Annotated in this window: 54 protein-coding genes (1 of these 54 cut by a window edge); 37 read left to right on the top strand and 17 right to left on the bottom strand. The window is 67.1% G+C overall.

Annotated elements, in window-relative coordinates:
• Together accD and ACEU5R_RS10670 are read left to right on the top strand one after the other, a co-directional pair.
• On the top strand, positions 1-789 hold the 3' portion of the coding sequence (gene accD, locus ACEU5R_RS10675) for an acetyl-CoA carboxylase, carboxyltransferase subunit beta (RefSeq protein WP_392410112.1). It extends 90 nt beyond the left edge of the window; 789 of the gene's 879 nt are visible here — the last part of the coding sequence; the start codon falls outside the window, past its left edge; it ends in the stop codon at positions 787-789.
• Positions 790-1,019: 230 nt separating this feature from the next.
• Positions 1,020-1,565: an acyloxyacyl hydrolase gene (locus tag ACEU5R_RS10670; RefSeq protein WP_392410111.1), complete on the top strand. Its 546-nt coding sequence runs from the start codon at positions 1,020-1,022 to the stop codon at positions 1,563-1,565.
• 228 nt (positions 1,566-1,793) lie between these two features.
• Here the strand turns inward: ACEU5R_RS10670 and ACEU5R_RS10665 are convergent, their stop codons facing one another.
• Positions 1,794-4,865, bottom strand: a complete 3,072-nt coding sequence (locus ACEU5R_RS10665; RefSeq protein WP_392410110.1) for an Rne/Rng family ribonuclease — start codon at positions 4,863-4,865, stop codon at positions 1,794-1,796.
• A 516-nt stretch (positions 4,866-5,381) separates the two neighbouring features.
• Here ACEU5R_RS10665 and ACEU5R_RS10660 point away from each other — a divergent pair.
• From ACEU5R_RS10660 to msrQ, 4 genes are all read left to right on the top strand, one after another.
• Entirely contained in the window at positions 5,382-6,347 is a 966-nt protein-coding gene (locus tag ACEU5R_RS10660; RefSeq protein ID WP_392410109.1) for an RluA family pseudouridine synthase, read from the top strand.
• Positions 6,347-7,012 carry an HAD family hydrolase gene (locus ACEU5R_RS10655; protein WP_392410108.1) on the top strand — a complete coding sequence of 222 codons (666 nt, stop codon included), beginning with the start codon at positions 6,347-6,349 and terminating at the stop codon, positions 7,010-7,012. The genes ACEU5R_RS10660 and ACEU5R_RS10655 overlap by 1 nt, the downstream gene beginning before the upstream one ends.
• Positions 7,013-7,253: 241 nt before the next feature.
• Positions 7,254-8,225 carry a protein-methionine-sulfoxide reductase catalytic subunit MsrP gene (msrP, locus tag ACEU5R_RS10650; RefSeq protein WP_392410130.1) on the top strand — a complete coding sequence of 324 codons (972 nt, stop codon included), beginning with the start codon at positions 7,254-7,256 and terminating at the stop codon, positions 8,223-8,225.
• Positions 8,226-8,232: 7 nt separating this feature from the next.
• Positions 8,233-8,910, top strand: coding sequence for a protein-methionine-sulfoxide reductase heme-binding subunit MsrQ (msrQ, locus tag ACEU5R_RS10645; protein WP_392410107.1), 678 nt, complete (start codon positions 8,233-8,235; stop codon positions 8,908-8,910).
• A gap of 55 nt (positions 8,911-8,965) precedes the next feature.
• Here msrQ and ACEU5R_RS10640 read toward each other — a convergent pair whose 3' ends face one another.
• The 3 genes from ACEU5R_RS10640 to ACEU5R_RS10630 are packed head-to-tail and all read right to left on the bottom strand — an operon-like array spanning position 8,966 to position 11,063.
• Positions 8,966-9,751 (bottom strand): N-acetylmuramoyl-L-alanine amidase, encoded by a 786-nt coding sequence (locus tag ACEU5R_RS10640; protein WP_103273132.1) that lies wholly within the window; start codon positions 9,749-9,751, stop codon positions 8,966-8,968.
• A gap of 2 nt (positions 9,752-9,753) precedes the next feature.
• Positions 9,754-10,464: an SAM-dependent methyltransferase gene (locus ACEU5R_RS10635; RefSeq protein WP_103273133.1), complete on the bottom strand. Its 711-nt coding sequence runs from the start codon at positions 10,462-10,464 to the stop codon at positions 9,754-9,756.
• Positions 10,461-11,063: a Maf-like protein gene (locus tag ACEU5R_RS10630; protein ID WP_103273134.1), complete on the bottom strand. Its 603-nt coding sequence runs from the start codon at positions 11,061-11,063 to the stop codon at positions 10,461-10,463. Before ACEU5R_RS10630 ends, ACEU5R_RS10635 begins: the two co-directional genes overlap by 4 nt.
• A gap of 104 nt (positions 11,064-11,167) precedes the next feature.
• Here ACEU5R_RS10630 and ACEU5R_RS10625 point away from each other — a divergent pair, with 104 nt between their 5' ends.
• The 19 genes from ACEU5R_RS10625 to ACEU5R_RS10535 all read left to right on the top strand — a co-directional run bounded on the left by ACEU5R_RS10625 (position 11,168) and on the right by ACEU5R_RS10535 (position 28,042).
• Entirely contained in the window at positions 11,168-11,851 is a 684-nt protein-coding gene (locus ACEU5R_RS10625) for a YceD family protein (RefSeq protein ID WP_392410129.1), read from the top strand.
• Positions 11,852-11,903: 52 nt separating this feature from the next.
• Positions 11,904-12,086, top strand: a complete 183-nt coding sequence (gene rpmF / locus ACEU5R_RS10620) for a 50S ribosomal protein L32 (protein ID WP_006389284.1) — start codon at positions 11,904-11,906, stop codon at positions 12,084-12,086.
• Between the two features lie 59 nt (positions 12,087-12,145).
• Positions 12,146-13,213 carry a phosphate acyltransferase PlsX gene (gene plsX, locus ACEU5R_RS10615; protein ID WP_392410106.1) on the top strand — a complete coding sequence of 356 codons (1,068 nt, stop codon included), beginning with the start codon at positions 12,146-12,148 and terminating at the stop codon, positions 13,211-13,213.
• Positions 13,213-14,199, top strand: a complete 987-nt coding sequence (locus ACEU5R_RS10610) for a beta-ketoacyl-ACP synthase III (RefSeq protein WP_392410104.1) — start codon at positions 13,213-13,215, stop codon at positions 14,197-14,199. Before plsX ends, ACEU5R_RS10610 begins: the two co-directional genes overlap by 1 nt.
• Before the next feature lie 91 nt (positions 14,200-14,290).
• On the top strand, positions 14,291-15,226 hold the full coding sequence (gene fabD / locus ACEU5R_RS10605) for an ACP S-malonyltransferase (protein WP_392410128.1): 936 nt from the start codon (positions 14,291-14,293) through the stop codon (positions 15,224-15,226).
• Between the two features lie 5 nt (positions 15,227-15,231).
• Positions 15,232-15,981, top strand: coding sequence for a 3-oxoacyl-ACP reductase FabG (gene fabG, locus ACEU5R_RS10600; protein WP_103273137.1), 750 nt, complete (start codon positions 15,232-15,234; stop codon positions 15,979-15,981).
• Between the two features lie 194 nt (positions 15,982-16,175).
• The gene (acpP, locus tag ACEU5R_RS10595) at positions 16,176-16,415 is read left to right on the top strand and encodes an acyl carrier protein (RefSeq protein WP_003813816.1); all 240 of its coding nucleotides are present in this window, start codon (positions 16,176-16,178) and stop codon (positions 16,413-16,415) included.
• Positions 16,416-16,604: 189 nt separating this feature from the next.
• A complete protein-coding gene (gene fabF / locus ACEU5R_RS10590) occupies positions 16,605-17,834 on the top strand; it encodes a beta-ketoacyl-ACP synthase II (protein ID WP_103273138.1) in 1,230 nt (409 codons plus the stop codon).
• A 31-nt stretch (positions 17,835-17,865) separates the two neighbouring features.
• A complete protein-coding gene (locus tag ACEU5R_RS10585) occupies positions 17,866-18,327 on the top strand; it encodes a hypothetical protein (RefSeq protein ID WP_392410100.1) in 462 nt (153 codons plus the stop codon).
• A complete protein-coding gene (gene rpoE, locus ACEU5R_RS10580; protein WP_103273139.1) occupies positions 18,324-18,923 on the top strand; it encodes an RNA polymerase sigma factor RpoE in 600 nt (199 codons plus the stop codon). Before ACEU5R_RS10585 ends, rpoE begins: the two co-directional genes overlap by 4 nt.
• A 12-nt stretch (positions 18,924-18,935) precedes the next feature.
• The gene (locus tag ACEU5R_RS10575; protein WP_103273140.1) at positions 18,936-19,442 is read left to right on the top strand and encodes a sigma-E factor negative regulatory protein; all 507 of its coding nucleotides are present in this window, start codon (positions 18,936-18,938) and stop codon (positions 19,440-19,442) included.
• Complete coding sequence (locus ACEU5R_RS10570; RefSeq protein WP_392410099.1) at positions 19,442-20,515, top strand: MucB/RseB C-terminal domain-containing protein; 1,074 nt, start codon at positions 19,442-19,444, stop codon at positions 20,513-20,515. Before ACEU5R_RS10575 ends, ACEU5R_RS10570 begins: the two co-directional genes overlap by 1 nt.
• Positions 20,516-20,580: 65 nt before the next feature.
• On the top strand, positions 20,581-22,005 hold the full coding sequence (locus tag ACEU5R_RS10565) for a DegQ family serine endoprotease (protein ID WP_392410127.1): 1,425 nt from the start codon (positions 20,581-20,583) through the stop codon (positions 22,003-22,005).
• A gap of 182 nt (positions 22,006-22,187) precedes the next feature.
• On the top strand, positions 22,188-23,981 hold the full coding sequence (gene lepA, locus ACEU5R_RS10560; protein WP_103273143.1) for a translation elongation factor 4: 1,794 nt from the start codon (positions 22,188-22,190) through the stop codon (positions 23,979-23,981).
• 23 nt (positions 23,982-24,004) lie between these two features.
• Positions 24,005-24,889: a signal peptidase I gene (lepB, locus tag ACEU5R_RS10555; RefSeq protein ID WP_103273144.1), complete on the top strand. Its 885-nt coding sequence runs from the start codon at positions 24,005-24,007 to the stop codon at positions 24,887-24,889.
• A 2-nt stretch (positions 24,890-24,891) separates the two neighbouring features.
• Entirely contained in the window at positions 24,892-25,653 is a 762-nt protein-coding gene (gene rnc, locus ACEU5R_RS10550; RefSeq protein ID WP_212315281.1) for a ribonuclease III, read from the top strand.
• Positions 25,650-26,540 (top strand): GTPase Era, encoded by an 891-nt coding sequence (gene era / locus ACEU5R_RS10545; RefSeq protein ID WP_103273146.1) that lies wholly within the window; start codon positions 25,650-25,652, stop codon positions 26,538-26,540. The genes rnc and era overlap by 4 nt, the downstream gene beginning before the upstream one ends.
• Positions 26,533-27,120, top strand: coding sequence for a DNA repair protein RecO (gene recO, locus ACEU5R_RS10540; protein WP_392410098.1), 588 nt, complete (start codon positions 26,533-26,535; stop codon positions 27,118-27,120). Before era ends, recO begins: the two co-directional genes overlap by 8 nt.
• A gap of 13 nt (positions 27,121-27,133) precedes the next feature.
• A complete protein-coding gene (locus ACEU5R_RS10535; RefSeq protein WP_392410097.1) occupies positions 27,134-28,042 on the top strand; it encodes a LysR family transcriptional regulator in 909 nt (302 codons plus the stop codon).
• Positions 28,043-28,124: 82 nt separating this feature from the next.
• On the opposite strand, the gene ACEU5R_RS10530 is transcribed toward ACEU5R_RS10535, so the two are convergent.
• The 7 genes from ACEU5R_RS10530 to ACEU5R_RS10500 all read right to left on the bottom strand — a co-directional run bounded on the left by ACEU5R_RS10530 (position 28,125) and on the right by ACEU5R_RS10500 (position 34,761).
• Positions 28,125-29,222 carry a pyridoxal-phosphate dependent enzyme gene (locus tag ACEU5R_RS10530; RefSeq protein WP_392410096.1) on the bottom strand — a complete coding sequence of 366 codons (1,098 nt, stop codon included), beginning with the start codon at positions 29,220-29,222 and terminating at the stop codon, positions 28,125-28,127.
• Between the two features lie 3 nt (positions 29,223-29,225).
• The gene (locus ACEU5R_RS10525) at positions 29,226-30,203 is read right to left on the bottom strand and encodes a succinylglutamate desuccinylase/aspartoacylase family protein (protein WP_392410095.1); all 978 of its coding nucleotides are present in this window, start codon (positions 30,201-30,203) and stop codon (positions 29,226-29,228) included.
• A gap of 34 nt (positions 30,204-30,237) precedes the next feature.
• Positions 30,238-31,200 (bottom strand): Bug family tripartite tricarboxylate transporter substrate binding protein, encoded by a 963-nt coding sequence (locus tag ACEU5R_RS10520; protein ID WP_392410094.1) that lies wholly within the window; start codon positions 31,198-31,200, stop codon positions 30,238-30,240.
• A gap of 194 nt (positions 31,201-31,394) precedes the next feature.
• Positions 31,395-32,105 (bottom strand): Bax inhibitor-1/YccA family protein, encoded by a 711-nt coding sequence (locus tag ACEU5R_RS10515; protein WP_103273152.1) that lies wholly within the window; start codon positions 32,103-32,105, stop codon positions 31,395-31,397.
• 125 nt (positions 32,106-32,230) lie between these two features.
• Positions 32,231-32,734 carry a hypothetical protein gene (locus ACEU5R_RS10510; protein WP_392410093.1) on the bottom strand — a complete coding sequence of 168 codons (504 nt, stop codon included), beginning with the start codon at positions 32,732-32,734 and terminating at the stop codon, positions 32,231-32,233.
• Positions 32,735-32,780: 46 nt separating this feature from the next.
• A complete protein-coding gene (locus ACEU5R_RS10505) occupies positions 32,781-33,239 on the bottom strand; it encodes a DNA polymerase III subunit chi (protein ID WP_103273154.1) in 459 nt (152 codons plus the stop codon).
• A gap of 16 nt (positions 33,240-33,255) precedes the next feature.
• A complete protein-coding gene (locus tag ACEU5R_RS10500) occupies positions 33,256-34,761 on the bottom strand; it encodes a leucyl aminopeptidase (RefSeq protein ID WP_103273155.1) in 1,506 nt (501 codons plus the stop codon).
• 56 nt (positions 34,762-34,817) lie between these two features.
• Between ACEU5R_RS10500 and lptF the strand changes: the two genes are divergently transcribed.
• Positions 34,818-35,930, top strand: coding sequence for an LPS export ABC transporter permease LptF (gene lptF, locus ACEU5R_RS10495; protein WP_103273156.1), 1,113 nt, complete (start codon positions 34,818-34,820; stop codon positions 35,928-35,930).
• A 23-nt stretch (positions 35,931-35,953) separates the two neighbouring features.
• On the opposite strand, the gene ACEU5R_RS10490 is transcribed toward lptF, so the two are convergent.
• A complete protein-coding gene (locus ACEU5R_RS10490; RefSeq protein ID WP_392410092.1) occupies positions 35,954-36,874 on the bottom strand; it encodes a LysR family transcriptional regulator in 921 nt (306 codons plus the stop codon).
• A gap of 205 nt (positions 36,875-37,079) precedes the next feature.
• Here ACEU5R_RS10490 and ACEU5R_RS10485 point away from each other — a divergent pair, with 205 nt between their 5' ends.
• The 4 genes from ACEU5R_RS10485 to ACEU5R_RS10470 all read left to right on the top strand — a co-directional run bounded on the left by ACEU5R_RS10485 (position 37,080) and on the right by ACEU5R_RS10470 (position 41,666).
• Positions 37,080-38,297 carry an ABC transporter substrate-binding protein gene (locus ACEU5R_RS10485; RefSeq protein WP_212315248.1) on the top strand — a complete coding sequence of 406 codons (1,218 nt, stop codon included), beginning with the start codon at positions 37,080-37,082 and terminating at the stop codon, positions 38,295-38,297.
• Positions 38,298-38,394: 97 nt separating this feature from the next.
• Positions 38,395-39,888 carry a CoA-acylating methylmalonate-semialdehyde dehydrogenase gene (locus ACEU5R_RS10480; protein ID WP_103276359.1) on the top strand — a complete coding sequence of 498 codons (1,494 nt, stop codon included), beginning with the start codon at positions 38,395-38,397 and terminating at the stop codon, positions 39,886-39,888.
• A gap of 289 nt (positions 39,889-40,177) precedes the next feature.
• Positions 40,178-41,122: a CysB family HTH-type transcriptional regulator gene (locus ACEU5R_RS10475; protein WP_103273159.1), complete on the top strand. Its 945-nt coding sequence runs from the start codon at positions 40,178-40,180 to the stop codon at positions 41,120-41,122.
• A gap of 214 nt (positions 41,123-41,336) precedes the next feature.
• Positions 41,337-41,666: a DUF2325 domain-containing protein gene (locus tag ACEU5R_RS10470; RefSeq protein WP_103273160.1), complete on the top strand. Its 330-nt coding sequence runs from the start codon at positions 41,337-41,339 to the stop codon at positions 41,664-41,666.
• Between the two features lie 182 nt (positions 41,667-41,848).
• Here ACEU5R_RS10470 and ACEU5R_RS10465 read toward each other — a convergent pair whose 3' ends face one another.
• Entirely contained in the window at positions 41,849-42,514 is a 666-nt protein-coding gene (locus tag ACEU5R_RS10465; RefSeq protein ID WP_199770993.1) for a C40 family peptidase, read from the bottom strand.
• 293 nt (positions 42,515-42,807) lie between these two features.
• Here ACEU5R_RS10465 and ACEU5R_RS10460 point away from each other — a divergent pair, with 293 nt between their 5' ends.
• The 6 genes from ACEU5R_RS10460 to ltaE all read left to right on the top strand — a co-directional run bounded on the left by ACEU5R_RS10460 (position 42,808) and on the right by ltaE (position 50,842).
• Complete coding sequence (locus ACEU5R_RS10460; RefSeq protein ID WP_392410091.1) at positions 42,808-44,697, top strand: propionate--CoA ligase; 1,890 nt, start codon at positions 42,808-42,810, stop codon at positions 44,695-44,697.
• Positions 44,694-45,101, top strand: a complete 408-nt coding sequence (locus ACEU5R_RS10455; protein WP_103273163.1) for a heme-binding protein — start codon at positions 44,694-44,696, stop codon at positions 45,099-45,101. Before ACEU5R_RS10460 ends, ACEU5R_RS10455 begins: the two co-directional genes overlap by 4 nt.
• Positions 45,098-46,444, top strand: coding sequence for an MFS transporter (locus ACEU5R_RS10450; protein WP_392410089.1), 1,347 nt, complete (start codon positions 45,098-45,100; stop codon positions 46,442-46,444). The genes ACEU5R_RS10455 and ACEU5R_RS10450 overlap by 4 nt, the downstream gene beginning before the upstream one ends.
• 277 nt (positions 46,445-46,721) lie before the next feature.
• Positions 46,722-48,701, top strand: coding sequence for an acetate--CoA ligase (gene acs, locus ACEU5R_RS10445; protein WP_103273165.1), 1,980 nt, complete (start codon positions 46,722-46,724; stop codon positions 48,699-48,701).
• A gap of 167 nt (positions 48,702-48,868) precedes the next feature.
• Positions 48,869-49,753: a DMT family transporter gene (locus ACEU5R_RS10440; protein WP_392410088.1), complete on the top strand. Its 885-nt coding sequence runs from the start codon at positions 48,869-48,871 to the stop codon at positions 49,751-49,753.
• A gap of 78 nt (positions 49,754-49,831) precedes the next feature.
• Positions 49,832-50,842, top strand: coding sequence for a low-specificity L-threonine aldolase (gene ltaE / locus ACEU5R_RS10435; protein WP_392410087.1), 1,011 nt, complete (start codon positions 49,832-49,834; stop codon positions 50,840-50,842).
• A 56-nt stretch (positions 50,843-50,898) separates the two neighbouring features.
• Here ltaE and ACEU5R_RS10430 read toward each other — a convergent pair whose 3' ends face one another.
• The 4 genes from ACEU5R_RS10430 to ACEU5R_RS10415 all read right to left on the bottom strand — a co-directional run bounded on the left by ACEU5R_RS10430 (position 50,899) and on the right by ACEU5R_RS10415 (position 54,977).
• Positions 50,899-51,243, bottom strand: coding sequence for an antibiotic biosynthesis monooxygenase (locus ACEU5R_RS10430; RefSeq protein WP_103273168.1), 345 nt, complete (start codon positions 51,241-51,243; stop codon positions 50,899-50,901).
• Positions 51,240-52,340: a cytochrome gene (locus tag ACEU5R_RS10425; RefSeq protein ID WP_392410086.1), complete on the bottom strand. Its 1,101-nt coding sequence runs from the start codon at positions 52,338-52,340 to the stop codon at positions 51,240-51,242. Before ACEU5R_RS10425 ends, ACEU5R_RS10430 begins: the two co-directional genes overlap by 4 nt.
• Positions 52,341-52,482: 142 nt before the next feature.
• Positions 52,483-53,328, bottom strand: coding sequence for an NAD-dependent epimerase/dehydratase family protein (locus ACEU5R_RS10420; RefSeq protein ID WP_103273170.1), 846 nt, complete (start codon positions 53,326-53,328; stop codon positions 52,483-52,485).
• 2 nt (positions 53,329-53,330) lie between these two features.
• The gene (locus ACEU5R_RS10415; protein WP_199770994.1) at positions 53,331-54,977 is read right to left on the bottom strand and encodes an electron transfer flavoprotein-ubiquinone oxidoreductase; all 1,647 of its coding nucleotides are present in this window, start codon (positions 54,975-54,977) and stop codon (positions 53,331-53,333) included.
• 112 nt (positions 54,978-55,089) lie between these two features.
• Between ACEU5R_RS10415 and ACEU5R_RS10410 the strand changes: the two genes are divergently transcribed.
• The gene (locus tag ACEU5R_RS10410; protein ID WP_103273172.1) at positions 55,090-55,539 is read left to right on the top strand and encodes a thioesterase family protein; all 450 of its coding nucleotides are present in this window, start codon (positions 55,090-55,092) and stop codon (positions 55,537-55,539) included.
• The last annotated feature ends 205 nt before the right edge of the window (positions 55,540-55,744 follow it).

Here is a 55,744-nt window from a genome sequence, read left to right as displayed (position 1 = left end):
TGCCCCTCATGCGAGTCGGTGCTGTATAGCGAAGACCTAGCGGCCAATCTGCACGTGTGCCCCAAGTGCGACCATCACATGCGCATCGGCTCCCGTGCCCGCATCGATTCGTTGCTGGATCTGGAAGGTCGCGTCGAGATCGGCCAGACCACGCGCTCGGTCGACACGCTGAAGTTCAAGGACACCCGCAAGTATCCCGAGCGTCTGCAGGAAGCGACCAAGCAGACCGGTGAAACCGACGCACTGGTGGTCATGGGCGGTTCGATCCGCGGCGTGCCCGCCACGGTGGCCTGCTTCGAATTCGAATTCATGGGCGGCTCGATGGGGTCGGTGGTGGGTGAGCGCTTCGTGCGCGGCGCCCAGGCCGCGCTCGACAACAAGACTGCCTTTATCTGCGTTGCCGCCTCGGGCGGCGCGCGCATGCAGGAAAGCCTGCTGTCGCTGATGCAGATGGCCAAGACCAACGCCATGCTGACGCGGCTGTCGGCCGCCGGCCTGCCGTTCATCAGCGTGCTGACCGACCCCACCATGGGCGGCGTGTCGGCCAGCTTCGCCTTCATGGGCGACGTGGTGATCGCCGAGCCCAAGGCGCTGATCGGCTTCGCCGGTCCGCGCGTGATCGAGCAGACCGTGCGGGAAAAGCTGCCGGAAGGCTTTCAGCGCGCCGAGTTCCTGCTGCAGAAGGGCGCCATCGACATGGTGGTGGATCGCCGTCAGTTGCGCGAGGAAATCGCGCGCTTGCTGGCGCTGCTGAACAACCAGCCCGCCGACGTGGTGGCGGCGGCCTGAGCGCGGATTCGTCCGCCTCTGCGTCAGCAAAAAGCCGGCGGCCTCAGGGCCGCCGGCTTTTTTATTGCTGTTTGCGTTCGGACAGGTTCCGGTCAATAGGTGGATTTTCGGAACAGAGTTTTTCACTGAAAATGTTGCAGCCGTGAGACACAAAAGCAGCCATGCGGCCCGAATTTTGATAATGTTTTGACGGTTGCTATAAGCATTTTTACAGATTACGGAGTCACCAAATGCATTTGAACAAGAAGAAAACGCTGGCGAGCCTGGTCGGATTGGTGCTGGCAGGCGCCGCGGCCATGGCGAGCGCGCAATCGGAAGGAACCCAGGGTGGCGTGACTCTGCAGTACGGCGTTGGCGACCACTACAAGCGCTACACGCTGAACTATGAAACGGCTTCGGTCTGGACGCACCAGTTTGGCGGCAACTGGGGACGCCTGGATCTGACGCCGGAATTCGGCGCGTCCTACTGGACGGCCGATGGTTCGCGCACGCCTGGCCACGCCTGGCAATTCAGCGCCATCCCCATGTTCCGCTGGTGGGCCGGCGAGCGCTTCTACCTCGAAGCGGGTATCGGCGCCACGCTGTTCTCGACCACCCGCTTCGCCAACGAGAACATCAGCACGGCCTTCCAATTCGGCGATCACGTCGGCATGGGTTTCCTGCTGACGCCGAACAACCGCATCGGTCTGCGCTATTCGCACTTCTCCAACGCCAGCATCAAGCGCCCGAATCCGGGCCTGGATGCGGTGCAGATCAGCTACACGTACCAGTTCTGATCGAAGCCGGGCGGGAACCTCCCGCCTGGGCAAGTCATCGCCAACCCCACAGGCCAAGGCCGTGGGGTTTTTTATTGCGGCCAAGACGAGGCGCTGCGCGGTCGCGGCTGGCGAGGCATGAGAGGTGCCCCAGAAAGAACAATCCCCACTCAGCGGATCGCTTCGTGGGGATCGGGATGACCATCTCATTAGCCCCCGCTTTACGGCGGGGGCTTTTCAGGGCGCGGCTTAGTGGCGCGTTTCTACCTGAACCAGCGGTTCAGTCGAAACGGACGGCACGGCCTTGCGCTCACGACCCAGGCGGGCCGGCGTGTGCGCGGCGGCGATACGCAGCTGCGTTTGCGCATGGCGGTCCGGATCGGTTTCCACCCACTGCAGGCCAGCGGCGTTGACGACGTCGTGCAGGGCCTGGGCCTTGGCGGACGGCGTTGCTGCCGGGATGACGATGGGTTGCTCGGCAACCGCCGGGGCCGGAGCGGCGGCGGGAGCCGGGGCGGCGGCCACGGGCTCGACCGGAGCGGGCGCTTGTGCTGCCGGCGCGGCAACTTGCGTCACCACGGGTTCGACGGCGGGCGCTTCGACCGGTGCGGCAACGGGTGCGGCAACAGGCGCGGGTGCGGCGGCGGGCTCCACGGCCACGGGGGCCGGGGCTTCGTCGCGCGGCTGCGCTTGCGTGACCACGGGCTCGACGGGCGTCGCCTGAACCGGCTCGGTCTTGACGGCTTGCTCGACTGCCGGAGCAGCTTCGGCCTGAGCGGCCTGAACGGTTTCTTCAGCAGGCGCGGCGGCTTGCGGCTGAGCAGGCGTTTCAGCCGATTCAGCGGGGGCCTGGGCCTGAACAGCCTCGGCGCCGTTGTCCTCGTCACCAGCGTCGTCCAGCTGTTCGTCGCTGCCGATCAGGCCGTTCTCGTCCTGGCTGCGGCGGCCGCGGCGGCTGCGGCGGCGGCGACGCTTGCGCTCGGGATCGGCCGAGCCTTCGGCGCCTTCGGCCAGCGCGATGCCGTCTTCCGTTTGCTCGATGGCATCCGTCTGTTCCTGGAGGGCGGCCACGGGAGCGGCTTCAGCGGCGGGAACGGCGGGCTTGGCGTCGGGCAGCGCGGTGGCCACGGTCTGGGCCAGCGCCGCGACCATGCTTTCCTGTTCGCTCATCGGCGCGTCGGATTGGCCTTCCTCGCGGCGGTTGCGGCCACGGCCGCGACGGCGATTGCGGCCGGCGCCGGCGTCATCGCCAGCGGCCTCGGCTGCCTGCTCGGGGCGGTTGTTGGCCAGCGCGGCCTGGTCGCGATCGGCGCGGGCTTCGTTACGGCCCTGGCGCTCGCCACGTTCCGGCCGTTCGGCGCGTTCCGGACGCTCGGCGCGCTCGCCTTCGGCACGGCGGTTGCCGCGCACGTGCTGGCGGCCGCCTTCGGCGCCTTCAGCGCTGTCGCCGCGCGCTTCATTGCGGCGGTTGCGGTTGCGGTCAGAGCCATGGCGTTCGCCGCGGCGGTCTTGGCCGTCGTGGCGGCCCTTGCCGCGGCCGGAGGCGCCGCGCTTGGCGGTGTCTTCCTGGGCAGCGGGGGCGGCGGCGGGCTTGGCGCTGTCGCCATTGCCGGTCAGCCAGCCGACCAGACGCTTGAACAGGCCGCCCAGGCCGCCGGAGGCGGCAGGAGCGGGCGCGGCGGCGGCCGGCGCCGGGGCCGGCGTGGACACGGGCGCGGGTTGCGAGGGCGTGATGCCCTTGACCAGCGCTTCCGGGCGGCTCTTGATCTCGTGCTCGCGCGGCTGCCAGGCGGCATCCGTGGACGGAGCCTCGACCAGCTCGAAGCTGGTCTTCACTTCCTCGAGGCGCGGGTCGTCATGACGCAGGCGCTCGATGTGGTGATGCGGCGTTTCCAGATGCTTGTTGGGGATCAGCAGCAGGTTGACCTTCAGGCGCGCTTCCATCTTGGTGATGTCGGAGCGCTTTTCGTTCAGCAGATAGGTGGCCACGTCCACCGGCACCTGGGCGTGCACGGCGGCGGTGTTTTCCTTCATGGCCTCTTCCTGCAGCAGGCGCAGGACGTGCAGGGCGCTGGATTCCGCGTCGCGGATCACGCCGGTGCCGTTGCAGCGCGGGCAGGTGATGTGCGAGCCTTCGTTCAGGGCCGGACGCAGGCGCTGGCGCGACAGTTCCATCAGGCCGAAACGGGAGATCTTGCCCATCTGCACGCGGGCGCGGTCGAAATGCAGGGCATCACGCAGGCGCTGTTCGACGGCGCGCTGGTTCTTGCTGTCCTCCATGTCGATGAAGTCGATGACGATCAGGCCGCCCAGGTCGCGCAGGCGCAGCTGGCGGGCCACTTCGTCGGCTGCTTCCACGTTGGTGCGCAGCGCGGTTTCCTCGATGTCGGCGCCGCGGGTGGAACGGGCCGAGTTGACGTCCACGGACACCAGCGCCTCGGTGTGGTCGATGACCACGGCGCCGCCGGACGGCAGCTGCACGGTGCGGGAGTAGGCCGTTTCGATCTGGTGTTCGATCTGGAAGCGCGAGAACAGCGGGATGTCGTCACGGTAGCGCTTGACGCGCTGGACGTTGTCCGGCATCACCACGCTCATGAACGCGGTGGCCTGGTCGGCGATCTCGTCGGTGTCGATGAGGATTTCACCGATTTCCGGGGAGAAATAGTCGCGGATGGCGCGGATGACCAGGCTGGACTCGAGATAGATCAGGATGGGCGCGGAATTGTCGCGCGCCGCGCCGTCGATCGCCGTCCAGAGCTGCAGCAGGTAGGACAGGTCCCACTGGAGCTCTTCGACGTTGCGGCCGATGCCGGCGGTGCGGGCGATGATGCTCATGCCCTGGGGCAGCTCGAGCTGCTCCATCGTGTCGCGCAGTTCCTGGCGGTCCTCGCCCTCGACGCGGCGCGAAACGCCGCCGCCACGGGGGTTGTTGGGCATCAGGACCAGATAGCGGCCGGCCAGCGAGATGAACGTGGTCAGGGCGGCGCCCTTGTTGCCGCGCTCTTCCTTTTCAACCTGGACGATCAGTTCCTGGCCTTCGCGCAGGGCGTCCTGGATGCGCGCGCTGCGCACGTCCACGCCTTCCTTGAAGTAGCTGCGGGCCACTTCCTTGAAGGGCAGGAAGCCGTGACGGTCTTCGCCGTAGTTGACGAAGCAGGCTTCGAGGCCGGGTTCGATACGGGTGATGACACCTTTGTAGATGTTGCCTTTGCGTTGTTCGCGGCCGGCAGTCTCGATGTCGAGGTCGATGAGCTTCTGCCCATCAACGATAGCGACGCGCAATTCTTCCTGGTGCGTCGCATTGAACAGCATGCGCTTCATGAGAGGGGTTCTCCGTTGTCATGACGCGCCGATATCGGCGCGTGACCTCGGGTCACTCGGGCGCAGCGGCTGAAGCGGGCAAGAAGGATGCGGACCGTACCTGGGCGGCGCCCAGGCGTATCCGCCGCGGGTCAGGCGGGCACGTCGTGCCGTACGGCACGGGGTTCTGTCAGCAGGAGGGTCAGCTTCACTGAGTGTGGTTTGACGGAATGTGCTGTGAACGTCAGTTGCGGCAGGAATGGATGCCGACGCGCAACTGGTGCTTTAAATAGTAGATGCGACGATTCTTGCGATGCTTCAGGGCGCTTGCGGCAAGCAACGGACCTGCGGCGACAGCGGGCAAAAAGTGAATGCCACACCACTGTCCGGCAGGCCGCGGTTGCGCCGGCGACCAAGAGACCCAGGGGTTGAATCAGCAGGCAGTACAATGGCGGCCCGCGCGCTCGACGGAGTTGCGTACTTGTTGCATCTCTACGCCAGGCGGCTAGTTCAGCCCCTTAAGGCTGTCCCGATTATATGTCGCTTTCCGCAATGCGCAAAGAAACTTCCTCCCCTGCAAGCCCCCCCGCCGTCCGGATGGTCGAGGTCGACGCCGAACATGCCGGCCAACGCCTGGACAATTACCTGCTGCGGCTGTGCAAAGGCGTGCCCAAGACGCATATCTATAAGGCGATCCGCGGCGGCGAGGTGCGGGTAAACAAGGGACGCAGCCAGGCCGATTACCGGGTGGCCGAGGGCGACATCGTCCGCATTCCGCCCCTGAGGCTGCCCGATCCCGGCGCGCCCAAGCCCGTGCCGGCCGCCGAGTTTCCGGTGGTCTACGAGGACGACGCCATGCTGGTGGTCGACAAGCCTGCCGGCGTGGCGGTCCACGGCGGCAGCGGCGTGTCTTTTGGCGTGATCGAGCAGTTGCGCGCCGCCCGGCCGCAGGCGAAATTCCTGGAACTGGTCCACCGGCTGGATCGGGAAACCTCGGGCCTGCTCATGGTCGCCAAGAAGCGCAACGCGCTGCTGGCCCTGCATGCCATGCTGCGCGAGGGCAAGGGCGAGAAGCACTACCTGGCGTTGGTGGAGGGCGACTGGGTCAACGACCGCCAGCACATCAAGCTGAGCCTGTCCAAATGGACTACGCAGAGCGGCGAGCGCCGGGTCAAGGTGGATCCGGACGGCCAACGTGCGCATACTATCGTCAGCCTGAAGCAGCGTTTCGGCGGTTACAGCCTGGTGGACGCGGAGTTGCGCACGGGGCGTACTCACCAGATCCGGGTCCACCTGGCTTCCAGCGGGTTTCCCATCGTGGGCGACGACAAGTATGGCAACGACGAGGTCCGGGCGCAGTTTTCGCGTCAGGGGTTCGGGCGCATGTTTCTGCATGCGCATCGCCTGACGCTGGCGCATCCGCTGACGGGCGAAACCCTGACGCTGACGGCGGAGTTGCCCCCCGCATGCCTGAAGTTGTTGAAACAGTTGGAGTCTGTCTGATGTCTATGTATACGCTGGTGGTGTTCGATTGGGACGGCACCCTGATGGATTCCACTCACAGCATCGTGGCCGCCATTCAAGGCGCCTGTCGCGACCTGGAGCTGCCTGTGCCCTCGGCGTCCGATGCCAGCTGGGTCATAGGCCTGTCCCTGGAAAGCGCGCTGCGCCGCGCGGTGCCCGAGCTGACGCAGGCCATGGTGCCGCGCTTTCTCGAGCGCTATCGCACGCATTATCTGCTGCGGGATCCCGAGCTGCGCCTGTTCGACGGCGTGCCCGAGATGTTGGATGCGCTGGCCAGGCAAGGCATCCAGCTGGCCGTGGCGACCGGCAAGAGCCGTATCGGCCTGAACCGCGCGCTGGCCGCCACCGGGCTGGGGCCCAGGTTCGCGGCTACCCGGACCGCCGACGAGACCTTCAGCAAGCCGCATCCGGCCATGCTGCATGAGCTGATGCAGGAACTGGACGTGGCGCCGGAGCAGGTCCTGATGGTGGGGGACACATCGCACGACCTGCAGATGGCCATCAATGCCGGCGTGCACGGCCTGGGCGTGACCTACGGCGCGCATACCCTGAAAGAACTTGAGGGTTGCTCGCCCCAGGCGGTGCTGGGCAGCGTGCCCCTGGTGCGCGAGTGGTTGCTTGACCGGGTGCGCGCCGCCGCCTGAGCGCGGGCCGACGCTCGCCGGCGACGTTTCCTTCAATCGGAATCCCCGTGATCCGGCCGAACCGTGTCATCGTGCTCCGGAACGTCTTGCTCCTGATCCGGTCTATCCGCCTGGTGTGACGCGCCGGGCGGGCGCAGGCTGAAGATCGGCGCATTTCGCCCGGAGCGGAATATCATGGGGCGCACAGTCGTCCATGGATTGCGCCGCGCGTTTTTCGCGGCCGCCGACTTCGGAGATCATGATGCTGATACGCAAGCCCGACGCCATCCAGTCGTCCGAGATCACGCCTGAGCGGGTCTGGCGCGCCAGGCGCGATCTGATCCTGGGGGCGGGCGTCGCCGCGGCGGGCCTGGGCCTGCCGGGGTGGGCGGGCCGCGCCTGGGCCGCGAATGCGCCCGTGGGCGAGCCGGCCGTGCTGCCCGGGCAGGCAAGTCCCCTGAGCGTCATGGACAAGCAGACGTCGCTGTCTGATATCACGTCCTACAACAACTACTATGAATTCGGCCTGGACAAGAGCGACCCGGCGGCCCATGCGGGCAAGTTGCAGACGCGCCCCTGGACGGTGAGCGTCGAAGGCGAGGTCGGCAAGCCGCGCACCTTCGATATCGAAGAACTGCTCAAGCTCGCGCCCATGGAAGAGCGGGTCTACCGGTTGCGCTGTGTCGAAGGCTGGTCCATGGTCATTCCCTGGGTGGGCTATTCGCTTTCCGCCCTGCTCAAACAGGTTGAGCCGACCGCCAATGCGAAGTACGTCGAGTTCGTGACCGTCGTGCAGCGCGACAACATGCCGGGCGTGCGTGCGGGGGTGCTGGACTGGCCATATGTGGAAGGCCTGCGCATCGACGAAGCCATGCACCCGCTGGCCATGCTGGTGTTCGGCCTGTATGGCAAGGTCCTGCCCAATCAGAACGGGGCGCCTTTGCGGCTGGCGGTGCCGTGGAAGTATGGCTTCAAATCGGCCAAATCGCTGGTCAAGATCCGGCTGGTCGAAAAGCAGCCGGTGTCTTCCTGGATCAAGGCCGCGCCGCAGGAGTATGGCTTCTACGCCAATGTGAACCCGGCCGTGCCGCATCCGCGCTGGAGTCAGGCCAGCGAGCGGCGCATCGGCGAGGACGGCCTGTTCAGTCCGAAGCGCAAGACGCTGCCGTTCAATGGCTATGCGGATCAGGTCGCGGCCCTTTATCAGGGCATGGACCTGAAGGCCAATTACTGAGGCGCGCATGGCCCGGACCGGCGCGCCCGCTCCTCACGCTTCCACGGCGGCCGAAACGCGTCGCGATGCCGCTACGCCCAAGGTCCAGTGGTCGGCGCTTGCGGTCGGGCGCGTCAAGCCCGCGCTGTTTCTGTTGGGAATGACGCCTTTCGCCCGCTGGATCTGGCTGGGGCTGAACAATGGCTTGACGGCCAATCCGGTGGAGTTCCTGACCCGTTCGTCCGGCACCTGGACGCTGGTCTGCCTGCTGGTCACGCTGGCCATCACGCCTTTGCGCCGTCTGACCTGGCAGCCGGCGCTGGTGCGGCTGCGCCGCATGTGCGGGCTGTTTGCCTTCTTCTACGGCTTCCTGCATTTCATGGCCTGGGTCTGGTGGGACCGGGGATTCGACCCTGGGCAGATGCTGGCCGATATCGGCGAGCGGCCCTTCATCACCGTGGGCTTTGTCGCCTTTGTGCTGATGGCGGCGCTGGCGGCCACGTCCACGCAGTGGGCCATGCGCAGGCTGGGCAAACGCTGGCAGCGCCTGCACCGGGCGGTGTACGCCATCGGCCTGCTGGCGGTGTTGCACTACTGGTGGCACAAGGCGGGCAAGAACGACCTGGAACAACCCATGATCTACGCCGCCGTGCTGGCGGTGCTGCTGGGCTGGCGGGTGGCCGCCTGGTGGCGGCGTCGTTCCTGAGCGCGGGCGGCTGCCGACCGCCGCTCGTGGTCTTGCGCGCCGGCGGGGCCGGGTCTCAGGGCATCGCCATCATGATTGCAGCGGTTTCAGCGTCGGGTTGGCCGTCGTAGCGCGCCGGGCGGTAATGCATCTGGAAGGCCGCCAGCACGTTGATGGTGGCGCGGTCCAGCGTGCCCGTTTGCGGGCTGGCGTAGCCCAGGCGTTGCAGCTGCTGCTGGAACCATGCGGGCGCGGGCAGCGGCTCGGCCTGCAGGCGCGCAAGCTGCGCCGCCGCGCCGGCCTCGTCGTACCAGCGGCCGATGCCGGCGGCCGCCAGCTGCTTCCACGGGAACAGCGGGCCGGGATCCACCTTGCGCTGCGGCGCGATGTCGCTGTGGCCCACCACATTCTCCGGCGCGACGCCATGGCGCTGGATCAGGTCGCGCACCAGGATGGTCAGGGCGCGGATCTGGCGGTCGTCATAGGCGTGCCAGACGCGGCCGCCGTCCGCGCCCTGGGTCCAGCCGGCGTTGACCAGTTCGATGCCGATGGACGTGCTGTTCATGGCTGTGATGCCATACCAAGAGCTGTTGCCGGCGTGCCAGGCGGCGCGCGTTTCGTCGACCAGGCGGTGGGCGCGACCCGCGGGGCTCAGCAGGTAGTGCGCGCTGACCTTGCCCTTGGATAGCAACTGCATGGAGCGCGCGTCGTCTTCGGTGGTGTAGTGGATCACGATGGCGCGCACGCGGCTGCTCTGGCTGACGGCGTTTACCGAGGTGTCCAGGTCCAGGCCGGCGGGGCCGCGCGTGGCGCAGCCCGCCAGGGCCGCCGCGGCGGCCAGGATGAGGGAAAGTCGCAGCATGGTCAGCGGGCCAGGAACAGGAACAGGGTGGGCAGCTTGTCGAGCTGAGGGGCGGGCAGTTTCTTCCACTCGGCGATGGTGTGGGTGGCCACCCATTCATCGCTGGTGGTGAGGGACCGCGCCACGCACAGCCGGGTGTCGCCCTTGAGGCTGGCCAGCAGCGTGGCGTACATGGCGGCGTTGCGGTAGGGGGTTTCGATCAGCAGCTGGGTCTGGTCGTGGCGGGCGGAATGCTGCTCCCAGGCGCGCAGCTGCTTGGCTCGCTCGCCCGCGTCCACCGGCGCATAGCCGTGGAAGGCGAAGCGCTGCCCGTCCAGGCCGCTGGCCATCAGTCCCAGCAGGATGGAGGAGGGGCCGACCCAGGGTCGCACCGCGATGCCCAGGCGGTGGGCGGCGGCCACGACCTTGGCGCCGGGGTCGGCGACGGCGGGGCAGCCGGCCTCGGAAACCAGTCCGATTTCACCGCCTTGACGGGCGCTTTGCAGCCAGGACTGGATCTGTCCGTCGTCTGCCTTGTCGCTCAGCGTATGGATCGTGATTTCCTGCAGCGGACGCTCGGTGCCGACCAGCTTCAGGAAGGCGCGGGCGGTCTTGGCGTTCTCGGCGATATAGGTATCCAGCCTGCCCGCCAGGGCGCGGACCTCGGCCGGCAGCCAGCGCTCCGGCGCCGCTTCGCCCAGGCCGACGGGAATCAGGTGCAGCGCGCCGCTCATGCCGCGGCTCCGGGTGCGGCCAGCGGATCCAGGCCGAAGCGCGCCAGCATGCTGGTCAGCGCGATCAGGGGCAGCCCGATGATGGCGGTCGGGTCGTCGCTCTGGATGCTCTCCATCAGGGCGATGCCCAGGCTTTCCGCCTTGGCGCTGCCTGCGGTATCGTAGGGTTCTTCCGCCCGCAGATAGGCGTCGATCGCCTGATCGGACAGGGGGCGGAAGCGGCAGCGGGTGACGATATCCGCCTTTTCGGTCCGCACGCCGTCGGTAACGGCCAGCGCGCTGTGGAATTCGACGGTCTGGCCGGCCAGCGCCCGCAGTTGAACCCGGGCGCGCTCGAAATCTCCTGGTTTGCCGATGGGTTGCCCGTCCACCGTGGCAACCTGGTCCGAGCCGATCACGACGCAGCCGGGGTGAGCGGATACCACCGCCTGGGCCTTGGCGACGGACAGGCGCAGCGCCAGCGCTTCCGGCGTTTCGCCGGGGTGTGGCGTTTCGTCCACATCGGGGGAAATCGCGATGAAGGGCAGGCGCAGGCGGGAAAGCAGTTCCTTGCGGTAACGGGAGCTTGAGGCAAGAATCAGGCGAGGCTGTGAGGGCATGCGGAATTTGACGCTAGTACGTAAGTCACAGTATTATCTAACGTTTTGCGGTATTTTTGCAGGAACATCACCTAATGAGCGACGAGACCAAGGACGCCAAGCGCATGCCTGGCTCGGGCGATAGCGGTGGCGCTGACGGCAAGAATGGCGGCAATGGCGGCCGCGCCAAGGGTGCGGGCGGCAAGAATAATGGCGGTGTGGATCGCATCGATGCCTTCGCGTTTGCCCGGTTGGGCAAGGAAGCGCAGGGTACGGTGCCGCTGGTGCGCCTGACGCGTTTTACCGATGGGCTGCCTGAGCAGCCCGCCGGTGCAGCGGGTCTGGTGACCTGGTCGGTGCGCGGCGAACAAGGCAAGTCCGGCTTGCTCGCCGGCGAGCCGCTGCTGCACCTGCACGTGCAGGCCAATCCGCTTGTGATTTGCCAGCGCTGCAATGCGCCGTTCGCTTATCCGGTCGATAGCCAGACGCTGCTGCATCTGGTCAAGTCCGAAGACGATCTCGACGATGGGTTTTCCGCCTCAGGGCAGGGAGACGGCGAGGACGACGAAGACGATGACGGCGAAGAAGGACAAGGTTTTGCGCCCGATCAACCCGAAAAGGTGGTGGGGTCGCATCATTTCGATCTGTTGGCCCAGATCGAGGATGAGCTCATTCTGAGCGTTCCGTATGTGCCCAAGCATGATGTATGCCCGGGCGCGCAGGCCAATGACGGCGATGCTTCCCAAGAGCCCGTTGTCAAGCGTCCGTCGCCGTTTGCGGTGCTGGAACAACTGAAGCACAAAGATTGAGATCAACATCGGGCCGCATCGCGTACAATGCGCCCCGTTTCTAGGAGTCATCATGGCTGTTCAACAAAACAAGAAGTCCCCGTCCAAGCGCGGTATGCACCGTTCGCATGATTTTCTGGTGAACCCGTCGACGGCTATCGAGCCGACCACCGGCGAAACGCACCTGCGTCACCACATCAGCCCCAACGGCTTCTATCGTGGCCGCAAGGTCCTGAAGACCAAGGCCGACGAATAAGGCCCCCGGGCCGAACTCGTACCCGGACCATTTCGGCTGAGCGCTGATACCTGGCCCCCGTGATACGCATCGCCATAGACTGCATGGGCGGAGACTTCGGTCTGCCCGTCACGATTCCGGCCGCGATCGAGTTCGCCCGGCAATTTCCGGATACCCGGCTATTGCTGGTCGGGCTTCCCGACGCCATCGAAGCGGCGCTCTCCGAGCATCGCGGCGTAGACCGTGATCGCTTTGAGATCGTCGCGGCTTCCGAAGTCGTCACGATGGACGACCCCGTCGAAGTCGCCCTGCGCCGCAAGAAAGACTCCTCCATGCGCCTGGCCGCCCAGTCCGTCAAGGACGGGCGCGCCGACGCCTGCGTTTCCGCGGGCAACACCGGCGCCTGGATGGCCATTTCCCGCTACGTGCTCAAGACGCTGGACGGCATCGACCGCCCGGCGATCGCCACGTCCATTCCGAACCAGACCGGTCGCGCCACCACGGTGCTGGATCTGGGCGCGAACGTGGACTGCACGGCCGAGCACCTGCTGCAATTCGCCATCATGGGCGCCGCGCTGACGCAGGCGGTGGACCACCGCGACAACCCCACGGTGGGGCTGCTCAACATCGGCGAGGAAGTCATCAAGGGCAACGAGGTCGTCAAGGAAGCCGCCGAACTCCTGCGCTCCAGCCCGTTGAACTTCTACGGCAACGTGGAAGGCAATGACATCTTCAAGGGCACTGTCGACGTGGTGGTCTGCGACGGCTTCGTCGGCAACGTCGTGCTCAAGTCCGTGGAAGGGCTGGCCAAGATGCTGTCCAGCGTCATCCGCGAGGAATTCAAACGCAACCTCATCACGCTCCTGGCGGGCGCGCTGGCCAAGCCGGTGCTCAACCGCCTGCGCAACCGCGTCGACAATCGCCGCTACAACGGCGCCGCCTTGCTGGGCTTGCGTGGCGTCGTGATCAAGAGCCACGGTTCGGCGGACGCCTATGCCTTCGGTTTCGCCCTGCAGCGCGCCCGCGAAGCCGTCGTGAGTAAACTGCTGGAGCGCACCGCGCAGACGGTCGCCCAGATCACCAGGCGCGTTCAGTCTGGCGACGGCGCTTCCGCGCCCGCGCCGAACGCGGCCGGGGACATCGCTTGATGGATACCGCAATGAAATATTCCGTGATCGCGGGCACCGGCAGCTTCCTGCCGGAACGCGTGGTTTCGAATGACGCGCTGGCCGCCGAGCTGGCGACGCGCGATATCGCCACTTCCGACGAGTGGATCGTCGAGCGCACCGGCATCCGCCAGCGCCATCTCGCTGAACGCGGTGTCACCACCAGCCAGCTGGCCACCGAGGCGGCGCGCCGCGCCATGGCCGACGCCGGCGTCGAGGCGTCCGAAATCGATCTCATCGTCCTGGCGACCTCCACGCCGGACTTCGTGTTTCCCAGTACCGCCTGTCTGGTCCAGGCCAACCTGGGCGCCAAGGGCTCCGCCGCCTTCGACGTGCAGGCCGTGTGCAGCGGCTTCGTCTACGCGCTGACCACCGCCGACAGCTTCATCCGCGCCGGCCGCGCGCGCTGCGCGCTGGTCATCGGCGCCGAGGTGTTCTCGCGCATCCTGGACTGGAACGACCGCAAGACCTGCGTGCTGTTCGGCGACGGCGCCGGCGCCGTGATCCTCAAGGCTTCCGACAAGCCCGGCATCCTGGCCGCCCAGCTGCATGCCGATGGCTCGCAGACCAAGATCCTCAGCGCCGAAGGCAACGTCGCCTACGGCAGCGTCACTGGCGACCCCTTCCTGCGCATGGACGGCCAGGCCGTCTTCAAGCAGGCCGTCACGGTGCTGGACCGCTCCGCCCGCGACACCTGCGCCGAGGCCGACGTTGACGTCAGCGAGGTCGACTGGCTGATTCCGCACCAGGCCAACGTCCGCATCCTGAATTTCCTGGCGCGCAAGCTCAGCGTGCCGACCGAGAAGGTCGTCATCACCGTCGACCAGCATGCCAATACCTCCGCGGCCAGCGTGCCCCTGGCGCTGGATGCCGCGCGCCGCGACGGCCGCGTCAAGCCCGGCCAGCTCATCCTGATGCAAGGCGTGGGCGGCGGGTTCACCTGGGGCTCGGTGCTCGCCCGCATGTAACAGGCGGGTGTGCGCGAGGCGGCGCAAGTCGCCGCCGCGATCGCCCGCCGCTCCCACAGACTCGAATTCATCCACACGCTTAACCATGACCATGAAAATCGCTTTTGTCTTTCCTGGCCAGGGCTCTCAAGCCGTCGGCATGCTGGACGCCTGGTCGGGCGTGGCCGCCGTCACCGATTCCGTGGCGCGCGCTTCGGCCGCCCTGGGTCAGGATCTGGCCGCGCTGATCGCGCAGGGGCCGGTCGAACAGCTCAATCTGACCACCAACACCCAGCCGGCCATGCTGACCGCGGGCGTGGCGTTCTACAACGCCTGGCTGGCCGCAGGCGGCCGCAAGCCCGATGTGGTGGCCGGTCATAGCCTGGGCGAGTATGCCGCGCTGACCGCCGCCGGCTCGCTGGCGCTGGAAGACGCCGTGCGCCTGGTGCGCGTGCGCGCCGACGCCATGCAGGCCGCCGTGCCCGTGGGCACCGGCGCCATGGCCGCCATCCTGGGCCTGGACGACGACGCCGTGCGCGCCGCCTGCGCCTCGGCCGCCCAGGGCGAGGTCGTGGAGGCCGTGAATTTCAATGCGCCCGCCCAGGTCGTGATCGCCGGCCACAAGGCCGCCGTCGAGCGCGCCTGTGAGCTGGCCAAGGCCGCCGGCGCTAAGCGCGCGCTGCTGCTGCCGGTGTCGGCGCCGTTCCACTCCAGCCTGCTCAAGCCCGCCGCCGATGTACTGGCGACGGCGCTGGCCGCCGTGAACGTGTCGGCGCCGCAGATCCCGGTGATCAACAACGTCGACGTGGCCTCGCCCGTCGAACCGGGGGCTATCCGCGATGCGTTGGTGCGTCAGGCGTGGCATCCTGTGCGTTGGGTGGAAACGCTGCGCGCCATGAAGGCGCAGGGCGTCACGCACGTCATCGAATGCGGTCCCGGCAAGGTGCTCGCCGGCCTGACCAAGCGCATCGACCCCGAACTCACCGGCCTGGCCATCACCGATCCGGCTTCCCTGGACGCCGCGCTGGCCGCGGTCAACGGAAACTGAAAGACATGGACTACTCCACTGAACTGCAGGGCAAGACCGCCCTGGTGACCGGCGCCACGCGCGGCATCGGCCGCGCCATCGCCCTGGAACTGGCGGCGCGTGGCGCCGTCGTGGTCGGCACCGCTACCTCCGAGTCGGGCGCCGCCGCCATCACCGAGGCGCTGGCGCCGTTCGGCGGCCGTGGCGTCGTGCTGGACGTGACTAATGCCGAAGCCTGCGACGCGCTCATCGACGCGCTGGGCAAGGAAAGCGGTGGTCCCCACATCCTCGTCAATAATGCCGGCATCACCCGCGATACGCTGGCAATGCGCATGAAAGACGACGACTGGTCGGCGGTCATCGACACCAACCTGGCCTCGGTCTTCCGCCTGTCGCGCGGCGTGCTGCGCAACATGATGAAGGCCCGCTGGGGACGCATTATCAACGTGACCTCGGTGGTGGGCTCGTCGGGCAATCCCGGTCAGGCCAACTACGCGGCCGCCAAGGCGGGCGTGGCTGGCATGGCGCGCGCGCTGGCGCGCGAGCTGGGCAGCCGCAACATCACCGTGAACTGCGTGGCACCGGGTTTCATCGATACCGACATGACGCGCGCGCTGGGCGAAACCCAGACGGCGGCGCTGCTGCAGCAGATTCCGCTGGGCCGCCTGGGCGCGCCTGCCGACATCGCGCACGCGGTCGCATTTTTGTCCGGCCCGCAAGCGGGTTACATTACCGGCACCACCCTGCACGTCAACGGCGGGATGTACATGCAATAAGTCGCGAAACGCGCATATCGGGCCACCGGCAGGCTGGGGGCCCGGCGCGCGGTTCACATTGGATGCATCGCACACCGGCTTCCTGCGCCATCTCGGCGACAGATCAGTGGGCGATGTAATTTTGTCACGGCCGGGCGTTGCTTTACTCTGCGCTTGGCTATAATTCGCGGGATTTTTCCCATTTGGAGATCTGCATGGAAAGCATCGAACAGCGCGTCAAGAAGATCGTCGCTGAACAACTTGGCGTGAACGAAGCCGAGATCAAGAACGAATCCTCCTTCCTTGACGACCTCGGTGCCGATTCGCTCGACATGGTCGAACTGGTCATGGCGCTCGAAGACGAATTCGAGACCGAGATCCCCGACGAAGAGGCCGAAAAGATCACGACCGTGCAACAAGCGATTGATTACATCAATTCGCACGGCAAGCAGTAAGCTCAGCCTATACCTTTCCGGCGGCCCGAAACGTCTTTTCGGGACCGGCCGGGAATCGGGGCGGTTTCAGGAAAATGCCGCGTGGTTCGCACGCGGGGCAGGTGTCGCAGCCTGGCCCGTAGTCGCGAGCGCCACGCGCGCAGCGCATCCCGAAAACCGCCTTTCTTTTGTCTGTTTGAGGAGTCATCCGTGAAGCGACGTGTCGTCATCACCGGCCTTGGTATCGTTTCGCCCGTGGGCAACGACATCACCACCGCTTGGGACAATATCGTCAACGGACGTTCTGGCATCAGCCGCATCAGCCGTTTCGATCCCTCGGCCATCACCACCCATATCGCAGGCGAAGTCAAAGACTTCGACATCAGCACCTATATCTCGTCCAAAGAAGCCCGCCAGATGGATACCTTCATCCATTACGGCCTGGCCGCGGGCATGCAGGCATGGCGCGACTGCGGATTGGAAGTCACCGAAGCCAACGCCGAACGCATCGGCGTGATCGTGGGTTCGGGCATCGGCGGACTGCCGCGTATCGAGGAAACCCAGGTCGAATATCTGGCCAAGGGTCCGCGCCGTATTTCCCCGTTCTTCGTGCCGGGTTCCCTGATCAACCTGATCTCCGGTCATATCTCCATCACGTACGGCATGAAGGGTCCGAGCTACGCCGTCGTGTCTGCCTGCACCACCGGCCTGCATTCCATCGGCGATGCCGCGCGCTTGATCGAGTATGGCGATGCGGATGTCATGCTGGCGGGCGGCGCCGAATCGACCGTGTCTCCGCTGGGCATCGGCGGCTTCGCCGCCATGCGCGCCTTGTCGACGCGCAACGACGATCCCACGACCGCTTCGCGTCCCTGGGACCGCGACCGCGACGGCTTCGTGCTGGGCGAGGGCGCCGGCGTGCTGGTGCTGGAAGAGTACGAACACGCCAAGAAGCGCGGCGCGCGCATTTATGGCGAATTCGCTGGCTACGGCATGAGTTCGGACGCGCACCACATCACGGCTCCCGACAAGGACGGCCCGCGCCGCGGCATTCTCAATGCGCTGCGCAACGGCGGCCTCAATCTTGACGACATTCAGTATGTCAACGCGCACGGCACGTCCACGCCGCTGGGCGACAAGAACGAGTCCGAGGCGCTGAAGCTGGCTTTCGGCGATCACGCCAAGAAGCTGGTGGTCAACTCGACCAAGTCCATGACCGGGCACTTGCTGGGCGCCGCGGGCGGGATCGAAGCCGTGTTCACCACGCTGGCCGTGTACAACCAAGTGTCGCCTCCCACGATCAATATCTTCAATCAGGATCCGGAATGCGATCTGGATTACTGCGCCAACGAGGCGCGGCAAATGAAGATCGACGTGGGGCTGTCGAACTCCTTCGGTTTCGGCGGCACCAACGGCTCGATGGCCGTTCGCCGGGTCTGACTTGGAAGTTCCCGCGCGCGGGCGCCGGGCCGTGCTTGCCGTGGTGACGCGGCCTCGTGCCGCGTCCGCGCTCGCCGGCCTGGCCGTCGCCGTGGCGGCGGCATCCGTGCTGCTGTCGGCGGCCTGGCTGGGCCTGCCGGCCGCCGGCGCCGCGCTCGCGGCGCTGGCGCTCTTGGCGGGGCTGTTACACTCGCTGCGTGGCGGCCTGTCCCCGGTATCCGCGCTGCGAGCCTCCCCTGAGGGCGGCCGCTGGCAATTGCGGCTGCCGTCGGGTTGGCGCGACGCCGGCCTGCTGCGTTGGAGCAGGGGGCCGGCGTGGCTTACGCTCACCCTGCAGCCCTTGCCCTCCGGGAGTATGGCCTTTACTCGCAGCAACTACACCTTTACCGTCTGGCGGCGGGCCCTGAGGCCCGATGCCTGGCGTCGCCTGTGCCTGCTGGCGCAGGCCGAACCGCGCGCAGCCGCCCCTGCCGCGCCGCGGGAGGCCCAATGAGCGAACGCGAAGTCGACGCAGAACTCGTCGCCCGCGTCCAGCGCGGCGACAAGAAAGCCTTTGATCTGCTGGTCCTGAAGTACCAGCGCAAGATTTTGCGCCTGCTGGCGCGAATGATCCGCGATCCGTCGGAAATCGAGGATGTGGCGCAGGAGGCCTTTATCAAGGCCTACCGCGCCTTGCCCCAATTCCGAGGCGAGAGCGCCTTTTACACCTGGTTGTATCGCATCGCCATCAATACGGCGAGAAACTGGCTGGCGTCCCAGGGACGCCGTCCCAGCGCGCCCAATGCGATAGAAACGGAAGACGGTGAAACTTTTAACGAAACCGAGAACCTAACCGACATAAGCACGCCGGAGTCGATGGTTGCCAGCCGCGAGATCGCCCAAACGGTCAACGCGGCTATCGAGCAATTGCCCGAGGAATTGCGCACCGCAATCGTCCTGCGTGAAATCGAAGGTATGAGTTACGAAGACATCGCCCAGAGCATGGACTGCCCGATCGGCACGGTGCGCTCGCGTATTTTCCGCGCGCGCGAAGCCATCGCCGCAAAGTTGCGCCCATTGCTAGGCACCGATGCCGAGCGTCGCTGGTAAGGAGTCGCAGTCATGCAAACAGCAGCCAAGTCCGTCGTGATCGCCGAGTCTTCCTGGGAAGAGTCGGTTTCCGCCTGGATGGACGGAGAAGAATCCGACGATGTCCTCGCAGGCCTGTTGACCCGGGAAGGGCAGCAGACCTGGGATACCTATCATCTGATCGGCGATGCCCTGCGCAATTCCGATCTGGCCCTGACGCCCAGCGCCGCCTTCCAGGCCCGCCTGGCGCGCGCGCTGGACGCCGAATTGCCCATCGTCGCGGCGCCCCGGCGCCGTTCGCCCTTGCGCATGGGACTGTCCGGCCTGGCCGTGGCCGCCGCCGTCGCCACCGTGGCCTGGGTGGCCCAACCCTATCTGTCCGGCGGCTCGCCGGGCGCCGAGACCCGCGTGCTGGCCGACGCCAGCGCGGGCGTCGGCACCGAAGACGCGAGCCTGCGAGATTATCTCGAAGCACATCGGCAGATGGCCGGCCCCAGCGCCGTGCGCCAAGTGTCCTTCGATGCCGGGGCGGGCCGCTGATGGCCTTGGTGCTTCCGACACGCTGGCCGGCCCTGGGCCGCGCCGCTACCTGGCCGGCTCATCGGGCCGCCTGGTTCGCCGCCACGCTGTTCGCTGCATTTCTCGCTGCCCACGAACCCGCTCGCGCGGCCGACGTCACGCCCGCCGCCGCGCCCGAGGATATGGTGCAGTTGCTGTCGCGCATCCAGCAGGCGGCCCGCAAGCAGGACTACGCGGGCGTTTTCATGTATCAGCAGGGCGAGACCATCCAGTCCTCCCGTCTGGTCCATGTGCTGGACGGCACCGGCGAGCGCGAGCGCCTGGAAATCCTGGACGGCCAGCCGCGCGAATATCTGCGCCATAACGAAGATGTGCAGTGCCTGATCCCCGAGCGCAAGACGGTGCTGATCGAGCGTCGCCGCGGCGACCGTTTTCCGGGTCTGCTGCTGGGCGATCCCGCCAATCTGTCCAAGCACTACCGGATCCGCGCGGAATCCGCGCTGCACCGGGTGGCGGGGCGCGAATGCCGGCTGATCACCATCGAGCCCGTGGACAAGCTGCGCTACGGCTATCGCCTCTGTGCGGATGTCGAAACCAATCTGCTGCTGAAGGCGCAGACGCTGAACGCCGCGCGAGGCGTGGTCGAACAGGTGTCCTTCACGTCCCTGCGCCTGGGATCCGAGGTCGATCCGCAATCGCTGGCCTCGCGCTGGAATACCCGCGATTGGAAGGTGCTCGAACCGTCCATGAAACAGGTCGACCTGGCTGCCCAGGGCTGGCGCATTCCCGCTCCCGAGGGTTTCACCGTGATAATGCAGGTGGCGCGCTCGATGGGGCGCTCCGGCACCGTCAGCCAGGTGGTGCTGTCGGATGGCCTGGCGGCGATCTCGGTCTTCATCGAGCCCTACGACAGCCTGCGCGGCCATACGCCGCCTCATGGCGCGGCGCAGCGCGGCTCGATCACGGTCTATGGCACGCGCATCGCCGATTTCTGGTTGACGGCCGTGGGCGAGGTGCCGCTGACCACGCTCGAACAATTGGCCCAGGGCACGGAGTACGTGCCCGCCGCCGCCCCGGCCACGGGCAAGCAGTAATTTCGGAGCAATCTATGAAAACAATGTTGGGGTCGAACCTGCAATTCCGGCGCCTGCTGGCGGCCATGGTTGCGGGCCTGTTGATGTCCACCGCCTATGCGCCGGCCTCCTTGGCGCAAACGCCGACGGTGGCCTTGCCGGATTTCACGACCATCGTCGAGAAAGCCGACCCCGCCGTCGTCAACATCCGCACCACCGCCACCGTGCCGGTGCGCGGTCCGGGGATGGGCGGCGGCAACGATCCCTACGAATTGTTCCGCTGGTTCTTCGGACCGGATTTCCAGCCGCCGGGCCAGCAATCGCCCACGCCGAGGCAGCGTCCGCAGCCTTCGCAGCCTGAAGAGCGCACCGTGCCGCGCGGCGTGGGATCGGGCTTCTTCATCTCCGAAGACGGCTACATCCTCACCAATAACCACGTGGTTGTCGACGCGACCGACATCTACGTCACGCTGACCGACGGCCGCGAATTCAAGGCCAAGGTCATCGGCACGGACGAGCGCACCGACGTCGCCCTGATCAAGGTCGAGGCCAAGGGCATGACGCCGCTGGTCATTGGCGATCCCAAGAAGCTCAAGAAGGGGCAGTGGGTGCTGGCCATCGGCTCGCCGTTCGGCCTGGATTCCACCGTCACGTCCGGCATCGTCAGCGCCATCGGCCGCGATACCGGCGAGTACCTGCCCTTCATCCAGACGGACGTGGCGGTCAACCCGGGCAACTCCGGAGGTCCGCTGATCAATCTCGATGGCGAAGCGGTCGGCATCAATTCGCAGATCATCTCGCGCAGCGGCGGCTTCATGGGCATTTCGCTGGCGATCCCCATCGACGAGGCCATGCGCGTGGTCGACCAGTTGCGCGCCACCGGCAAGGTGACCCGTGGCCGCGTCGGCGTGCAGATCGGCGAGGTTGGCAAGGATGTGGCCGAGGCCATCGGCCTGCCCAAGGCCGAAGGCGCCCTGGTCAGCAGCGTCGAGGTGGACGGTCCGGCCGACAAGGCCGGCGTGCAGCCGGGCGACGTGATCCTGAAGTTCAACGGCGAAACCATCAAGCGCTGGTCCGATCTGCCGCGCATCGTCGGCGAAACCAAGCCGGGCACGAGCGCCGACCTGGAAGTCTGGCGCAAGGGCAAGACGATCACGCTGCCGGTCAAGGTCGGTGAAATCCCGGCCGAGAAGGGCGGCGGCGCCAAGAAGGGCGCGGCGCCTCCCCCGGATGTGACCAACGCGCTGGGTCTGGGCGTGGTCGACGTGCCGGCCGAGGTGCAGCGCAAGCTGCGCATCAAGGGCGGCGTGCAGGTCAAGATCGCCGAGGGCGCGGCGGCCAAGGCCGGATTGCAGGAAGGCGACATCGTGTTGGCTCTGAACGACACCGACGTCACCGGCGCCAAGCAGTTCGGCGAGCTGGTCGCCAAGCTGGACAAGGCGCGCGCGGTGGGCCTGCTGGTCCGTCGCGGCGAGCAGACACAATGGGTGGCGGTGCCCGCGTCCAAATAAGGTCCAAGACCGGCTAAAATGCCTGGTTGCCGCAAGAGGGGGCGCATGGCGCCCCCTCGTTTTTGCCCAGGGCCAGCCGCCCCAGGGCGCATCTCGTCAGCCGTGCGTATTCCGGCGGCGGTGTCTTCCGGCCAGGCGCTGAGCGTTCTGTGTCGAGTGTTCCGTCCCTTTTAAACTCAAGCATGCAGCATATTCGCAACTTCTCCATCATCGCCCACATCGATCACGGCAAATCGACCCTGGCCGATCGCCTGATCCAACGCTGCGGCGGATTGGCGGATCGCGAAATGTCCGCGCAGGTGCTCGATTCCATGGAAATCGAACGCGAACGCGGCATCACCATCAAGGCCCAGACGGCCGCCCTGCATTACAAGGCGCAGGACGGCAAGGTCTACAACCTGAACCTCATCGACACTCCGGGACACGTCGACTTCTCGTACGAAGTCAGCCGTTCGCTGTCTGCCTGCGAGGGCGCGCTGCTGGTGGTGGACGCCTCCCAAGGGGTCGAGGCGCAGACCGTGGCCAACTGCTACACCGCCATCGAGCTGGGCGTGGAAGTGATGCCGGTGCTGAACAAGATGGACCTGCCGCAGGCCGATCCCGAAGGCGCGCGCCAGGAAGTCGAGGACGTGATCGGCATCGACGCCTCGCAGGCCGTGCTGGCCAGCGCCAAGACCGGCATGGGCATCGACGAGATCCTGGAATCCATCGTGGCCCGCGTGCCGGCGCCCAAGGGGGATCCCGAGGCGCCGCTGCAGGCGCTGATCATCGACTCGTGGTTCGACAACTACGTGGGCGTGGTGATGCTGGTGCGCATCGTCAACGGCGTGCTCAAGCCCAAGGACAAGATCCTGCTGATGGCCTCCGGCGCCACCCACCTGTGCGAGCAGACCGGCGTGTTCACGCCGAAGTCGCAGCAGCGCCCGCACCTGTCGGCGGGCGAGGTGGGCTTCATCATCGCCGGCATCAAGCAGCTCGAAGACGCCAAGGTCGGCGACACGGTGACGCTGGCCAACAAGCCGGCCGCCGCGCCGCTGCCGGGCTTCAAGGAAGTCAAGCCGCAGGTGTTCGCCGGCCTGTACCCGGTCGAAAGCTCGGAATACGACCAGCTGCGCGATTCGCTGGAAAAGCTCAAGCTGAACGACGCCGCGCTGATGTTCGAGCCGGAAGTGTCGCAGGCGCTGGGCTTTGGTTTTCGCTGCGGCTTCCTGGGCCTGCTGCACATGGAAATCGTGCAGGAGCGCCTGGAACGCGAATTCGACATGGACATCATCACCACCGCGCCGTCGGTGGTGTACGAAGTCGAGCAGCGCGACGGTTCGATCATCACGGTCGAAAGCCCGTCGCGCATGCCGGAAGTGGGCAAGATCGCCGATATCCGCGAGCCGATCGTGAAGGTCACGCTGTTCATGCCGCAGGACTACGTCGGTCCGGTCATGACGCTGTGCAACAACAAGCGCGGCGTGCAGGTCAACATGAGCTATCACGGCCGCCAGGTGCACCTGGTGTACGAGATCCCGCTGGCCGAGATCGTGCTGGACTTCTTCGACAAGCTCAAGTCGGTGTCGCGCGGCTACGCCTCGATGGACTATGAGTTCCTGGAGTACCGCTCGGCCGACGTGGTGCGCGTGGACCTGCTGATCAACAACGACCGCGTCGACGCGCTGGCCGTGATCGTCCACCGCAGCAACGCCCGCCATCGCGCCCGCGACGTGGTGACGCGCATGCGCGGACTGATTCCGCGCCAGATGTTCGACGTGGTGATCCAGGCCGCCATCGGCGCCGAGATCATTGCGCGCGAGAACGTCAAGGCGCTGCGCAAGAACGTGCTGGCCAAGTGCTATGGCGGCGACATCTCCCGCAAGAAGAAGCTGCTTGAAAAGCAGAAGGCCGGCAAGAAGCGCATGAAGCAGGTCGGCAGCGTCGAGATTCCGCAAGAGGCCTTCCTGGCCATCCTGCAGGTGGAAGACAAATAGAACCCGAATAAGGCGGTTAGCTGATGAGTTGGAACTTTGCCCTGATCCTGTTCGTGTTGCTGGTCCTGACCGGCGCAATCTGGGTGCTCGACCTGGCCGTGCTGCGCCGGGGGCGCGAAAGCCGCGCCCAGGCCGCCATGGCCCAATATGACGCGGCCGTGATCGGCGACGCGCAGGAAGCCGAGCGCCTGCGGCGTGAAGCCGGCGAAGAGGCGCGGCGCATGCCGTGGTGGATCGAATACGCGGTCAGTTTCTTTCCCGTGATCCTGTTCGTGTTCATGCTGCGCTCGTTCGTGGTCGAGCCGTTCCGCATTCCTTCGGGCTCAATGCTGCCCACGCTGCAATCCGGCGACCTGATCCTGGTGAATAAATTCAGCTATGGCCTGCGCCTGCCTGTCCTCGACAAGAAGGTCGTCGATATCGGCAAGCCGCAGCGCGGCGACGTGTTCGTGTTCCGTTATCCGGTGGATCCGGACGTGGACTACATCAAGCGCGTGGTCGGCCTGCCGGGCGACGAGGTCGCTTATCTGGACAAGAAGCTGTACATCAATGGCGAATTGGTGACGCATGTGCGGGACGGCGACTATTTCGAGCCTGACCGTGTCTCTTATATCGCACAATACAAAGAGAAATTGGGCGACGTTGAGCACAAGATCCTGCTCGATGAGGGAAAAATGCAGGAACTCGGGCCGCAGTATCCGTTTCCCAACCTCGGGAACTGCCAATACAGCCGCAATGGAGTACGCTGCAAAGTACCCGAGGGGCAGTATTTCGCCATGGGCGATAATCGGGACAACAGCGCTGACAGCCGGTATTGGGGCTTCGTTCCCGAAGCCAACATCGTCGGCAAGGCGTTCTTCATCTGGATGAATTTCAGCGATCTGAGCCGCATCGGCCGATTCAACTGATTATGTCGCTAGCCACGCTAGAAAACCGCCTGGATCATCATTTCAGCGATCCGGCTTTGCTCGAACAGGCGCTGACGCATCGCAGCCACGGCGCGCGCCATAACGAGCGGTTGGAATTCCTCGGGGATTCCGTGCTGAATTTCGTCGTGGCCGCCATGCTGTTCGAGCGTTTCGCCAAGATCGACGAGGGCGACCTGTCGCGTCTGCGGGCCAATCTGGTCAAGCAGGCGTCGCTGGCCGACATCGCGCAGAAACTGGAGTTGTCGCAGTATCTGCGACTGGGCGAGGGTGAATTGAAAAGCGGTGGTTTCCGCCGGCCGTCCATCCTGGCCGATACGGTCGAAGCGCTGTTCGGCGCCGTGTTCCTTGACGCCGGCTTCGACGCCGCGCGGCGCGTGATCGCGCGTCAGTATCAGCCGGTGCTGGCCAGCGTCGATCCCAAGACCCTGGGCAAGGACGCCAAGACCCTGCTGCAGGAATTCCTGCAGGGCCGCAAGATGGCGCTGCCGCTGTACACGGTGGTGGCCACTCACGGCGCGGCCCATAGCCAGCAGTTCGAGGTCGAATGCGCCATTCCGGCGCTGGAAATCAAGGTGACGGCGCCTGGCGCCAGCCGCCGCGCCGCCGAGCAATCGGCGGCCAAGCTGGCGCTGGAGGCCGCGCAGGCCGTCAGCCCGGCCACGAAAGCCGCCCGCAAGTCGGGCAAGGCGCGCAAGACCGCGCAATTGTCGCTGCCCGTGGCAGTGGCCCAAGAGACTAAATGAGCAATACCCCTTTCCGCACCGGTTTCGTCGCCATCGTTGGCCGCCCCAATGTGGGCAAGTCCACGCTGACCAATGCCCTCATCGGCTCCAAGATATCCATCGTGTCGCGCAAGGCGCAGACCACGCGCCATCGCATACATGGCGTGCTGACCCGCGAGCACGAGCAGTTCGTGTTCGTGGACACGCCCGGGTTCCAGACCCGCCACGGCGGCGCCATGAACCGCATGATGAACCGGGTCGTGACACAGGCGTTGGCCGACGTGGACGTCGTGGTGCATGTGGTCGAGGCCGGCAAGTGGTCGGAAGGCGACGCCAAGCTGCTGCCGCTGCTGCCTGCGCCCGAGCGCACCATCCTGGTCGTCAGCAAGATCGACGCGCTGAAGAACCGCGACGACCTGTTCGCCTTCGTCAGCAAGATCATGGCGCTGCATCCGTTCGGCGCCGTGGTGCCGGTCAGCGCGACCAAGAACCAGCAGCTGGATCAGCTGCTGCAGGAAATCGCCGCACGCCTGCCCGAAGGCGAACCGATGTTCGAAGAGGACACGCTGACCGACCGTCCCATGCGCTTCATCGCCGCCGAACTAGTGCGCGAGAAGATCTTCCGTCTGGTGGGCGATGAACTGCCCTACGGCTGTACCGTGGTCATCGAACAATGGGAAGAGAACGACAAGGGCGCGCGCATCGCCGCCTGTGTCGTGGTCGAGCGCGACAGCCACAAGCCCATCCTGCTGGGCGCGGGCGGCATGCACATGAAACGCATCGCCACCGAGGCGCGCCAGGATATCGCCAAGCTGCTCGACAAGACCGTCCACCTCGAGGTCTACATCAAGGTGCGCAAGGGCTGGTCCGATCGCGAAGGCGCGCTGCGCGATCTGGGTTATGAGTAAACGGGCGCCTCGCGTCCAGGACCGCCCAGGATTCATGCTGCACGCCACGGCGTGGCGTGAGACTTCCCTCATCGTTCAAACCTTCTCGCGCGATCATGGCTGTGTGGCCATGGTCGCCAAGGGCGCCAAGCGCCCGTATTCGGTGCTGCGCCCCGTGCTGTCGGCCTTTCAGCCCCTGCTGCTGTCCTGGACCGGCAATGGCGAGGTCAAGACGCTGACCCGCGCGGAAATCATGGGCATACGCCCGCTGGGCGGCACCGCCCTCATGTCCGCCTGGTACATGAACGAGCTGCTGCTGCGCCTGCTGCCGCGCGAAGACGCGCATCCGCTGCTGTACGACGCCTACGACATGGCATTGCAGCAGCTGTCCGGCGGCACCCGCGCGGCGGGCGCGCTGCGCCGCTTTGAGTGGACCCTGCTGCGCGAGACCGGCTACGGCGTGGACGAGGCTGCGCCCGATTTCGACGACCCTGCCATCGAGCCCGGCTTGCGGCGCGACCTGCGCGAGCGCCTGGCCGAGATCCTGGCGGGGCGGCCGCTGTCCACGCGCCGCGTGCTGCTCGACCTGCAGCGCATCTGAAGCCGGCGGCGCCATGGGGTTCACGCTCAAGCAGGTGGAGACCTTCCGCACGGTCTACGAAACCGAAAGCGTGACCGCCGCGGCCCGGCGGCTGGACCTGTCGCCCGCCACCGTCAGCGCCACGCTGGCCGCGCTGGAGGCCAGCATCGAGATGCGCCTGTTCGAGCGCGTGCGCCAGCGCATGCACCGCACGCCCGAAGCCACGCTGCTGTATGAAGAGATCCGGCGCCTGAACGTCGGACTGGAGAGCCTGGGCCGCAAGATCCGCGCGATACGCGGCTCGGCCCAGCCGCGCCTGCGCGTCGGCTGCATCCATGCCTACAGCGGCGCCATCGTCAGCGACACCATCGCGCGCTTTCGCGTCCGCTATCCCGATACGCCGCTATACCTGCAGATCCGCGATTCCAATACCTTGCGCGACATGGTCGTGTCGGGCGAACTGGACCTGGCCGCCGTGGCCGACGAATCGGAGCTGGAAGGGCTGCGCGGCCACCGCCTGGCCAGTCTCCAGGCGGTGGCGGTGTTTCCCAAGGACCATACGCTGACCCGGCTGGAACAGGTCGAATTCGCGCAGCTGGCCGATGCCGATGTGATCGCGTTGAACGCGGAGGACGCGTCCCGCAAGCGGCTGGATGCCTTGTTGCGGCAGTCCGGGCAGGCGCTGCGCATCAGCATCGAGACGCCATACTCCAGCACGGTCTGCCAGTTGGCGCTGGCCGGCCACGGCGTGGGCATCGCCAATCCGGCCACGGCCGTGGGCATGGAAGCGGCCGGGCTGGCTTTCCGGCCGCTGGCCGCGCCGGTGCATTTCGAATGCCACATGATCCTGCACGGCAGCCGGCCACTGTCGGAAGCCGGCAAGTTCTGGGCGACCTGCCTGCGCGCCGCGCTGGCGCCCTTGACTGCGCGTTACGGCGTCTAGCGCCTGGCAATGCGGCCACGGCCTTGTGCGAAGGCGTGCCATCACGAATACGCGTGCACGCCGTCACGTGGGACCGCCGGACTCAGCCGCGCCGGCCGTCCGACGTCAGGATCAGCACGACCGACGACTCGGCGTCCAGCATGCCCGAGCGTCGCAGCCGGGTGACGGCCGCCAGCGCCGCCGCCGAGGACAGCTCCGTGGCCAGTCCCATCCGTTCCAGCCGCTGCTGCGCCTGGGCCGCGGCGGCATCGGACACCTCCACGGGCAGTCCGCCTGAGCGAGCCAGCGCCTGCAGCGATTGCAGCGTGGTGGTGCCGCCGGCGATGGAGTATTGGTCCGTGCCTGCTTCCCAGAGTCCGCGCGCGTCCCCGGTCTGCAGGGCGCGCGACAGGCGTGCATAGGGCTCCACCGCATGCATGCGCGGCAGTCTCGGAATCAGTCCCTGCCTGTGCAGCGCCTGCCAACCCAGCAGCACGCCCCACAGCAGATCGCCGCGCGCGGTGGGCACGATCACATCCGTGGGCAGGCCGCAATGGTCGAAGATTTCCCGCGCAATCGGTTTGTAGCCTTCGACCCCATAGGCGTGGGTGCCGGTGGGCGGGTTCAGGTAGTTGGTGCCGGCGAAGGCGCCTTGTTCGCGGCACAGTTGGGCCACGTGCGGCCAGCGGCCCAGGCTGTCTTCGAACGCGGTGAGGCGGGCGCCGAAACGCTGCATGGCCTCGCGTTGCAGCGCCGGGCAGTTGCGGGTGATGGCGATCTCGGCCTGCAGGCCGGCGGCGGCGCAGTAGGCGGCCAGGGAAACGCCCGCGTTGCCGCTGGACGCGGCCGCCACGCGCGTGGCGCCGGCCAGCCTGGCGCGCGACACGAGCTGGGCCGCCATGCGGTCCTTGTGACTGCCGGTGGGATTGGCGCTCTCGCATTTCAGCCACAGCCTGCCCACGCCTTCCGCCTGGGCCAGGGCAGCCGACTCCAGGCAGGGCGTGTCGCCTTCGCCCAGCGTGATCGGATGCAGCACCGGCAGCGGCATCACGCTCGATGTCGATGGCGTGTAGACGCACTCCAGCGAGGCAGGATGGCCGTCTTCCAGACAAGACGGGCAGCCTTCGGGATAGTCGCCCGGGGGAAACAGCGTCGCGCAGCGGATGCAGCGCAGGCCGGATAAAGCGGGATTCATCAGCATGGGTCAGTACAGCGAGGAAAGAGAGTCCAGGGGCAACGCCGGCGCCGCCTGCAGCAGGCAGTCGCCGTCATCGCTGCGGGCGATGGCGCGCAGGCACAGCACCGTGCCCGCTTGCGGGCTGAGCAGGGTGTGCGCCGGCGTGTCGGGGCGTGCGGGTTCGATCAGCCGGCCCACGCGCTGACGCGCCGAGATGCGCTGGCCAAGCTCGACGCCGGGAATGAAAACGCCGGGCCCGTGCGCGCGCAGGGTCGCGGCGGGGGCGTCCAGGTCGTACAGGGCTGGTGGATCCGGGCGTGCTAGCTCGCGGTCCAGCAGGCCCAGCTCATGCAGGCAGCCGAGCAGGCCTTCGCGGCAACGATCGACCAGCGCCTGGCCGGTCTCGGCGCCTCCGCCGATTTCCGCGCTCAGTCTCAGCACGCCGTGACGGCTGGCGGCGGCCGGCATGGAGCCGGCTTCCGTGCCACGAAAGTAGATGCAATGAGGCAGGCCGAAGGCGCGTGCCAGCGCCGGCAGGCGCGGATCGAGCGCGTCCTGGCCATAACGCGTGATCACCGAGGACGGCAGGTAGCGCAGCGATGCGCCGCCGCTGTGCACGTCCACCAGCGTCTCTACGCGCGGCAGCAGCTTCGCTTCCAGCGCGGCCGCCACGCTTTCGGTGTAGCTGCGCGCGGGGGGGCCGAGGAAGGCCCGGTTGAGATTGCCGCCGTCGTTGGGTGACAGGCGGCGACCAGCCAGCGAGGCTTCGGCGTTGGCGGCGGGCAGCAGATAGACCGTGCCGCGGTTTAGGATCCCGGGCAATTGATGCCAGAGTTCCAGGATCGCGGCCTGGCCTTCCCACTCGTCGCCATGCACGCCGGCCATCAGCGCGACGGCGGGGCCGGGGCCGGCGTCGATGCGCAGCACCGGCACGGTGACGCGGCGATAGGCGGATTCATTGGTCGCGGCCGCGCACGAGAAGTCTTCGCGGGTCACGGCGGTCATGCGGGGGCTCCTGTCGTCATCGGGCGGCGTATGGTCAGTCGAGCGTGGTGCCCGCGGCCTTGATGATGTTCTCCCATCGGGGCAATTCCTTCTTGATCTGCGCCTGCACGTCCTGCGGCGCGCCGCCCAGCGGTTCCTGCGAGCGGCTGCGCAATTCGCGGACCACGTTGTCGGTGCGCAGGGCCTGGTTGAGCGCGTCGTTGAGTCGCGCCAGCACGGCGGGCGGCGTGCCGGCCGGCGCCACCAGCGCGCTCCAGGCGGATTGCTCGTAGTCCGGGTAGCCCTGCTCGGCCACGGTAGGCACGTCCGGATTGGACGCCGCACGCTGCCGGGTGGTGACGGCCAGCGCGCGCAGGCGTCCGTCCTTTAGATTGCCGATCAGGGGCGGCAGGTTTTCCATCATCGAATCGACGTGTCCGCCCAGCAGGTCCGACAGCTGCGCCGCCGTGGCCTTGTAAGGAATCTGGCGCACCGCCGCGCCCGTCTGCGCGACGAACAGCTTGACGCCGACTTCGCTGGTGGTGCCGGGGTCCGCCGAGGTCATGGTCAGCTTGTCGGGTTGGGCGCGGCTGGCGTCGATGAAGCTCTTCAGGTCGCGGTAGGGCGACGCGGCGTTGACCACGATGACGTTGGGCGTCTCGGTGACCAGGCCGATGGGCGCCAGGTCGCGGTCCAGATCGTAGAGCTGTTGCTTGAACAGGTAGCGATGCAGGACCAGCGTGCCGACGTGGGCGTAGCCGATGGTATAGCCGTCGGCGGGGGCGCGCACCAAGGCCTGGGTGCCGATGCGGCCGCCGGCGCCGACGCGGTTCTCGACCACCACGGGCTGGCCCAGCAGCTTGCTCATTTCCTGGCCGACCAGGCGGGCGGTGATGTCGGCATTGCCGCCGGCGGCGGCGGGCACGATCAACGTGATCGCGCGCTCGGGATACGCGGCCCATGCCGGCTGGGCGGCCAGGCAAAGGAGCAGGGCGGCAAGGCCGGCTGCGTGTTTCATGACGATTCCCCTTGGTGTTTTGTTGGTGACGTCATTGTGGAGCGCGGGCGTGCCGAAGATGTTCGGGGTTTTGATATTGTTGTTTTCTTTTTTCGAATATCGACAGGGCGTGAGTCCAGCCTCGTCGTGGTGCGCGGGACGAAAAAAAGGCCTGCATCGCAATGCAGGCCTTGGTTGGGATCGAGCGCTGGCCGTTATTCGCGGTCGCCGCCGAAGATGCCCAGCAGCATCAGCAGGTTCGAGAAGACGTTGTACACGTCCAGGTAGATGGCCAGCGTGGCGGAAACGTAGTTGGTTTCGCCGCCGTTGACCACGCGTTGCAGGTCCACCAGCATGAAGGCCGAGAAGATCACGATGGCCATCACGGAGATGGTCAGCATCAGCGCGGGCAGCTGCAGGAAGATGTTGGCCAGCGCGGCGACCAGGATGACCACGGCGCCCATGAACAGGAACTTCTGCATGCCCGACAGATCGCGCTTGATGGTCGTGGCCAGCGTGGCCATGGTGCCGAACACGATCGCGGTGCCGCCGAAGGCCGTCATGACCAGCTGCGAGCCGTTGCTCATGCCCATCACGAAGCCCAGCAGGCGCGACAGCATGACGCCCATGAAGAACGTGAAGGCCAGCAGCAGGACCACGCCGAGCGAGTTGTTCTTGTTCTTCTCGATGGCGAACATCATGCCGAAGGCGCCCACCAGGAAGACGATGGCCGACAGACCGGGGCTGGCGCCCATGACGCGGTTGATGCCGGTATAGAGGCCGACGGCCGCGCCCAGCACGGTCGGGATCAGCGACAGGGCCAAGAGCCAGTACGTATTGCGCAGGACCTTGTTGCGGACGACCTCGCCCGGCGCGCCGGCGAGTTCACCGGAACGGTTAAAAGGGGACGGACGATATTCGTTCATGGAAAAACTCCTGTGTGCGGCAAAAAGGGATTGCCTCGAATGCTTAGATGCAAAGGATACCTTACAGTTCCCTTAAGAATCCAGTCAGGCGTGGTACCAGTCGGGCGTGGCACGCCGAAGCGGCATCAGCCCCGACGGACTTCACGCAGCACCCGGTCGACGATCGCGGGCAGCTCGGCGTCCATGCGGGCCTGCAGATGCGCCACGGCATCGGCCAGTGCGGCGCGCATCAGTTGCTCGACCTCGGCCTGCAGCCTGGCGGCCAGCACGGAGGCCTCGGCGGACGCCACGACGGGCGCATTGTCGTCGGCGGGCTGGAAGGGGGCGGATGCTGGCATCGTCCAGGGCATGGCCGGCTGGGCAGCCGCGGCGGCGACTGGCGTCGCAGGGGCTGGCGCTACGTAGACAGACGGCATCGAGACGGGCGTCACCGAGACGGGCGTCACCGAGACGGGCGCGGGCGGCGCAGGATCCGGGGCGATCTCGGTCAGCACGGGAAAGGCGTCGTCGTCGCCGACAGGCGCGGCGGGCTGCCGTGGCGGCGCCACGGACGCCGGCGCGTCGTCATGCGGCGGTTCGACCCGCTGGGTGAGGGTAGGGATGCCGGGGTCGTAGGAATGAGGGGGCATGGGGACTCCCGATGGCGAAAATGCACGGCCCGCCGCGAGCGGCGGCTCAGGCGTCTGGCTGGCGGCTGAGATCGTGGCTGTGCGGGGCGTGGCCCGCGTTCTGGTAGACGCGCCAGCGCTGGCGCGCGGCCTGCTTGTCGTCGGGCTCGTCGGAGACGATTTCCAGGAGGCGTTCGAAACCCTCGAAACCGGGCGGGCACTCGTCATCCAGGTTGAGCAGCCAGGGTTGCGGCTGCCCCGCCTGGACCAGCTTTTCCGACGCCTTGAGCGGATCGGAGGCGGTCAGCACCACGGGCGTATCGGCGGCCAGCGGGTCATTGGCCAGTACATGAGGCACGAAGGAGATATCGTCGAAGGCCCAGAGCATGCGGTCGAAGGACGCCAGCCGGGAACCGTCGCGGCAATACACCACCAGGCGCTGGCCCGCCAGGTAGCGCTTGCGCGCCACCTGGCAGGCTGTGCGCAGGCGATCCGGCGCGCCGAAGGCGAAATCGATGCGCGTCATGCCTGTTCCAGGCCGCTCAAGCCTGGTCCAGCAGGAACTGCATCAGCAGCGGCACGGGACGGCCGGTGGCGCCCTTGTCCTTGCCGCCCTTCCAGGCGGTGCCGGCGATGTCCAGGTGGGCCCAGCGGTAGGCCTTGGTGAAGCGCGACAGGAAGCAGGCCGCCGTGACCGCGCCGGCCGGGGGGCCGCCGATGTTGGCGATGTCGGCGAAGTTGGACTTGAGCTGGTCCTGGTAGGCGTCGTCCATGGGCAGGCGCCATGCGGTGTCCAGGGCCTGGCGGCCGGCGGCGGCCAGGGCCTCGGCCAGTGCGTCGTCCTTGGAGAACAGGCCCGTGTTGACGTGGCCCAGCGCCACCACGCAGGCGCCGGTGAGGGTGGCGATGTCGATGACCGTCGAGGGCTTGAAGCGCTCGGCGTAGGTCAGCGCGTCGCACAGCACCAGGCGGCCTTCGGCGTCGGTGTTGAGGATCTCGATGGTCTGGCCCGACATGCTGGTGACCACGTCGCCGGGCTTGTTGGCCTTGCCGCTGGGCAGGTTCTCGCAGGCCGGGATCAGGCCGACCACGTCCAGCGGCAGTTCCAGTTCGGCCAGGGCGCGGAACGAGCCCAGCACGCTGGCGGCGCCGCCCATGTCGTACTTCATTTCGTCCATGGTGGCGGCCGGCTTGAGCGAGATGCCGCCGGCGTCGAACGTGATGCCCTTGCCGACCAGCACGATCGGGCCGTCACCGGCCTTGGCGCCTTTCTTGGCCGGCTTGCCGGCGTGGCGCAGCACGATGAAGCGCAGCGGTTCGTCGGAGCCGCGGGCCACGGACAGGAACGAGCCCATGCCCAGGGCCTCGACCTGCTTCTTGTCCAGCACCTCGACCTTCAGCGATTTGAATTCGCGGGCCAGGCGCTTGGCGGTTTCGCCCAGGTAGGTGGGCGTGCAGATATTGCCGGGCAGGTTGCCCAGGTCACGCGTCAGCGACATGCCGTTGGCGATGGCGGCGCCTTCGCGCAGGCCCTTCTGGGCCTGGGTGGCATCCGCCCGTTCGACGATCTGGACGATCTTCTTGAGCTTGGGACGGGCGTCGCGGTCGGGCTTGCCGAAGCTGGCGTCGTAGTGATAGGTGGCGGCGCCGGCGGCGATGGCGGCGCTGCGGGCGCGGGCGATGACGGGCACGTCGGCGACCGGGTTGGCCACCAGGGTCGACACGCCTTCGGCCAGCTGCGCGGCCACGCAGGCCTGGGCGAAGGCCTGTTCGGCGGCGGCATGGGCGCGGGCCGAGTATTCATCCTGCTTGCCCAGGCCGACCAGCACCACGCGCTGCGCCGTGACGCCGGGCAGGTTGCGCAGCGTCAGCGTGGCGCCGGCGCGGCCGCGGAATTCGGTCTTGGCCACCGCCCGCACGGCGCCGTTCGCGGCGCGGTCGATCAGGTCGGCGGCCGGGCTCAGCACGCCGTCCGCGAAGACGCCGACGGCCAGCGCGGCGGTTTTGATCTGGTGCAGGGAAGCGGTGGTCTGTGTGCTAAATTCCATGAGGGTTTCCCGGTACGTCTGTGTATGATGCGGTCGATTATCCCGCATATTCTCCCATGTCTCTATTCAAACGCTCTGTCGTCAGCGAGATCACCAGTCACGCTGGCGTTGTCTTTTCCACGTTGCTCGTCGTGTGGCTCAGCGTGCTCCTGGTGCGCTTGCTCGGCGAGGCAGCCGGAGGCAACATCGGGGCGGACGTGGTGCTGGTGCTGGCGGCGCTGTCCACCATCACGGCGCTGCCCACCATCCTGGCGGTGTCGGTCTTCATCGCCGTGCTCACCACGGTGACGCGCAACTATCGCGAATCCGAGATGGTCGTGTGGTTCGCCAGCGGCCTGTCGCTGGCCGATTGGTTCAAGCCCGTGCTGCGCGTGGCCATTCCCGTGGCCATCGCCGTGGCCGGCCTGACCCTGTTCGCCGCGCCCTGGGCCTATCGCCAGATCGGTGAATACCATCAGCGCTTCGAGCAGCGTTCCGACCTGTCCAAGGTCACGGCTGGCCAGTTCGCCGAATCGGCCGGCGGCGACCGCGTGTTCTTCGCCGAAGATCCCGCCCAGCCCACCGATGAGCTTGGCAACGTGTTCGCGCGTGAAACCGGCCCGGAATGGCTCAGCGTGCTGAGCGCCAGCAGCGCCCACAGCGAGACCCTGCCCAACGGCGACCGCTTCCTGGTGCTGGGCGCGGGCCACCGCTATGACCTCAAGCCGGGCACGCCGGAGATCCGGCTGGTGAATTTCGAAAAGTACGGGCTGCGCCTGGAAAGCAAGGCCGGCGGCGATCCGATGGCCGAGGCGCGCGCGGCGGCCGAGCGCTCCTCCAAGGCGCGCACCACGGGGCAGCTCATGGCCGACAATACCGACAACAGCTGGTCGCAGGTCATGTGGCGCGTGTCGCTGCCGCTGGCTGCCCTGAATCTGGCGCTGCTGGCCATTCCTCTGGGGGCGGTCAACCCGCGCCTGGGGCGTTCGGGCGACATCCTGATCGCCGGTCTGGTGGGCCTGCTGTACATGAACCTCATGAACCTGTCGCGGGCCTGGATCGCCAATGGCAAGCTCAGCTTCGGCGTGGGCGTCTGGGCGATTCACGGCCTGGTGGCGCTGCTGACATTCTTCCTGCTGATGCGCCGGCTGCGAGTGAAGGCGCCGCGCAACAGCCCCGCGGCTTCCTGAGGCCCTGGCGGCTGCCTGCCGCCCTAGGGCAGGTAGCGCAGCGCGTTTTGGGTGCCGGCCAGCAGGCCGGCATTGCGCAGCGCCGATTTGCGGATGAACTCCCACAGCACGTTGACGCGCTTGAGCTTGCGCAGGTCCTCGTGGCAGTACATCCAGAACGAGCGCGTGATCTCCACTTCCTGTTCCAGCACCGGCGTGAGCCGGGGATCCTGGGCGGCGATGAAGCAGGGCAGGATGGCCAGCGACTGGCCTTGCAGCGCCGCGTGGTACTGGGCGACCACGCTGGTGCTGCGCAGGATCACCTTGCTGGCTGGCAGCAGATCCTCCAGATAGCGCAATCGCTCGCTGAACAGCAGTTCGTCCACATAGCCGATGAACGTGTGGTCCGCCAGGTCTGCCCGTGAGCGGATGGGCGGATGGCGCGCCAGATAGCCGGGCGTGCCGTACAGCCGCAACGTGTAGTCGCACAGCTTGCTGCAGACATAGGGCCCGCGCTGCGGCCGCTCGATGGTGATCGCCAGGTCGGCTTCGCGCTTGGACAGGCTCACGAAGCGCGGCACCGGCAGGATGTCCAGCGTGATGTGCGGATAGCGACGCTGGAAGTCCGCCGCCAGCGGCGTCAGCACATAGCTGCCGAACCCTTCGGTGGCGCCGATGCGCAGGTGTCCCGACAGCGCCTGGCCGATGCCAGACAGGTTTTCGCGGGCGCTGTGCACCGCGCTTTCCATCTGCTCGGCATGCACGAACAGGCGCTGGCCGTCCTCGGTCAGCACGAAGCCCGCGCCGCGCGACTTCTCGAACAGCAGCGTGTCCAGTTCCGCCTCCAGCGCGCGGATGCGGCGCGACACTGTCGTGTGCTCCACGCCCAGCTTGCGCGCGGCGGCGCTGGCGCGCTGGGTGCGCGCCACTTCCAGAAAGTACCTGAGACTGTCCCAATCCAGCATGTCGCCGCGCTCCCGGCGGGCGCGGAAACCCTGGTTTCCATGCCCGGTATAGATGTGCATTGATGCACAAGTAATGTGCATTTCTAGTGTTGCTTGTTGATTTTCACACATCTACACTGGGTCGGCAGGCCCTGGGGGTTGATGCCGCCCGGGCCGCAGGCCGCGCAGACGGCGTACAACGCATAACAACTCAGGAGACAAATCCATGAAATCGCATGCACGCGGGCTGGCCGCAGGGCTGTGTCTGGGCGCCGTTCTGACGGCACAGGCGCTGGCCGCGGACAAGCCGCCAGTGAAGATCGGTATCTTGACCGACATGTCGGGCACCTATGCCGGCATGGGCGGACCGGGTTCGGTGGCGGCTGCGCAATTGGCCATCGACGACTGCCTGGCCGCGGAATGCAAGGGCATGAAGATCGAGCTGGTGTCGGCCGACAACCAGAACAAGGCCGACGTGGGCGCCGCCCGCGCGCGTGAATGGTTCGACCGCGACGGCGTGACCGCCATCGCCGACCTGACCAACTCCGCCGTCGCCCTGGCGGTGCAGGGCATTGCCCGCGAGAAAAACAAGGTGGTGATGTTCTCGGGTCCGGCCACCACGGCGCTGACCAACAAGGAATGCTCGCCGCTGGGCTTTCACTGGATGTTCGACACCTATTCGCAGTCGGCCGGCGGCGCCAAGGCCACGGTGAAGGCGGGCGGCAAGTCCTGGTTCTTCGTCACCGTGGACTACGCGTTCGGCCATTCGCTGGAAGCCGACACCGCCAAGGCCGTGCAGGCACTGGGCGGCACGGTCGCGGGCAGCGTGCGGCATCCGCTGAACGCGCCTGATTTCGCGTCCTATCTGTTGCAGGCGCAGAGCTCCAAGGCGCAGGTGGTGGCGCTGGCCAACGGCGGCCAGGACACGGTCAACGCGGTCAAGCAGGCGGGCGAGTTCGGCATCGTGGCGGGCGGGCAGCGGCTGGTGTCGCTGCTGATCTTCCTGTCCGACCTGCGCGCGCTCGGGCTGGACACCGCCCAGGGCCTGTCCTACGTGGACGGCTTCTACTGGGACTATGACGACGCCACGCGCCAGTGGTCGGGACGCTTCGAGAAGGCCTTCCGTGGCCTGAAGCCGACCATGACCCAGGCCGGCGTCTATTCCAGCGTGCTGCACTACCTGCGCGCGGTCGCCGCCAGCGGCAGCACCGACGGCAAGGTGGTGGCCGACAAGATGCGCGAGCTGCCCATCAAGGATCCGATCATGCGCAACGCCTCGATCCGCCCGGACGGCCGCGTGATCCACGATATGTACCTGTACGAAGTGAAGAAGCCGTCCGAATCCAAGGGCGGCTGGGATTATTCCAAGCTGGTGGCGACCATCCCGGCCGCCGAGGCCTTCCAGCCGCTGGCCGATTCGGCCTGCCCGCTGGTCCAGAAGTAAACCGCGCGCCGGGCGCGGGCCTGGTTGCCCGAGTCCGGCGCAATGATTCATGAACGCGGATCCGATCCGCAACGACAAGCAGTCCGAGGAGCATCAAATGAGTGAAGTCCCCCACGTTCCGCTAATGATCGGCGGCAAGCTCGTGCAGTCCAAGACCACTGAATGGCGGGACGTGATCAATCCTGCCACGCAGGAAGTGGTCGCCAAGGTGCCCTTCGCCACGCGCGAGGAACTGGACCTGGCGGTGGCCAATTCCAAGGAAGCGTTCAAGACCTGGCGCAACGCCGGGCAGGGCGCGCGCATGCGCGTCATGTTGAAGTTCCAGGACCTGCTGCGCGCCAACACCGCCAAGCTGGCCGAGATGATCACGCGCGAGCACGGCAAGACCCTGCCCGACGCCGAGGGCGAAGTCGGCCGCGGCCTGGAAGTGGTCGAGCACGCCTGCTCGATCGCCAACCTGCAGCTGGGCGAATATGCCGAGAACGCCGCCACCGGCATCGACGTCTACACGCTGATTCAGCCGCTGGGCGTGTGCGCCGGCATCACCGCGTTCAACTTCCCGGTGATGCTGCCCTGCTTCATGTTCCCCATCGCCGTGGCCTGCGGCAACACCTTCGTGCTCAAGCCGTCCGAGCAGGATCCGACCTCGTCGCTGTTCCTGGCGGAGCTGGCGCTGGAAGCCGGCCTGCCGCCGGGCGTGCTGAACGTGGTCCATGGCGGTCCGGATATCGCCAACGGCCTGTGCGAGCATCCCGACATCAAGGCGGTGTCCTTCATCGGCTCGACCCGCGTCGGCACCGAGATCTACAACCGCGCCTCGGCCGCCGGCAAGCGCTGCCAGTCGATGATGGGCGCCAAGAATCACTGCGTGGTCCTGCCCGACGCCGATCCGGACGTGGCGCTGAACCAGCTGTTGGGCGCCGCCTTCGGCGCCGCCGGCCAGCGCTGCATGGCCTCGTCCGTGGCCGTGCTGGTGGGTGACGCGCGCAACTGGCTGCCCGACTTCGTCGAGCGCGCCAAGAAGCTCAAGGTCAATTCGGGCACCGACCGCCAGGCCGACCTGGGCCCGCTGGTCTCGCCCAACGCCAGGAAGCGCGTCGAAAGCCTGATCCAGAAGGGCGTGGACGAAGGCGCCAAGCTGCTGCTGGACGGCCGCAACGTCAAGGTCGCCGGCTTCGAGCAGGGCAACTTCGTCGGCCCGACGATCTTTGATGGCGTGAAGGAAAACATGACCATCTACACCGAGGAGATCTTCGGTCCTGTGCTGTGCGTGGTCGGCGTGGAAACGCTGGAGGACGCGGTCGAGTTCATCAACCGCAACCCCAACGGCAACGGCGTGGCGCTGTTCACCCAGGACGGCGGCGCGGCGCGCTACTTCCAGAACAACATCGACGTCGGTCAGGTGGGCATCAACGTGCCGATCCCCGTGCCGGTGGCCTGGTTCAGCTTCACGGGCTCGCGCGCGTCGAAGCTGGGCGACCTGGGCCCCAACGGCAAGCAGGCGGTGCAGTTCTGGACGCAGACCAAGACCGTCACGGCCCGCTGGTCGGCGCACACCAAGAGCGTCAACACGACGATCAGCATGCGCTGAGGACTGTCCCCCCGAAGCGCTGCGCGCTTCCCCCCAGGGGGCGCCACTGCGGACCGGAGGGGAGGGCCCACCCCCGAAGCGCTACGCGCTTCCCCCTCAAGGGGGCGCCACTGCGGACCGGCAAAGCCGGCTCCGCGTGGCCCCGCTTGGGGGGGGGCGTCTTGGATTGAGGGGGGCTGGGTTTGAGGAGGAATAAGCGGGGACGTGTTGTGCCTAAGCTTATATTGATAAGTAATATAAAAAGCTTATCTTATTACTTATAATTGGCCCGTCTATCAGGGGCCAATTCATGAACCTGCAGCAATTTCGTTTTGTGCGTGAAACCATCCGCCGCGACTTCAACCTGACCGAAGCCGCCCGGATGCTCTACACCTCGCAGCCCGGGGTATCGAAAGCCATCATCGAGTTCGAGGACGAACTCGGCATCAAGATCTTCGAACGGCACGGCAAGCGCATCAAGGGGCTGACCAAGCCCGGTTTGGCGGTGTCGCAGGTGATCGACCGCATCATGCGCGAAGTCGACAACCTGAAGAAGGTCAGCGACGAGTTCGCGCGTCGCGACGAGGGCGGGTTGGTGATCGCCTGCACCCACACCCAGGCGCGCTATCTGCTGCCGCGCGTGATCCCGGCCTTCCGCAAGCAATTCCCCAAGGTGCACCTTTCGCTGGCCGAGGGCAGCCCGGCGCAGCTGGCCGAGATGGTGCTGCACGAGCAGGCCGATCTGGCATTGGCCACCGAATCGCTGGCGCTGACGCCGGGCCTGGCCACGCTGCCGGTGTACGCCTGGGAGCACACGGTGGTGGTGCGTCCCGACCATCCGCTGACCGAGCTGACCTCCAGCGCCGCCAAGCGCCTGTCGCTGGCGCAGCTGGCCGAGTACCCCATCGTCACCTATGACCGCGCTTTCACGGGCCGCAGCACGATCGACGAGATCTTCGCCAACCAGGGCATCCATCCCGACATCGTGCTCGAAGCCATCGACGCGGACGTGATCAAGACCTATGTCGACGTGGGCCTGGGCATCGGCATCATCGCCGGCGTGGCCTATGACCCGCGCCGCGACTCCAACCTGGTCGGCCTGCCGGTGGGGCATCTGTTCGGCACGCATACCACCCGCGTGGGCGTGAAGGCGGGCGTGTTCCTGCGCGACTATGTCTACACCTTCCTGGAGATGCTGGCGCCGTCGCTGACGCGCGCCGTGGTGACGGAAGCGGTGCAGGGCACGCCGAAATAGGTGGTCCGCCGACGGGCGGACCCTGAGGATCAGGCGCGGCCCCGTCAGGTGCCGCGCCTTTTTTGTCTGCGGGGGCGTCGGGGCAGAGGCGCTCGACTATCCGCAAGCGCTGGTCCATAAAAATAATTAAATAAGAATGGCTCTCATTTGCGTTGACTAAAAGATAGGAATCATTATCATTACATCCAGTCTCAACGACCCAGTGAGGTTAAACATGACGGCAGGACTGAGTGCAGTAGTGGTAGGCGCCGACCGGCTCGGCAACATTCCCGATTTGCTCAAGGGACACAATATCTCGATCACGCATCACATCAGCGGACGGGATCCCTCGCATCAGAAGAAAACGCTGCAACTGCCCTCGGGCACCCAGCTGGTGATTCTGCTGACCGACTTCCTCGGTCACAACGTGATGAAGACCTTCCGCAACGCGGCGCAACGCGGCGGCATCAGGGTCGTGGCTTGTCGCCGCTCGGTCTGCAGCATGCAGCAGGCATTGCAGCAATGCGGCCTGTGCCCGCGCGCGGGCTCGGGCACGGTGCACTGATTCCGACGCGGTTCCGGCCGGGCGATCAGCCGACAATAGATCAAGACTGGGGAGGCCTGCGGGCCTGCGGCGCGAAGCGCCGCGAAGAGAAATGCAAAACGCCGCCGGACTTTCGGGTCCGGCGGCGTTTTCGTATTCGTGCTTGCCGCCATGTCACCCGCAGGGGCGCGGCATGCGTCGGCTTATCGGGAGGCCGCGCGGGCCGAGGCCACCATGTGGTCGTCCAGGCGGCGGGCGCCGTTGTAGCGCTTGGCCCAGTACGCCATGGTCATGTTCTCGACGCGGACCACGCCGCCGGCGCTGGGGGAGTGAACGAAACGGTCGTCACCCAGGTAGATGCCAACGTGCGAATAGCGGCGGCCCAGCGTGTTGAAGAAGACCAGGTCGCCGGCCTTGAGCTCGTTCTTGTTGATCGAGGTGCCGTGCTGGGCGATCTCGGCGGCGTTGCGGGGCAGCTTCAGGCCGAGCGAACGCTGGGCGGTGTACGAAACCAGGCCGCTGCAATCGAAACCGGTGTCGGGGGAGTTGCCGCCGAAGCGATAGCGGATGCCCAGGTAGGTCAGGGCTTCGCTGACCAGGGCGTTGTCGCTGTCCACGCCGGTCTGGGCCTGCTGGCGGCGTTCGCGCTTGAACTTCTGCACCACCAGCATGCCGATGGGATCATCGGCCGTGGCGACCCATTCCGTCTCGTAGGGATCGATCTCGGACGTATGGGCGGTTGACTTCTGACTGGTGCTTGCACAACCCGCCAAACCCGCGACGCATGCCGCCAGGGCCAGCAACCGGATACGTCGGATTGCCTGGCCAGTGGATGAATTGAGTCGCGAGCTTACGGAGTGTCGATGCATTCGCCTGGGGAAGATGCACTGCGTTTAGCGTCGATTGCGCGCAAAAGCGCGGAAATCGGCTGATAAATACAGCGAATCAACGTTATGTTGTCTACAACTTCGCGGGGATTCTACCAAACTTTTAAGACTGGTTCGTTACTGTAACCAGCCCGGCGCCCGTGCGGCGTAGACGCGTGGCAGAATTTTTTGACCTGCGGCAAGCCTCGTGCAAGGTTTGCCCACCAGAATGACCCAAAAGCTTGAAGCAAAAAGCAATCAGCCAAAAGGCGTATGCACGATAACAGGAGACAACCATGCAAAAAACCAGGGATTTCCATTACCGATCGATACACGACCGGGACGCTTTCTGGCGCGAGCAGGCCGGCCGGGTGCATTGGGAAACGCCGTTCGAGTCCGTGCTGGACTTCTCCCGGCCGCCCTTCGCCAAGTGGTTCGTGGGCGGCAAGAGCAATCTCTGTTACAACGCCGTCGACCGATGGCTGCCCACGCAGGCGGAAGATCCGGCGCTGATCTGGGTGTCCACCGAGGTGGACCGCGAACGGATCTACACGCGCCAGGATGTCTATGAAGAGGTAAACGCCGCCGCCGCCATGCTCAAGGAACTGGGCGTGGAACGCGGCGACCGCGTCCTGCTGTACATGCCCATGGTGCCGGAGGCCGTCTTCACCATGCTGGCCTGCGCCCGCATCGGCGCGGTGCATTCGGTGGTGTTCGGCGGCTTCGCCTCGGTCAACCTGGCGCAGCGCATCGACGATGCCGCGCCCAAGGTGATCGTGTGCACCGACGGCGGTTCGCGCGCGGGCAAGGTCGTGCCCTACAAGCCGCTGCTGGACCGGGCCCTGGGCCTGTGCAAGACCCCGCCGGCCGCCGTGGTGGTGTTCGACCGTGGGCTTGCGCCCTTCGAGCCGGTGGCGGGGCGCGACCTGGACTACGCCACGCTGCGCGCCCGGCATCAGGGCGCGCGGGTGCCGGTGGCCTGGCTGGAGTCGTCCGAACCCAGCTATATCCTGTACACGTCAGGCACGACCGGCAAGCCCAAGGGCGTGCAGCGCGACACCGGCGGCTATGCCGTGGCGCTGGCTTCTTCCATGGAGTACCTGTTCAACGGCAAGCCGGGCGACACGTACTTCTGCACCAGCGACATCGGCTGGGTGGTGGGGCACTCGTACATCATCTATGGCCCGCTGATCGGCGGCCAGGCCACCATCCTGTACGAAGGCACGCCGGTGCGGCCGGACGGCGCCATCCTGTGGAAGCTGGTGGAAAAGTACCGGGTCAACACGCTGTTCTCGGCGCCGACCGCGGTGCGCGTGCTCAAGCGCCAGGATCCGGCCCTGCTGAAAAAGCACGACCTGTCTTCGCTGCGCGCCGTGTACCTGGCCGGCGAACCGCTGGACGAGCCCACCGCGCAATGGATCTCCCAGGGTCTGGGCAAGCCCATCATCGACAACTACTGGCAGACCGAATCGGGCTGGCCGATCCTGTCGGCCCAGCCCGGCGTGGAAAGCGTGCCGACGCGTTTCGGCAGTCCCTCGTTCCCGGTGTATGGCTTTGACGCCCGCATCGTCAGCGAGACCACGGGCGAGGATCTCGGTCCCGACCAGAAGGGTGTGGTCGCCATCATGCCGCCCTTGCCGCCGGGCGCGATGTCCACGATCTGGGGCGACGACGAGCGCTTCGTCCAGACCTATTTCACGTCCATCCCCGGCCGCCTGGCCTATTCGACCTTCGACTGGGGGCTGGTGGACGAGGACGGCTACTGGTTCATCCTGGGCCGCACCGACGACGTCATCAACGTGGCCGGCCATCGCCTGGGCACGCGCGAGATCGAGGAATCCGTCAACAGCCACGCGGCCATCGCCGAGTGCGCCGTGGTCGGCGTGGCCGACGCGCTCAAGGGGCAGGTGGCCATGGCCTTCGCCGTGCTGAAGAATCCCGCCGGCGCCGAGACGCAGGAGGGCGCGCGGCAACTGGAAGGCGATATCATGCGGCTGGTGGAAGATCAGCTGGGAGCCGTGGCGAAGCCGGCCAGGATCCGGTTCGTGGGCGCGCTGCCCAAGACCCGGTCGGGCAAGGTGCTGCGGCGCGCGATCGTCGCCGTGTGCGAGGGACGCGATCCCGGAGACCTGACCACCATAGAAGATCCCACCGCCCTGGAACAGATTAAGGAATCGCTGCAATGAACACCAAACCCGTGCTGAGCGCCGAAGACGTCAAGAAGATCCTGGCCGCGGCCGAAGCCCATGCCCTGCAGAACAAGTGGGCGGTGACCATCGCCGTGTCGGACGACGGCGGTCACCTGCTGGGCATGCTGCGCCTGGACGGGGCGGCGCCGATCTCCTCGCACATCGCGCCGGCCAAGGCCAAGACCGCCGCGCTGGGCCGCCGCGAGTCGCGCGTGTACGAAGAGATCATCAACAACGGCCGTTATTCCTTCCTGTCGGCGCCGCTGCTCGAAGGCATGCTGGAAGGCGGCGTGCCGGTCGTGGCCGATGGCCATGTGGTCGGCGCCGTCGGCGTGTCGGGCGTGAAGTCCAGCGAGGACGCCCAGATCGCCCAGGCCGGCATCGCCGCCCTGGGACTATGAGCGACAGCCGCAATACGGAACCGCCGCAGGGCGGTTCCGGCGCCGTGGATACGGGGGGAGACAGCCTCCTGAATCCCGGCGTGGCCAAGCGCGAGGTCTGGGCCTGGGCCATGTATGACTTCGCCAATTCCGGCTACACCACCGTCATCCTCACGGCGGTGTTCAGCACCTATTTCGTCGGTGTGGTGGGGGCGCGTGCGTCCTGGGCCACGCTGGCCTGGACGGCGGCGCTGTCGCTGTCCTACCTGCTCATCATGCTGACCATGCCGACGCTGGGCGCCCGCGCCGACGCGCGCGCGGCCAAGCGGCGGCTGCTGTTCGCCAGCACCGTCGGCTGCGTCGGCGCCACGCTGGCGCTGACCCAGGCCGGGCCGGGCGATGTCTGGCTGGCGCTGGTCGCCATCGTCATTTCGAACTACTGCTATTGCGTGGGCGAATCCGTGGTCGCGGCGTTCCTGCCGGAACTGGCCAGGCCCGCCGCGCTGGGGCGCGTGTCGGGCTGGGGCTGGAGCTTCGGCTATTGCGGCGGCATGCTGACGCTGGGGCTGTCGCTGGTCGTGGTGACGCAGGCCGAGGCCCGCGGCATGACCGCCGAGCATTTCGTGCCCTGGGTCATCGTGGTCACCTGCTCGGTGTTCGCGCTGGCCGCCCTGCCGTCCTTTTTCCTGCTGCGCGAGCGCGCGCGTCCGGGCCAGGCGCAGCCCGCCATGGATCTGCTGCGGCGGCTGGCCTATGCCTGGCGCGAGACGGGCACGCACTTTCCGGAGTTCCGCCGGCTGTTGATGTGCATCGCGTGCTATCAGGCCGGTATCTCGGTGGTGATCACGCTGTCGGCGGTGTATGCCTCGGAAGTGATGGGCTTCACCACGCCGCAGATCATGCTGCTGGTCTTCACCGTGAACATCGGCGCCGCGGCCGGCGCCTTCTCGTTCGGTTACGTGCAGGATCGCATCGGCCACAAGCGCGCGCTGGCCATCACGCTGTGCGGCTGGATCCTGATGGTGCTGGTGGCCTATGCGGCCGTGACCGCGCCGGTGTTCTGGATCGCGGCCACGCTGGCCGGCCTGTGCATGGGCACCACGCAGAGCGCGGGCCGCGCCATGACGGGGGCGCTGGCGCCGGCCGGCCGCCTGGCGGAATTCTTTTCGCTGTGGACCTTCGCCGTGCAGCTGGCCGCCGTGATCGGGCCACTGACCTACGGCCTGGTGACCTGGGCCACCGATGGCAACCACCGGCTCGCGATCCTGGTGACCGGGCTGTTCTTCGTCGGCGGCCTGGCGCTGCTGTCGCGCGTGGACATGGCGCGCGGCCTGGCGCGCCGGGAGCAGGGCGCCGCCGCCTGAGCGACGCCATCGGCGCCACATCGGGGCGCCGCGGCTGCTATCCTTACGAACTGTGCCCGGCGACGCCGCCGGGCACAGTTGCGCATAAGCTGTCGCTTGTCGATGCCGCCAGTCCTTTTCGCACTCCCCGCCTCGCGCGTTCGCGGCCATGCCGGTCCGGGCGCGAGTTCCGGCCCGCATTTTGCGTAAGGTGCCCGTAAGAGCGTGGCGATACGGTTGCGGGTGAGCAGAAAAAGAGCAGCATCAACAACAGAATCACCGATTGGAGACAAAGATCATGTCGAATGCCATTGAGTCCGTCCTGGTGGAAACCCGGGTCTTTCCGCCGCCCGAGCGCGCTTCGCAAGGCGCCTCGATCCCGAGCATGGACGCCTACAAGGAACTGTGCGCCCAGGTCGAGAACGACTTTGACGGATTCTGGGCCGGCCAGGCCCGCGCCAACCTGAAGTGGACCAAGCCCTTCACCCAGGTGCTGGATGAGTCCGACGCCCCGTTCTACCGCTGGTTCGGCGACGGCGAGCTGAACGTATCGGCCAACTGTCTGGACGTGCACCTGACCAATGGCAACGCCGACAAGACCGCCATCATTTTCGAAGCCGACGACGGCAAGGTCGACCGCGTCACCTACCGCGAACTGCTGGCCCGCGTGTGCCGCTTCGCCAATGGCCTGGCCAAGCTGGGCTACAAGAAGGGCGACCGCGCCATCATCTACATGCCCATGTCGATCGAGGCGGTGGTCGCCATGCAGGCCTGCGCGCGCCTGGGCGTGACCCACTCCGTGGTGTTCGGCGGCTTCTCGGCCAAGAGCCTGCAGGAGCGCATCGGCGACGTCGGCGCCACGGTCGTCATCACGGCCGACGAGCAGGTGCGCGGCGGCAAGGTCATCCCGCTCAAGCCGGCGGTCGAGGAAGCCATCGCCATGGGCGGCTGCGAGGCTGTCAGCAAGGTGATCGTGTACCGCCGCACGGGCGGCAAGATCCAGTGGACCGAAGGCCGCGACCTGTGGATGCACGACGTCGAGGCCGGCCAGCCCGATACCTGCGAGCCGGTGCCGGTCAACGCCGAGCATCCGCTGTTCATCCTCTACACCTCGGGTTCCACCGGCAAGCCCAAGGGCGTGCAGCATTCGTCGGCGGGCTACCTGCTGTGGGCCCTGCTGACCGTCAAGTGGACCTTCGACGCCCGCAAGGACGACGTCTACTGGTGCACGGCCGACGTGGGCTGGGTCACTGGCCATACCTACATCACCTACGGCCCGCTGGCCGCCGGCCTGACCCAGGTCGTGTTCGAGGGCGTGCCCACGTACCCGAACGCCGGCCGCTTCTGGGACATGATCGCGCGCCACAAGGTCACCACCTTCTACACCGCGCCGACCGCCATCCGTTCGCTGATCAAGGCCGCCGAGGCCACGCCCGAGGCCCATCCGCGCAACTACGACCTGGATTCGCTGCGCATCCTGGGCACGGTGGGCGAGCCGATCAATCCCGAAGCCTGGATGTGGTATCACAAACAGATCGGCCGCGAGCGTTGCCCCATCGTCGACACCTGGTGGCAGACCGAGACCGGCGGCCACATGATCACGCCGCTGCCGGGCGCCACGCCGGCCAAGCCGGGCTCCTGCACGCTGCCGCTGCCGGGCATCGCCGCGGCCATCGTCGATGAGACCGGCGCCGATGTCGAACAGGGCAATGGCGGCTTCCTGGTCATCAAGCGCCCCTGGCCCGCGATGATCCGCAACATCTGGGGCGACCCCGAGCGCTTCAAGAAGAGCTACTTCCCGTCCGAGCTGCGCGGCTACTACCTAGCGGGCGACGGCGCTCAGCGCGACGCCGACGGCTATTTCTGGATCATGGGCCGCATCGACGACGTGCTGAACGTCTCGGGCCACCGCCTGGGCACGATGGAAGTCGAGTCGGCGCTGGTGGCGCATGAACTGGTCGCCGAGGCCGCGGTGGTGGGTCGTCCCGACGACACCACCGGCGAAGCCGTGGTGGCTTTCGTGGTGCTCAAGCGCGCGCGGCCCGAGGGCGAAGAGGCGCAGGCCATCGCCAAGCAGCTGCGCGACTGGGTGGCCAAGGAGATCGGTCCCATCGCCAAGCCCAAGGACATCCGCTTCGGCGACAACCTGCCCAAGACGCGCTCCGGCAAGATCATGCGCCGCCTGCTGCGCGTGGTCGCCAAGGGCGAGGAAATCACCCAGGACGTGTCCACGCTGGAAAACCCCGCCATCCTGGATCAATTGGCCAAGTCGCTGTAGATCCGATGCCTTCCGATCCTGCCCGCCGCCCGTCCGCATCGTGGACGAAACGGCGGGCGGGCACGGCGGCCCGCGCCGCGCGCCGGGAGCATAATGGCAGACGCCCGTAACGGTATCCGTTACGGGCGTCTTTGTTTTCCGATCCCCATCCACCTGGAGTCCCCGCAGTGAACCGCAGCAGTTTCGATCGTGCCGGCCTGGCCCTGATGTTGAGCACCATCCTTGTATGGGCGGGCAGCTGGATCGCGATGAAGCTGATCGTGCCGTACATCGGCCCCTTCGACTTCGTGGCGCTGCGCTATGTGACCGGCGCCGTCGTGCTGTTCGTGCTGGCCCTGGCCACGCGCCGGCCGCTGGCCATGCCGCCCTGGGGGCTGACGCTGCTGATCGGGCTGACGCAGACGGCCGGATTCCAGGGCTTCGTCCAGACCGCGCTGGTCTCGGGCGGCGTCGGCAAGGTGTCGCTGATGGCCTACACCATGCCCTTCTGGGTGGTGCTGTTCGCCTGGTGGCTGCTGCGCGAGCGTCCCACCGTCCGGCATGCCGCCGGCATCGGGCTGGCGGCGATCGGCCTGGTCTGTTTCGTCGAGCCCTGGAACGGGTTGGGCGATATCAAGCCCGTGCTGCTGGGACTGGGCAGTGGATTGTGCTGGGGCGTGGGCACGGTGCTGTCCAAGCGCATGTTCGAGCGCCATCGCCCCGACGTGATGGTGTTCACCGCCTGGCAGATGCTGCTGGGCGGGCTGGTCATGGCGCCGGTGGCCTGGATGGTGCCGCAGATTCCGGCGCAATGGGGCTGGCAGCTGTCGCTGGGCATGATCTACATCGTGTTCATCGCCACGGCGGCCGGCTGGCTGCTGTGGTTGCAGGTGGTGCGCCGGGTGCCCGCGTCCATCGCGGGCCTGTCCAGCCTGGGCGTGCCGGTGGTGGCCATGCTGCTGGCCTGGGCGCTGCTGTCCGAGCGGCCCGGCGGCGCCGAGCTGGCGGGCATGGCGCTGATCCTGGCCGGCATCTGGGTCGTGAGCCGCGCCGCGCTGCCGGGCAGGCAATGAACCTCCCGCCGCGTTGAAGGCTTCCGTCGCGGCGCTGTTGTTTTTTCCGAATCCGCATCACGCACGAAGGTTGTTTCCATGATTGATTTGCGCAGCGACACCGTCACCCGGCCTACGGCCGCCATGCTCCAGGCCATGATGGCCGCGCCGGTCGGCGACGACGTGATGGGCGACGATCCCAGCGTCAACCGCCTGCAGGCGGCCGTGGCCGAGCGCGCCGGCAAGGAGGCGGGCCTGTTCTTCCCGTCCGGCACGCAAAGCAACCTGGCCGCGCTGATGGCGCATTGCGAGCGCGGCGACGAATACCTGGTGGGGCAGCTCGCGCACACCTACCGCTACGAGGGCGGCGGCGCGGCGGTGCTGGGCAGCATCCAGCCCCAGCCCATCGAGCATGCCGCGGACGGTACGCTGCCGCTCGAGCGGCTGGCCGAGGCCGTCAAGCCCAAGGGCGATCCGCACTACGCGCGCACGCGCCTGTTGGCGCTGGAGAACACCTTCCACGGCAAGCTGATTCCCGCCACGTATATCGAGGCCGCCAGCGCCTGGGCGCGCGGGCTGGGCCTGGGCGTGCATCTGGACGGGGCGCGCGTGTTCAATGCCGCCGTCGCCAGCGGCCGGCCGCTGGCCGAGCTGTGCGCGCCGTTCGACACGGTTTCCCTCTGTTTTTCCAAGGGGCTGGGCGCGCCCGTGGGCTCGGTGCTGGTCGGCAGCCGCGCCTTGATCGAGCGCGCGCTGCGCTGGCGCAAGATGCTGGGCGGCGGCTTGCGCCAATCCGGCGTGCTGGCGGCCGCCTGCCTGTACGCGCTGGAGCACAACGTCGAACGGCTGGCGCAGGATCATGAGCATGCGCGCCTGCTGGCCGAGGGGCTGCGCGGCATCGCGGGCCTGCGGGTGCTGTCGCAGGATACGAACATGGTGTTCGTCGAGTTCGAGCCGTCGCGCTGCGACGCGCTGAACGCGGGCGTGGCGGCGGACGGCATTCTGATGCGCGCCGTCTACGGCGGCTCGACGCGGCTGGTGACGCACCTGGACGTGTCGGCCGACGACGTGCGGCGCGTGGTGGCCTCGGTGGCGCGGCATCTGGCCTGAGACCGACAGACTCGGATGGCCGCGCGCGTGGCGTCAAGCGAGCCTGACGAGCCGCTTCAGCCGTGCCGTTCGCGGCTGTCGCCCGGGGCTTCGTCGCGCCGCGCCATGCCATAGTCCCGCAGCACCTGCGCCACGCGCAGCCGATAGTCCTGGAACACGCCGCCGCGGCCGGCCGCTTGCGCGCGGCGGTGCGATTCCAGTGAGCGCCAGCGGCGCACCGCATCCTCATCGCGCCAGAACGACAGCGACAGCAGCTTGCCCGGCGTGCTCAGGCTCTGGAAGCGCTCGACGGAAATGAAGCCGTCGATGGCCTTCAGCTCGTCGATCAGGGTGGCGGCGATGTCCAGATAGGGCTTGGGATCGCCCTGGGCGGGTTCGACTTCGAAGATCACGGCGATCATGGGTGTGCGTCCTTGGCGCAGTCAAACAGGGGAAGGCGGGCGTTGGGCAGCGGCCGGTAGCGATGGCGCGCGGCCAGGGCGGGCGCGTCGGCGCCGGCGCGCAGCAGATGGGCCAGCGCGCCCGCCGCATCGCGGCGCGCCAGGTCCTGGCCGGGACAGGCGTGGCCCAGCGCGCCAAAGGTCCAGGGTGTGTCGGGTTGCGCGAGGGCGGCGGCGGCCAGCACCAGCAGCACGGTCTGCCCGGCGGCGATGCGCTGGCCGTCGACGTTGATCTCGTCGGCCAGGAAGCGTCGGGTGTTGTGTATCGGCGGATCAATGCGCAGCGTTTCGGCGACCAGTTCGCGCGCCGCGTCCGGGGGCGGCGCCCGCCGCAGGCCGCGCCGGCCAGCCAGCACCAGCGCATTGCCGAGCAGGGCCGCGCCGGCTTCGCAGGACTGGAACAGCAGCCCGGCCAGATTGGCGGCCAGCAGGTCCATGCCGATGCCGGCCTGGGCGCAGTCCTGCCGCAGCCGGCGCAGCGTTTCGCCGGCCTGGGGCGCGTGCAGATAGGCCAGCATGCGCGCCTGCAGGCGCTCGGCGGCGCGGTGGGCGCGTTCGATGCGCGCGGCGTCGGCCGTGGCGGGCAGCGCCGCGATAAAGTCCGCGATGTCGGCTGCGCATGTGCCGTGCACGTCCGGCGGCAGGCCCATGAAGGCCGCCTGCGCATACACCGGCGCGAGCGTCAGGTAGCGGTCCACGCCGGCCGCGTCGATGCGCGGCAGCGGCCAGGCGCCGTTCAGGTCCGGCGCGGGCTGGCTGTCGATATAGGCGCGCAGCAGCGTCTTGAGCCTGGCGTGTTCTGCGCTGTCATTCATCCGGACAAAGCGGCCGAACAGCGCGCCGGCGGGGCCGGGGCACAGGCCGCGCGGCACGGGTTCGGCGGGCGGCCGGACGCGGGCGGCGGGATGCGCGAGCACCTGCGCGATGGCCTGCGGACTGCTGGCGACCCACAGGTTCAGCGTGTCGTCGCGGTACAGCGGACGCTCGCGCGCCAGCGCGGCATAGTAGGGATAGGGATCGGCGTGGGTGACGGCGGCGATGGGATCGGTGGGCGGCATGGCGCGGGCTCGTGATGGAACGAGCCGCCAGTATCCCGGTTCGTCACGGGCCATGATTCGATGGGGAACGAACCATGCATGCGCTTGCAAGCGAACACTGGACGAGCCGTGCGCGCCAGGGCATGGCGCGCGGGACGAGGATTCAGGCGCGTCCGTTGTCGGCCAGCAGCGCCGCATAGCCGGGCCGCGAGTCCGGCCACTGCAGACGCAGGCCGCTGGCGCGCAGCCGCGCGTTGCTGAGTTTCTTGCTGCCCACATTGGCGGGCGCGGGGGCGATGCGTGGCGCGGGCGCGCCGATGATGCGCGCCAGGTCGGCGTACAGCTCGTGTAGTGGCAGCGGCGTATCGTCGCAGCCGATGTACACGGACGCGACGGCGGGCAGCAGGGCCAGATGCGCGACGGCCGCGGCGGCGTCATCGATGTGGATGCGGTTGGCCCAATGCGGGGGCTCGACGGGCGCGCCGGCCTGGCCCGAACGCAGCCGCTCGATCAGCTGCAGCCGGCCCGGGCCATACAGGCCGGCCAGTCGCAGCGCCGTGGCGGATTCGGGTCGGGCTGCCAGCAATGCCTCGGCTTCCAGCAGGATGCGGCCGTTGAAGCCTTGCGGCGCGGGCGGCGTGTCCTCGTCGACCCAGCCGCCCCGGTGTTCGCCATAGACGGCGCTGGACGACACGAACACGATGCGTTGCAGATGGGAGGCGTCCAGCGCGGCGAGCACATTGCGCAGCCCGTCGACGAACACGCCGCGATAGACGGCTTCGTCGCGCGCGCCGGGGGCGGGCAGGAAGATCAGGCGGGTGATGCCGGCGGGCAGGACGGGGATGCCGTCGGGCCGCGAGATGTCGCCGCGCAGCCAGGCGATGCCGTCCGCGTCGTCAGCGGGCGGCTGGCGCCGCAGGGCATGGACTTCCACGCCCTGGACCCGCAGCCGCCGCGCGGCGCGCAGGCCCAGGTCGCCGCAGCCGATGAGCAGCGCGCGCTCGGCCATGCTCACATGCCGCTGTAGACGGGGCCTTCGCCGCCCTGCGGGGCGACCCAGACGATGTTCTGGGTGGGATCCTTGATGTCGCAGGTCTTGCAGTGCACGCAGTTCTGCGCGTTGATCTGCAGGCGGTCGTCGCCGTGGTCGTCCTTGACGAACTCGTACACGCCGGCCGGACAGTAGCGCGATTCCGGGCCGCCGTACTTGGCCAGGTTGACCTGCACCGGCACCGCCGGATCCTTCAGCGTCAGGTGCACCGGCTCGTTCTCGTCATGGTTGGTGTTCGAGATGAACACCGAGCTGAGCTTGTCGAACGTGAGCTTGCCGTCGGGCTTGGGGTAATCGATGCGCGCGCACTGCGAGGCCGGCTGCAGGCTGGCGTGGTCGGGCTTGCTGTTGCGCAGCGTCCAGGGGAAGTTGCCCTTGAGCACCAGCTGTTCGATGCCGGTCATGACGGTGGCGACGGTGCGGCCCTTCTTGAACCACTGCTTGAAGTTGCGCGCCTTGTTCAGTTCCTCGTGCAGCCAGGAGGACTTGAACGCGGCCGGGTAGGCGGACAGCTCGTCCTGGCGCCGGTCGGCCTGCACCGCGTCGAACGCGGCGTCGGCGGCCAGCATGCCGGTCTTGATGGCGGCATGGCTGCCCTTGATGCGCGAGGCGTTGAGGAAGCCGGCCTCGCAGCCGACCAGTACGCCGCCGGGCACGGTGAGCTTGGGCAGGGCCAGCAGGCCGCCCGCGGTGATGGCGCGCGCGCCGTAGGCGATGCGCTTGCCGCCTTCGAAGGTGCCGCGGATGGCGGGGTGGGTCTTGTAGCGCTGGAACTCGTCGAACGGCGACAGCCACGGGTTGGCGTAGTCCAGGCCGACGATCAGGCCGACCGCCACCAGGTTGTTGTCCAGGTGATAGAGGAAGGAGCCGCCGTAGGTGTCGGCGTCCAGCGGCCAGCCGGCGGTGTGGATCACCAGGCCGGGCTTGGACTGGGCCGGATCGACTTCCCACATTTCCTTGATGCCGATGCCGTAGGACTGGGCGTTGCGGCCGTCGTCGAGCTTGAAGCGCTCGATCAGCTGGCGGCCCAGCTGGCCGCGCGCGCCTTCGGCGAACACCGTATAACGCGCGTGCAGCTCCATGCCGGGCTGGTAGTGGTCGGTGTGGCTGCCGTCGCGGGCCACGCCCATGTCGCCGGTGGCCACGCCGCGCACGGCGCCCTGTTCGTCGTACAGCACTTCGACCGCGGCGAAGCCGGGGAAGATGTCCACGCCCAGCGCCTCGGCCTGTTCGCCCATCCACTTGACCACCTCGCCCAGGCGGACGATGTAGTTGCCTTCATTGTGGAAACAGGGCGGCAGCAGCCAGTTGGGCGTGACGCGGGCGCCGGTCTCGCTCAGGAACATGAACTTGTCCTGCGTGACCGGCACGGTCAGCGGCGCGCCCTTTTCCTTCCAGTCGGGGATGAGCTCGGTCAGGGCCAGCGGATCCATGACCGCGCCGGACAGCGTGTGCGCGCCCAGTTCGGCGCCTTTCTCCAGGACGCAGACGCCGATTTCCTGGCCTTTGTCGGCGGCCAGCTGCTTCAGGCGGATGGCGGTGGCCAGGCCGGCAGGTCCGCCACCGACCACGACCACGTCATATTCCATCGACTCGCGTTCAGACATTTGCAAAGCTCCCCGTATGTATCCCATGTATGGCTGGAAGTATTATCAACGATTGTATTGCAGCCGGAGGCGGTGCCGCCTTCGCATTTCCTATAGCCATCAGGAGTAATTGGTGAACCCGGACACGCTGTCTGCGCGGATTCTTGCGGTGGGCGATACCCACCAGGTGGATCTGCCCCTGCGTTGGGGCGATTCGGACGCGCTCAACCATCTCAACAACACGCTGTATTTCCGTCTCATGGAAGAGGCGCGCATGCGCATCCTGTATGACGCGGGCTTCGAATTGCCGGCCAACGACGGCGCCATCCTGGCGCACGCGTCCTGCGATTTCCTGCGCCCGCTGACCTATCCGGCCACCGTGCGAGTGACCCATACCGTGACCCGCATCGGCCGTTCCAGCGCCGAATTCGAACTGCTGCTGGAAAAGGTCGGCGACGATGCCGGCCCCTACGCGCGCGGCCGCAATGTGCTGGTCTGGATGGATTACGTGGCCAATACGTCCGCCCCGTGGCCGCCTGAAGTGTTGGCCAAGATGGCCACGCAGTTCCAGCCGGCGGCCTGAGGCGCGTCCGGGCTTTCCCTGCGCGCATTCACCGGCCAAGCCGGTAGAATCTGGCGCAGGATCACAATAGCAATAAAGGGCGCGCCATCGCCAGGCGCCGCGTTCCGGCAGGCAGTCGCGCCGGAACCGGGCCGATGGCCGCGCTCCAGGAAAAGACAGGGCCCGGCCCCGCCCCGCCCCCCCCCCGGCCGCGGCCCCCCCCCGG

Origin of the sequence: Achromobacter sp. 413638, assembly GCF_043119405.1 — a bacterium.
Lineage (GTDB): Bacteria > Pseudomonadota > Gammaproteobacteria > Burkholderiales > Burkholderiaceae_B > Achromobacter.
The sequence above is the reverse complement of the archived record's forward strand: the minus strand, read 5'-3'. Positions and strand labels throughout refer to the sequence as shown.

Coding starts and splice junctions, on each gene's coding strand:
- ACEU5R_RS10415 (WP_199770994.1), bottom strand. CDS start 54,977: ATGTCTGAACGCGAGTCGATGGAATATGACGTGGTCGTGGTCGGTGGC.
- ACEU5R_RS10670 (WP_392410111.1), top strand. CDS start 1,020: ATGCATTTGAACAAGAAGAAAACGCTGGCGAGCCTGGTCGGATTGGTG.
- ACEU5R_RS10500 (WP_103273155.1), bottom strand. CDS start 34,761: ATGGAATTTAGCACACAGACCACCGCTTCCCTGCACCAGATCAAAACC.
- ltaE (WP_392410087.1), top strand. CDS start 49,832: ATGATTGATTTGCGCAGCGACACCGTCACCCGGCCTACGGCCGCCATG.
- ACEU5R_RS10425 (WP_392410086.1), bottom strand. CDS start 52,340: ATGCCGCCCACCGATCCCATCGCCGCCGTCACCCACGCCGATCCCTAT.
- rpmF (WP_006389284.1), top strand. CDS start 11,904: ATGGCTGTTCAACAAAACAAGAAGTCCCCGTCCAAGCGCGGTATGCAC.
- ACEU5R_RS10455 (WP_103273163.1), top strand. CDS start 44,694: ATGAACACCAAACCCGTGCTGAGCGCCGAAGACGTCAAGAAGATCCTG.
- ACEU5R_RS10490 (WP_392410092.1), bottom strand. CDS start 36,874: ATGCTGGATTGGGACAGTCTCAGGTACTTTCTGGAAGTGGCGCGCACC.
- ACEU5R_RS10475 (WP_103273159.1), top strand. CDS start 40,178: ATGAACCTGCAGCAATTTCGTTTTGTGCGTGAAACCATCCGCCGCGAC.
- era (WP_103273146.1), top strand. CDS start 25,650: ATGAGCAATACCCCTTTCCGCACCGGTTTCGTCGCCATCGTTGGCCGC.
- recO (WP_392410098.1), top strand. CDS start 26,533: ATGAGTAAACGGGCGCCTCGCGTCCAGGACCGCCCAGGATTCATGCTG.
- ACEU5R_RS10610 (WP_392410104.1), top strand. CDS start 13,213: ATGGATACCGCAATGAAATATTCCGTGATCGCGGGCACCGGCAGCTTC.
- ACEU5R_RS10465 (WP_199770993.1), bottom strand. CDS start 42,514: ATGCATCGACACTCCGTAAGCTCGCGACTCAATTCATCCACTGGCCAG.
- lepB (WP_103273144.1), top strand. CDS start 24,005: ATGAGTTGGAACTTTGCCCTGATCCTGTTCGTGTTGCTGGTCCTGACC.
- rnc (WP_212315281.1), top strand. CDS start 24,892: ATGTCGCTAGCCACGCTAGAAAACCGCCTGGATCATCATTTCAGCGAT.
- ACEU5R_RS10430 (WP_103273168.1), bottom strand. CDS start 51,243: ATGATCGCCGTGATCTTCGAAGTCGAACCCGCCCAGGGCGATCCCAAG.
- rpoE (WP_103273139.1), top strand. CDS start 18,324: ATGAGCGAACGCGAAGTCGACGCAGAACTCGTCGCCCGCGTCCAGCGC.
- ACEU5R_RS10625 (WP_392410129.1), top strand. CDS start 11,168: ATGCCTGGCTCGGGCGATAGCGGTGGCGCTGACGGCAAGAATGGCGGC.
- ACEU5R_RS10530 (WP_392410096.1), bottom strand. CDS start 29,222: ATGCTGATGAATCCCGCTTTATCCGGCCTGCGCTGCATCCGCTGCGCG.
- ACEU5R_RS10575 (WP_103273140.1), top strand. CDS start 18,936: ATGCAAACAGCAGCCAAGTCCGTCGTGATCGCCGAGTCTTCCTGGGAA.
- ACEU5R_RS10535 (WP_392410097.1), top strand. CDS start 27,134: ATGGGGTTCACGCTCAAGCAGGTGGAGACCTTCCGCACGGTCTACGAA.
- ACEU5R_RS10570 (WP_392410099.1), top strand. CDS start 19,442: ATGGCCTTGGTGCTTCCGACACGCTGGCCGGCCCTGGGCCGCGCCGCT.
- ACEU5R_RS10665 (WP_392410110.1), bottom strand. CDS start 4,865: ATGAAGCGCATGCTGTTCAATGCGACGCACCAGGAAGAATTGCGCGTC.
- ACEU5R_RS10635 (WP_103273133.1), bottom strand. CDS start 10,464: ATGAGCGGCGCGCTGCACCTGATTCCCGTCGGCCTGGGCGAAGCGGCG.
- fabD (WP_392410128.1), top strand. CDS start 14,291: ATGAAAATCGCTTTTGTCTTTCCTGGCCAGGGCTCTCAAGCCGTCGGC.
- ACEU5R_RS10485 (WP_212315248.1), top strand. CDS start 37,080: ATGAAATCGCATGCACGCGGGCTGGCCGCAGGGCTGTGTCTGGGCGCC.
- ACEU5R_RS10525 (WP_392410095.1), bottom strand. CDS start 30,203: ATGACCGCCGTGACCCGCGAAGACTTCTCGTGCGCGGCCGCGACCAAT.
- ACEU5R_RS10660 (WP_392410109.1), top strand. CDS start 5,382: ATGTCGCTTTCCGCAATGCGCAAAGAAACTTCCTCCCCTGCAAGCCCC.
- msrP (WP_392410130.1), top strand. CDS start 7,254: ATGCTGATACGCAAGCCCGACGCCATCCAGTCGTCCGAGATCACGCCT.
- lepA (WP_103273143.1), top strand. CDS start 22,188: ATGCAGCATATTCGCAACTTCTCCATCATCGCCCACATCGATCACGGC.
- ACEU5R_RS10520 (WP_392410094.1), bottom strand. CDS start 31,200: ATGAAACACGCAGCCGGCCTTGCCGCCCTGCTCCTTTGCCTGGCCGCC.
- acpP (WP_003813816.1), top strand. CDS start 16,176: ATGGAAAGCATCGAACAGCGCGTCAAGAAGATCGTCGCTGAACAACTT.
- ACEU5R_RS10655 (WP_392410108.1), top strand. CDS start 6,347: ATGTCTATGTATACGCTGGTGGTGTTCGATTGGGACGGCACCCTGATG.
- ACEU5R_RS10460 (WP_392410091.1), top strand. CDS start 42,808: ATGCAAAAAACCAGGGATTTCCATTACCGATCGATACACGACCGGGAC.
- ACEU5R_RS10450 (WP_392410089.1), top strand. CDS start 45,098: ATGAGCGACAGCCGCAATACGGAACCGCCGCAGGGCGGTTCCGGCGCC.
- ACEU5R_RS10640 (WP_103273132.1), bottom strand. CDS start 9,751: ATGCTGCGACTTTCCCTCATCCTGGCCGCCGCGGCGGCCCTGGCGGGC.
- ACEU5R_RS10505 (WP_103273154.1), bottom strand. CDS start 33,239: ATGACGCGCATCGATTTCGCCTTCGGCGCGCCGGATCGCCTGCGCACA.
- ACEU5R_RS10630 (WP_103273134.1), bottom strand. CDS start 11,063: ATGCCCTCACAGCCTCGCCTGATTCTTGCCTCAAGCTCCCGTTACCGC.
- lptF (WP_103273156.1), top strand. CDS start 34,818: ATGTCTCTATTCAAACGCTCTGTCGTCAGCGAGATCACCAGTCACGCT.
- ACEU5R_RS10510 (WP_392410093.1), bottom strand. CDS start 32,734: ATGCCCCCTCATTCCTACGACCCCGGCATCCCTACCCTCACCCAGCGG.
- fabG (WP_103273137.1), top strand. CDS start 15,232: ATGGACTACTCCACTGAACTGCAGGGCAAGACCGCCCTGGTGACCGGC.
- ACEU5R_RS10515 (WP_103273152.1), bottom strand. CDS start 32,105: ATGAACGAATATCGTCCGTCCCCTTTTAACCGTTCCGGTGAACTCGCC.
- ACEU5R_RS10420 (WP_103273170.1), bottom strand. CDS start 53,328: ATGGCCGAGCGCGCGCTGCTCATCGGCTGCGGCGACCTGGGCCTGCGC.
- acs (WP_103273165.1), top strand. CDS start 46,722: ATGTCGAATGCCATTGAGTCCGTCCTGGTGGAAACCCGGGTCTTTCCG.
- ACEU5R_RS10565 (WP_392410127.1), top strand. CDS start 20,581: ATGGTTGCGGGCCTGTTGATGTCCACCGCCTATGCGCCGGCCTCCTTG.
- ACEU5R_RS10470 (WP_103273160.1), top strand. CDS start 41,337: ATGACGGCAGGACTGAGTGCAGTAGTGGTAGGCGCCGACCGGCTCGGC.
- ACEU5R_RS10480 (WP_103276359.1), top strand. CDS start 38,395: ATGAGTGAAGTCCCCCACGTTCCGCTAATGATCGGCGGCAAGCTCGTG.
- msrQ (WP_392410107.1), top strand. CDS start 8,233: ATGGCCCGGACCGGCGCGCCCGCTCCTCACGCTTCCACGGCGGCCGAA.